General features: G+C 62.0%; 52 protein-coding genes. 29 read left to right on the plus strand and 23 right to left on the minus strand.

Going from position 1 to position 56,417, the window contains the following annotated elements; all coding sequences use genetic code 11:
* Nucleotides 1-513: 513 nt before the first annotated feature.
* Nucleotides 514-3,408, minus strand: a complete 2,895-nt coding sequence (locus tag EIY71_RS25635) for a ribonucleoside-diphosphate reductase subunit alpha (protein WP_085745109.1) — start codon at nt 3,406-3,408, stop codon at nt 514-516.
* Nucleotides 3,409-4,143: 735 nt separating this feature from the next.
* Between EIY71_RS25635 and EIY71_RS25640 the strand changes: the two genes are divergently transcribed.
* Together EIY71_RS25640 and EIY71_RS25645 are read left to right on the plus strand one after the other, a co-directional pair.
* Nucleotides 4,144-4,866, plus strand: a complete 723-nt coding sequence (locus tag EIY71_RS25640; protein ID WP_085745108.1) for a response regulator — start codon at nt 4,144-4,146, stop codon at nt 4,864-4,866.
* Nucleotides 4,863-6,473 (plus strand): ATP-binding protein, encoded by a 1,611-nt coding sequence (locus EIY71_RS25645; RefSeq protein WP_007957745.1) that lies wholly within the window; start codon nt 4,863-4,865, stop codon nt 6,471-6,473. Before EIY71_RS25640 ends, EIY71_RS25645 begins: the two co-directional genes overlap by 4 nt.
* A gap of 6 nt (nt 6,474-6,479) precedes the next feature.
* On the opposite strand, the gene EIY71_RS25650 is transcribed toward EIY71_RS25645, so the two are convergent.
* Both EIY71_RS25650 and EIY71_RS25655 read right to left on the minus strand, forming a co-directional pair.
* On the minus strand, nt 6,480-7,205 hold the full coding sequence (locus tag EIY71_RS25650; RefSeq protein ID WP_085745421.1) for a 4'-phosphopantetheinyl transferase: 726 nt from the start codon (nt 7,203-7,205) through the stop codon (nt 6,480-6,482).
* Nucleotides 7,206-7,426: 221 nt separating this feature from the next.
* Nucleotides 7,427-8,218, minus strand: a complete 792-nt coding sequence (locus tag EIY71_RS25655; RefSeq protein ID WP_085745107.1) for a dienelactone hydrolase family protein — start codon at nt 8,216-8,218, stop codon at nt 7,427-7,429.
* A gap of 143 nt (nt 8,219-8,361) precedes the next feature.
* Between EIY71_RS25655 and EIY71_RS25660 the strand changes: the two genes are divergently transcribed.
* The 3 genes from EIY71_RS25660 (at nt 8,362) to EIY71_RS25670 (ending at nt 11,092) form a co-directional block, all read left to right on the plus strand.
* The gene (locus tag EIY71_RS25660; protein ID WP_085745106.1) at nt 8,362-8,967 is read left to right on the plus strand and encodes a hypothetical protein; all 606 of its coding nucleotides are present in this window, start codon (nt 8,362-8,364) and stop codon (nt 8,965-8,967) included.
* Nucleotides 8,968-9,071: 104 nt separating this feature from the next.
* Nucleotides 9,072-9,749: a response regulator transcription factor gene (locus EIY71_RS25665; RefSeq protein WP_085745105.1), complete on the plus strand. Its 678-nt coding sequence runs from the start codon at nt 9,072-9,074 to the stop codon at nt 9,747-9,749.
* A complete protein-coding gene (locus tag EIY71_RS25670; protein WP_085745104.1) occupies nt 9,746-11,092 on the plus strand; it encodes an ATP-binding protein in 1,347 nt (448 codons plus the stop codon). The genes EIY71_RS25665 and EIY71_RS25670 overlap by 4 nt, the downstream gene beginning before the upstream one ends.
* Nucleotides 11,093-11,178: 86 nt before the next feature.
* Here EIY71_RS25670 and EIY71_RS25675 read toward each other — a convergent pair whose 3' ends face one another.
* Nucleotides 11,179-12,177: an AraC family transcriptional regulator gene (locus EIY71_RS25675; RefSeq protein WP_085745103.1), complete on the minus strand. Its 999-nt coding sequence runs from the start codon at nt 12,175-12,177 to the stop codon at nt 11,179-11,181.
* A gap of 352 nt (nt 12,178-12,529) precedes the next feature.
* Between EIY71_RS25675 and EIY71_RS25680 the strand changes: the two genes are divergently transcribed.
* The gene (locus tag EIY71_RS25680; protein WP_064383574.1) at nt 12,530-13,864 is read left to right on the plus strand and encodes a dicarboxylate/amino acid:cation symporter; all 1,335 of its coding nucleotides are present in this window, start codon (nt 12,530-12,532) and stop codon (nt 13,862-13,864) included.
* A 145-nt stretch (nt 13,865-14,009) separates the two neighbouring features.
* The gene (locus tag EIY71_RS25685) at nt 14,010-15,191 is read left to right on the plus strand and encodes a CaiB/BaiF CoA-transferase family protein (protein WP_085745102.1); all 1,182 of its coding nucleotides are present in this window, start codon (nt 14,010-14,012) and stop codon (nt 15,189-15,191) included.
* 8 nt (nt 15,192-15,199) lie between these two features.
* Here the strand turns inward: EIY71_RS25685 and EIY71_RS25690 are convergent, their stop codons facing one another.
* Nucleotides 15,200-15,694 (minus strand): SprT family zinc-dependent metalloprotease, encoded by a 495-nt coding sequence (locus EIY71_RS25690; RefSeq protein ID WP_085607401.1) that lies wholly within the window; start codon nt 15,692-15,694, stop codon nt 15,200-15,202.
* A 158-nt stretch (nt 15,695-15,852) separates the two neighbouring features.
* The gene (locus EIY71_RS25695) at nt 15,853-16,455 is read right to left on the minus strand and encodes a Yip1 family protein (protein ID WP_007957761.1); all 603 of its coding nucleotides are present in this window, start codon (nt 16,453-16,455) and stop codon (nt 15,853-15,855) included.
* A gap of 289 nt (nt 16,456-16,744) precedes the next feature.
* On the opposite strand from EIY71_RS25695, the gene ttcA reads away from it, so the two are divergent.
* Complete coding sequence (gene ttcA / locus EIY71_RS25700; RefSeq protein ID WP_011335493.1) at nt 16,745-17,569, plus strand: tRNA 2-thiocytidine(32) synthetase TtcA; 825 nt, start codon at nt 16,745-16,747, stop codon at nt 17,567-17,569.
* 68 nt (nt 17,570-17,637) lie between these two features.
* Nucleotides 17,638-18,312 carry a DNA-3-methyladenine glycosylase I gene (locus tag EIY71_RS25705; RefSeq protein WP_085683575.1) on the plus strand — a complete coding sequence of 225 codons (675 nt, stop codon included), beginning with the start codon at nt 17,638-17,640 and terminating at the stop codon, nt 18,310-18,312.
* Between the two features lie 76 nt (nt 18,313-18,388).
* On the opposite strand, the gene EIY71_RS25710 is transcribed toward EIY71_RS25705, so the two are convergent.
* Genes EIY71_RS25710 through arsC form a run of 3 tightly spaced genes read right to left on the minus strand, consistent with a single transcriptional unit; the run spans nt 18,389 to nt 19,762 of the window.
* On the minus strand, nt 18,389-18,814 hold the full coding sequence (locus tag EIY71_RS25710) for a DUF2069 domain-containing protein (RefSeq protein ID WP_085745101.1): 426 nt from the start codon (nt 18,812-18,814) through the stop codon (nt 18,389-18,391).
* 1 nt (nt 18,815) lies between these two features.
* Nucleotides 18,816-19,412, minus strand: coding sequence for an NAD(P)H:quinone oxidoreductase (gene wrbA, locus EIY71_RS25715; protein ID WP_085745100.1), 597 nt, complete (start codon nt 19,410-19,412; stop codon nt 18,816-18,818).
* Complete coding sequence (gene arsC, locus EIY71_RS25720) at nt 19,409-19,762, minus strand: arsenate reductase (glutaredoxin) (protein WP_011335489.1); 354 nt, start codon at nt 19,760-19,762, stop codon at nt 19,409-19,411. The genes wrbA and arsC overlap by 4 nt, the downstream gene beginning before the upstream one ends.
* 114 nt (nt 19,763-19,876) lie before the next feature.
* Here arsC and EIY71_RS25725 point away from each other — a divergent pair, with 114 nt between their 5' ends.
* On the plus strand, nt 19,877-20,344 hold the full coding sequence (locus tag EIY71_RS25725; RefSeq protein WP_064383565.1) for a TlpA disulfide reductase family protein: 468 nt from the start codon (nt 19,877-19,879) through the stop codon (nt 20,342-20,344).
* A 258-nt stretch (nt 20,345-20,602) separates the two neighbouring features.
* Here EIY71_RS25725 and EIY71_RS25730 read toward each other — a convergent pair whose 3' ends face one another.
* A complete protein-coding gene (locus tag EIY71_RS25730) occupies nt 20,603-21,007 on the minus strand; it encodes an META domain-containing protein (RefSeq protein ID WP_039772881.1) in 405 nt (134 codons plus the stop codon).
* Nucleotides 21,007-21,441 (minus strand): hypothetical protein, encoded by a 435-nt coding sequence (locus EIY71_RS25735; protein ID WP_007957770.1) that lies wholly within the window; start codon nt 21,439-21,441, stop codon nt 21,007-21,009. Before EIY71_RS25735 ends, EIY71_RS25730 begins: the two co-directional genes overlap by 1 nt.
* A gap of 133 nt (nt 21,442-21,574) precedes the next feature.
* Here EIY71_RS25735 and EIY71_RS25740 point away from each other — a divergent pair, with 133 nt between their 5' ends.
* Nucleotides 21,575-22,015 (plus strand): hypothetical protein, encoded by a 441-nt coding sequence (locus tag EIY71_RS25740; protein ID WP_085607393.1) that lies wholly within the window; start codon nt 21,575-21,577, stop codon nt 22,013-22,015.
* A 10-nt stretch (nt 22,016-22,025) separates the two neighbouring features.
* Here the strand turns inward: EIY71_RS25740 and EIY71_RS25745 are convergent, their stop codons facing one another.
* The gene (locus tag EIY71_RS25745) at nt 22,026-23,015 is read right to left on the minus strand and encodes a 2-hydroxyacid dehydrogenase (protein ID WP_134023603.1); all 990 of its coding nucleotides are present in this window, start codon (nt 23,013-23,015) and stop codon (nt 22,026-22,028) included.
* 83 nt (nt 23,016-23,098) lie between these two features.
* On the minus strand, nt 23,099-25,852 hold the full coding sequence (locus tag EIY71_RS25750; protein ID WP_134023605.1) for a response regulator: 2,754 nt from the start codon (nt 25,850-25,852) through the stop codon (nt 23,099-23,101).
* A 216-nt stretch (nt 25,853-26,068) separates the two neighbouring features.
* Between EIY71_RS25750 and EIY71_RS25755 the strand changes: the two genes are divergently transcribed.
* From EIY71_RS25755 to EIY71_RS25785, 7 genes are all read left to right on the plus strand, one after another.
* Nucleotides 26,069-26,791: a response regulator transcription factor gene (locus EIY71_RS25755; protein WP_085607389.1), complete on the plus strand. Its 723-nt coding sequence runs from the start codon at nt 26,069-26,071 to the stop codon at nt 26,789-26,791.
* Entirely contained in the window at nt 26,778-28,202 is a 1,425-nt protein-coding gene (locus EIY71_RS25760) for a sensor histidine kinase (RefSeq protein ID WP_134023607.1), read from the plus strand. The genes EIY71_RS25755 and EIY71_RS25760 overlap by 14 nt, the downstream gene beginning before the upstream one ends.
* A gap of 170 nt (nt 28,203-28,372) precedes the next feature.
* Nucleotides 28,373-29,275 (plus strand): cysteine synthase CysM, encoded by a 903-nt coding sequence (gene cysM / locus EIY71_RS25765; protein ID WP_166673449.1) that lies wholly within the window; start codon nt 28,373-28,375, stop codon nt 29,273-29,275.
* Nucleotides 29,275-30,660, plus strand: coding sequence for a 23S rRNA (uracil(1939)-C(5))-methyltransferase RlmD (rlmD, locus tag EIY71_RS25770; protein WP_085745096.1), 1,386 nt, complete (start codon nt 29,275-29,277; stop codon nt 30,658-30,660). The genes cysM and rlmD overlap by 1 nt, the downstream gene beginning before the upstream one ends.
* An 88-nt stretch (nt 30,661-30,748) precedes the next feature.
* Entirely contained in the window at nt 30,749-32,992 is a 2,244-nt protein-coding gene (relA, locus tag EIY71_RS25775; protein ID WP_085745095.1) for a GTP diphosphokinase, read from the plus strand.
* A 5-nt stretch (nt 32,993-32,997) separates the two neighbouring features.
* Nucleotides 32,998-33,831 carry a nucleoside triphosphate pyrophosphohydrolase gene (gene mazG / locus EIY71_RS25780; RefSeq protein WP_085745419.1) on the plus strand — a complete coding sequence of 278 codons (834 nt, stop codon included), beginning with the start codon at nt 32,998-33,000 and terminating at the stop codon, nt 33,829-33,831.
* A 26-nt stretch (nt 33,832-33,857) separates the two neighbouring features.
* Nucleotides 33,858-34,400: a DUF2058 domain-containing protein gene (locus tag EIY71_RS25785; protein ID WP_085745094.1), complete on the plus strand. Its 543-nt coding sequence runs from the start codon at nt 33,858-33,860 to the stop codon at nt 34,398-34,400.
* 89 nt (nt 34,401-34,489) lie between these two features.
* Here the strand turns inward: EIY71_RS25785 and EIY71_RS25790 are convergent, their stop codons facing one another.
* The 6 genes from EIY71_RS25790 to EIY71_RS25815 form a co-directional block, all read right to left on the minus strand.
* Nucleotides 34,490-34,678: a hypothetical protein gene (locus tag EIY71_RS25790; RefSeq protein WP_007957795.1), complete on the minus strand. Its 189-nt coding sequence runs from the start codon at nt 34,676-34,678 to the stop codon at nt 34,490-34,492.
* 276 nt (nt 34,679-34,954) lie between these two features.
* On the minus strand, nt 34,955-36,175 hold the full coding sequence (gene fabB / locus EIY71_RS25795; protein WP_007957797.1) for a beta-ketoacyl-ACP synthase I: 1,221 nt from the start codon (nt 36,173-36,175) through the stop codon (nt 34,955-34,957).
* An 11-nt stretch (nt 36,176-36,186) separates the two neighbouring features.
* The gene (fabA, locus tag EIY71_RS25800; RefSeq protein WP_003227150.1) at nt 36,187-36,702 is read right to left on the minus strand and encodes a 3-hydroxyacyl-[acyl-carrier-protein] dehydratase FabA; all 516 of its coding nucleotides are present in this window, start codon (nt 36,700-36,702) and stop codon (nt 36,187-36,189) included.
* Between the two features lie 247 nt (nt 36,703-36,949).
* Complete coding sequence (locus tag EIY71_RS25805; RefSeq protein WP_085745093.1) at nt 36,950-38,851, minus strand: ATP-binding protein; 1,902 nt, start codon at nt 38,849-38,851, stop codon at nt 36,950-36,952.
* Entirely contained in the window at nt 38,848-39,780 is a 933-nt protein-coding gene (locus EIY71_RS25810) for an ABC transporter substrate-binding protein (RefSeq protein ID WP_085745092.1), read from the minus strand. Before EIY71_RS25810 ends, EIY71_RS25805 begins: the two co-directional genes overlap by 4 nt.
* Complete coding sequence (locus tag EIY71_RS25815; protein WP_134023611.1) at nt 39,781-41,904, minus strand: TonB-dependent siderophore receptor; 2,124 nt, start codon at nt 41,902-41,904, stop codon at nt 39,781-39,783. It lies immediately after the preceding gene.
* Nucleotides 41,905-42,100: 196 nt separating this feature from the next.
* Between EIY71_RS25815 and EIY71_RS25820 the strand changes: the two genes are divergently transcribed.
* The 9 genes from EIY71_RS25820 (at nt 42,101) to EIY71_RS25860 (ending at nt 49,973) form a co-directional block, all read left to right on the plus strand.
* A complete protein-coding gene (locus tag EIY71_RS25820) occupies nt 42,101-43,126 on the plus strand; it encodes an NAD(P)H-dependent glycerol-3-phosphate dehydrogenase (protein ID WP_134023613.1) in 1,026 nt (341 codons plus the stop codon).
* Nucleotides 43,127-43,144: 18 nt separating this feature from the next.
* Nucleotides 43,145-43,492, plus strand: coding sequence for a DUF4389 domain-containing protein (locus tag EIY71_RS25825; RefSeq protein ID WP_134023615.1), 348 nt, complete (start codon nt 43,145-43,147; stop codon nt 43,490-43,492).
* On the plus strand, nt 43,489-43,941 hold the full coding sequence (gene sixA / locus EIY71_RS25830; protein ID WP_007957806.1) for a phosphohistidine phosphatase SixA: 453 nt from the start codon (nt 43,489-43,491) through the stop codon (nt 43,939-43,941). The genes EIY71_RS25825 and sixA overlap by 4 nt, the downstream gene beginning before the upstream one ends.
* An 81-nt stretch (nt 43,942-44,022) precedes the next feature.
* Entirely contained in the window at nt 44,023-45,678 is a 1,656-nt protein-coding gene (locus EIY71_RS25835) for an AMP-binding protein (protein ID WP_134023617.1), read from the plus strand.
* 31 nt (nt 45,679-45,709) lie between these two features.
* On the plus strand, nt 45,710-46,153 hold the full coding sequence (locus tag EIY71_RS25840; protein ID WP_102688130.1) for a hotdog fold thioesterase: 444 nt from the start codon (nt 45,710-45,712) through the stop codon (nt 46,151-46,153).
* Nucleotides 46,154-46,271: 118 nt separating this feature from the next.
* Nucleotides 46,272-47,078, plus strand: a complete 807-nt coding sequence (locus EIY71_RS25845; RefSeq protein WP_085745087.1) for an alpha/beta fold hydrolase — start codon at nt 46,272-46,274, stop codon at nt 47,076-47,078.
* Entirely contained in the window at nt 47,075-47,929 is an 855-nt protein-coding gene (locus tag EIY71_RS25850) for an alpha/beta hydrolase (protein ID WP_085745086.1), read from the plus strand. Before EIY71_RS25845 ends, EIY71_RS25850 begins: the two co-directional genes overlap by 4 nt.
* Nucleotides 47,930-48,056: 127 nt before the next feature.
* Entirely contained in the window at nt 48,057-48,863 is an 807-nt protein-coding gene (locus EIY71_RS25855) for a DUF4892 domain-containing protein (protein ID WP_007957816.1), read from the plus strand.
* 69 nt (nt 48,864-48,932) lie between these two features.
* The gene (locus tag EIY71_RS25860) at nt 48,933-49,973 is read left to right on the plus strand and encodes an AI-2E family transporter (protein ID WP_011335470.1); all 1,041 of its coding nucleotides are present in this window, start codon (nt 48,933-48,935) and stop codon (nt 49,971-49,973) included.
* Between the two features lie 613 nt (nt 49,974-50,586).
* Here EIY71_RS25860 and xopAW read toward each other — a convergent pair.
* The 3 genes from xopAW to EIY71_RS25875 all read right to left on the minus strand — a co-directional run bounded on the left by xopAW (nt 50,587) and on the right by EIY71_RS25875 (nt 53,359).
* The gene (gene xopAW / locus EIY71_RS25865) at nt 50,587-51,450 is read right to left on the minus strand and encodes a XopAW family type III secretion system calcium-binding effector (RefSeq protein WP_134023619.1); all 864 of its coding nucleotides are present in this window, start codon (nt 51,448-51,450) and stop codon (nt 50,587-50,589) included.
* A 110-nt stretch (nt 51,451-51,560) separates the two neighbouring features.
* A complete protein-coding gene (locus tag EIY71_RS25870; protein WP_085745084.1) occupies nt 51,561-52,610 on the minus strand; it encodes a cell wall metabolism sensor histidine kinase WalK in 1,050 nt (349 codons plus the stop codon).
* Nucleotides 52,610-53,359 carry a response regulator gene (locus EIY71_RS25875; RefSeq protein ID WP_085607468.1) on the minus strand — a complete coding sequence of 250 codons (750 nt, stop codon included), beginning with the start codon at nt 53,357-53,359 and terminating at the stop codon, nt 52,610-52,612. The genes EIY71_RS25870 and EIY71_RS25875 overlap by 1 nt, the downstream gene beginning before the upstream one ends.
* Nucleotides 53,360-53,654: 295 nt before the next feature.
* On the opposite strand from EIY71_RS25875, the gene pyrF reads away from it, so the two are divergent.
* Nucleotides 53,655-54,353, plus strand: coding sequence for an orotidine-5'-phosphate decarboxylase (pyrF, locus tag EIY71_RS25880; RefSeq protein ID WP_007960372.1), 699 nt, complete (start codon nt 53,655-53,657; stop codon nt 54,351-54,353).
* 52 nt (nt 54,354-54,405) lie between these two features.
* On the opposite strand, the gene EIY71_RS25885 is transcribed toward pyrF, so the two are convergent.
* Entirely contained in the window at nt 54,406-55,410 is a 1,005-nt protein-coding gene (locus EIY71_RS25885; RefSeq protein WP_134023621.1) for an NADP-dependent oxidoreductase, read from the minus strand.
* Nucleotides 55,411-55,639: 229 nt separating this feature from the next.
* Here EIY71_RS25885 and EIY71_RS25890 point away from each other — a divergent pair, with 229 nt between their 5' ends.
* A complete protein-coding gene (locus EIY71_RS25890) occupies nt 55,640-56,401 on the plus strand; it encodes an SDR family oxidoreductase (protein WP_007917441.1) in 762 nt (253 codons plus the stop codon).
* Nucleotides 56,402-56,417: the final 16 nt, after the last annotated feature.

Genomic DNA, 56,417 nt, shown 5'->3' on the forward strand with positions numbered 1-56,417 from the left:
GGGGCATCGCCTACGGTTTGCTTCGCTGCACCTCCTCTCGATGCATGCGGCTGCGCCGCACGGTCGCTGCGCTCCCACCCCCGGATAAATCCCTCCACTCAGCCTTCCGATGGGGCCGGCACGTCAAAAGCCTTACTCGAGCTAACGCTCATCGTATTGAGTGGTGGAAGCAGGGATGTTTGCTTTAGTTCAACTCGGTCTTTCACGTCGGCGTATCTCTCCCAAACAACTCGGTCAGTCCCCTCTCCCTCGGGAGAGGGTTAGGGTGAGGGGGCTTTGGAGAGGAAGATGCGGGAGTTGAGTTGGATGCGTTTCAAAACCCAAGTTCACCTCGGTATTTCACGTCGGCGTATCTCTCCCAAACACCTCGGTCAGTCCCCTCTCCCTCCGGGAGAGGGCTAGGGTGAGGGCGGCTTTTGCTTTTATCGCGGGCAAAAGAAAACCCCCGACAAACCAGAAGTCTGTCGGGGGTTTCTCGGATCAGGCGTTTCGCAACGCCCGATTCAGCTCAGCTTATTGGCAAGCTTCGCAATCCGGCTCGTCGATGGCGCAAGCCTTCGGTACTGGAGCCGGGCCGGCAGGGGCTGCCAGGACCGAGTCGTCGCCGTGGTTGCCGCCGCTGGATACAGCGTTCAGCTTGCCGGTGTTGATGGTCGACTTCTCGGTGCTGGTCGCGGCCAGGGCGCGGAGGTAGTAGGTGGTTTTCAGACCACGGTACCAGGCCATGCGGTAGGTCACGTCCAGCTTCTTGCCCGATGCGCCGGCGATGTACAGGTTCAGCGACTGGGCCTGGTCGATCCACTTCTGACGACGGCTGGCGGCGTCAACGATCCACTTGGTGTCCACTTCGAATGCGGTCGCGTAGAGCTCTTTGAGTTCTTGCGGGATGCGCTCGATCTGCTGAACCGAACCGTCGTAGTACTTCAGGTCGTTGATCATGACCGAGTCCCACAGACCGCGAGCCTTCAGGTCGCGAACCAGGTAGGGGTTGATCACGGTGAATTCGCCCGACAGGTTCGATTTCACATACAGGTTCTGGTAGGTCGGTTCGATCGACTGCGATACGCCGGTGATGTTGGCGATGGTCGCGGTCGGTGCGATGGCCATGATGTTCGAGTTGCGGATGCCTTTCTGTACACGGGCGCGAACCGGTGCCCAGTCCAGGGATTCGGTCAGGTCGACGTCGATGTACTTCTGGCCGCGTGCTTCGATCAGGATCTGTTGCGAATCCAGCGGCAGTACGCCTTTGGACCACAGCGAACCCTGGAACGTCTCGTACGAGCCGCGCTCGTCGGCCAGGTCGCAGGAAGCCTGGATCGCGTAGTAGCTGACCGCTTCCATCGACTTGTCGGCGAACTCGACGGCAGCGTCGGAACCGTAAGGGATGTGCTGCAGGTACAGCGCGTCCTGGAAGCCCATGATGCCCAGGCCGACCGGACGGTGACGGAAGTTGGAGTTCTTCGCCTGCGGTACCGAGTAGTAGTTGATGTCGATCACGTTGTCGAGCATGCGCACGGCGACGTCGATGGTGCGCTTGAGCTTGGCGGTGTCCAGCTTGCCGTCGACGATGTGGTTCGGCAGGTTGATCGAGCCCAGGTTGCAGACCGCGATCTCGTCCTTGTTGGTGTTCAAGGTGATCTCGGTGCACAGGTTCGAGCTGTGAACAACGCCGACGTGCTGCTGCGGGCTACGCAGGTTGCACGGGTCTTTGAAAGTCAGCCATGGGTGGCCGGTTTCGAACAGCATCGACAGCATCTTGCGCCACAGGTCTTTGGCCTGGATGGTCTTGAACAGCTTGACCTTGCCCGGGTACTCGGTCAGGGCTTCGTAGTACTCGTAGCGCTCTTCGAAGGCCTTGCCGGTCAGGTCGTGCAGATCCGGTACTTCGGACGGCGAGAACAGGGTCCATTTGCCGTCATCGAAGACGCGCTTCATGAACAGGTCAGGGATCCAGTTGGCGGTGTTCATGTCGTGGGTACGACGACGGTCATCACCGGTGTTCTTGCGCAGCTCGATGAACTCTTCGATGTCCATGTGCCAGGTTTCCAGGTAGGCACAGACAGCGCCTTTGCGCTTGCCACCCTGGTTAACGGCGACGGCGGTGTCGTTCACCACTTTCAGGAACGGAACCACGCCTTGCGATTTGCCGTTGGTGCCCTTGATGTACGAACCCAGTGCACGCACCGGCGTCCAGTCGTTGCCCAGGCCACCGGCGAATTTTGACAGCATGGCGTTGTCGTGGATCGCGTGGTAGATGCCCGACAGGTCATCCGGCACGGTGGTCAGGTAGCAGCTCGACAGCTGTGGACGCAGGGTACCGGCGTTGAACAGGGTCGGGGTCGAAGCCATGTAGTCGAACGAGGACAGCAGGTTGTAGAACTCGATCGCACGGTCTTCTTTCTGCTTCTCTTCGATCGCCAGGCCCATGGCCACGCGCATGAAGAAGATCTGCGGCAGTTCGAAACGCACGCCATCCTTGTGGATGAAGTAACGGTCGTACAGGGTCTGCAGGCCCAGGTAGGTAAATTGCTGGTCGCGCTCGTGGTTGATCGCCTTGCCCAGTTTTTCCAGGTCGAAGGAGGCCAGCACAGGGTTCAGCAGTTCGAACTCGATACCTTTGGCGACGTAGGCCGGCAGTGCCTTGGCGTACAGGTCGGCCATCTCGTGGTGAGTGGCGCTTTCGGCCACGCCCAGGAAGCCCAGGCCTTCGGCACGCAGGGTGTCCATCAGCAGGCGGGCGGTCACGAACGAGTAGTTCGGCTCGCGCTCGACCAGGGTACGCGCGGTCATCACCAGAGCGGTGTTGACGTCGTTCAGGGCCACGCCGTCGTACAGGTTCTTCAGGGTTTCGCGCTGGATCAGGTCGCCGTCGACTTCAGCCAGACCTTCGCAGGCTTCGGTGACGATGGTGTTCAGGCGACCCATGTCCAGTGGCGCGAGAGTGCCGTCGGCGCGGGTGATGCGGATCGACGGGTGCGCCTGTACCGGTGCTTCGGCGGTGGTGCGAACGGCGCGTTCCTTGGAACGGGCATCACGGTAGATCACGTAGTCGCGAGCCACTTTCTGCTCGCCGGCACGCATCAGGGCCAGTTCGACCTGGTCCTGGATTTCTTCGATGTGGATGGTGCCGCCCGACGGCATGCGACGCTTGAAGGTCGCGGTGACCTGTTCGGTCAGGCGGGCAACGGTGTCGTGGATTCGCGACGAAGCGGCAGCGGTGCCGCCCTCAACTGCGAGAAACGCTTTGGTGATAGCGACGGTGATCTTGTCATCGGTGTAAGGAACGACAGTGCCATTACGCTTGATCACGCGCAGTTGGCCAGGCGCGGTGGCAGCCAGATCCGAATTCGAATCGGCGGCCTGCGGCAAGGTGCCCTGCGGGTTCTCGCGAGTTGTGTCGGTTTGCATGGGTGTCTCCACGTTCTCTATGTTTGTTTGGGCACCATCACGGTGCCCACCGTTCCGTCCTGAAGCACTACGACCGGCAGTTGCCGGGTAACGACTTCGGGACAGTTCAGGAAGGGGGCCTTGTGGGCGCCGCTTCCATGCCGAAGTCTTCGGTTCGCGCGATACGCGTGAAACCGCATTCCTTTCGGGGAGCAGTTTGGGACTGCAACACCCGTACCGTTTACGCCGTGATCGGCTGAAAAACGGTAGCCATCCGCAGGCGCGGTTTGGGCTTCTGAAAATACGTTTGGTTCAACCCGACAATGGCAATAAAAAGCCTTGAATTCACTGTCCGGTTTGTGTTTGGTTTTTTGGTCTCAACCCCTACATGTAGGGTTTTTTTGAGCGCGGGCTACAAGATAATGCGTTTCGGGGGGCGATTGCAACGGACAGCCTGTGGATAACCCTGTGCGTAAATTGTGTGCGAAACAGGGAAAACCTTTGTAGGCCGTGAACCTGCTGAGCTAGACCGTTTGTCACTGTTTTTCAGTCGGGAAAAACGCTTCAGCGGATTTTTAAGGGCGCGAACCCTATCACAAAAATCCGCCTTGTCCGAACGCATTTACCGACTTGTGTTCTGGCTGTACGCCGTTTATACAATCGGGCCATGCGCACGCATTCTTATCCTCCTTAAAGATGACAAAAAGACGGGAGGATCCTTCCTTTATAAGCAGCATCGGCAAGCAGAGGTCACCCGTGGAGCAAGAAGCCTGGCAGGTATTGATAGTCGAGGACGACCAGCGTCTGGCCGAACTGACCCGTGAATACCTGCAAGCCAACGGATTGCGCGTGGAGATCGAAGGCAACGGTGCGCTGGCGGCGGCGCGGATCATCAAGGAACAGCCGGACCTGGTGATCCTCGACCTGATGCTCCCCGGCGAAGACGGCCTGAGCATCTGCCGCAAGGTGCGTGACCGTTACGACGGCCCGATCCTGATGCTCACCGCGCGCACCGATGACGCCGACCAGATCCTCGGGCTCGACTTGGGTGCCGACGACTACGTCTGCAAACCGGTGCGCCCGCGACTGTTGCTGGCGCGTATCCAGGCGCTGCTGCGACGCAGTGACACACCGGAGGCGCCAGCGGGCAATCCGCGTCGTCTGCAGTTCGGTCCGCTGGTGGTGGACAACGCCTTGCGCGAAGCCTGGCTCAGTGACAGCGGCATCGAGCTGACCAGCGCCGAATTCGATCTGCTCTGGCTGCTGGTATCCAACGCCGGGCGGATCCTGTCCCGGGAAGAAATCTTCACCGCACTGCGCGGCATTGGCTACGACGGCCAGGACCGCTCGATCGATGTACGCATCTCGCGCATCCGCCCGAAAATCGGCGACGACCCCGATCACCCGCGCCTGATCAAGACCGTGCGCAGCAAAGGTTATCTGTTCGTGCCGGAAGCCTGCGTAGAACTGCCGCTGTGAATTCGATCTTCCTGCGCATCTATGGCGGCATGTGCGCGGCGCTGATTCTGGTGGCGGTGCTCGGCGTGCTGGCGCTGCACCTGCTCAACCAGGTGCGCAGCGAGCAATACCGCGAGCGTCTGGCCCACGGCACGTTTTCGCTGATGGCCGACAACCTGCAACCGATGAATGAAACCGAGCGCCATCGCGCCTTGCTGGTGTGGGAGCGGCTGCTCGGGATTCCGCTGGCGCTGAAGACCTTTGCCCAGACCGATCTCGATCTGACCCAGCGCACCCGGGTGCAGCGCGGCCAGGCGCTGGTCGAACAGACCGGCCCGCACGCGGCCAAGGTCTATCGGCTGGTCAGTGACAAGGATCAACTGGTGCTGGTGGGCGAGGTGCAGCAGATCAGCGAGCAACTGGCCCGGGCGACCATCTACCTGTTGGCCGATGAGCTGGTGCGGGTGCCCGTGGGCGAACAGCCCAAACGACTGGCGCAGTTGAAAGAAGACAAAGGCTTCGGCTTCGATTTGCGGCTGGTCACCGTCAGCGATGCCGACATGGACGAAGACCAGAGTCGTCGAGTGTCCGAAGGCGATACGGTGATGGCGCTGGGCAAGGGCGGCGATTCGATCCGGGTGTTCGCCGGCATGGTCGGCACGCCGTGGGTGCTGGAAATCGGGCCGCTGTATCAGATGAATCCGTACCCGCCGGAATGGCTGGTTTTGATCGCCGCTCTCGGCCTGACCCTGATCGGCCTGATCGTCTATTTATTGGTGCGTCAGCTCGAACGGCGTTTGCGCGGGCTCGAAGCTGCCGCCACGCGCATCGCCAAAGGCAGTCTGGAAACTCGCGTTCCGGCCCGGGGTGCCGACTCGGTGGGCAAGCTGGCGGCGGCGTTCAACGGCATGGCCGAGCACTTGCAGCAGTTGCTGGCCATCCAGCGTGAACTGGTGCGCGCGGTGTCCCACGAATTGCGCACGCCGGTGGCGCGCCTGCGTTTCGGCCTGGAGATGATCGGCTCGGCCACCACCCCGCAGGCGCTGGAGAAATACCGCGAGGGTATGGACCACGACATCGAGGACCTCGACAAGCTGGTCGACGAAATGCTCACGTACGCCCGGCTGGAGCAGGGCTCGCCGGCGCTGACCTTCCAGCGCATCGACCTGGATGCACTGGTCAATCAGGTGATCGAAGAGCTGGCGCCTCTGCGCGCCGAAGTCACGGTACAGCGCGGTTTGTGCCTGTCGGCGGCGGATTGCGATGACGCCTGGGTCGAGGCCGAGCCGCGTTACCTGCACCGTGCCTTGCAGAATCTGGTGAGCAACGCCATGCGCCATGCACGCTCGAAGGTCACGGTCAGTTATCAGGTCGGGCAGATGCGTTGCCGGGTGGATGTCGAGGACGACGGCCCCGGCGTGCCGGAAACCGCTTGGGAGAAAATCTTCACGCCGTTCCTGCGCCTGGACGACAGCCGCACCCGAGCGTCCGGCGGGCACGGGCTGGGCCTGTCGATCGTGCGGCGGATCATCCACTGGCACGACGGCCGGGCGCTGATCGGCAAGAGCAAGAGTCTGGGCGGAGCGTGCTTCAGCCTGAGCTGGCCGAGGAATCAGGAGCGGCGCTGAAGCCGCTTACGCCTGGATGCTGACCAGGCTCAGCAACTGCCCGTCCTGCACGCCGAATTGCGCATCGAGCTCCGTGCCGTTGCGCCATTCACTGGACAGATCCGTCAGCAACCGCAGCCGCACCTGACCCTGTTCATTCCACTCCAGAACCTCGGCGTGTTCGAAGTAGAAGCGCTGCTGCACGATCGGGTACAGCGCCTTGAACAGGCTTTCTTTCACCGAAAAGGTCAGGGTCACCCAGAGCGCGATCTGATCCCGGGAGCCGGCGGCCATGCGCTGCATTTCCGGCGGGGTCAGGATCTCTCCAGCCAGCCGCTCGGCGCGTTCGGCGTTGAGCAGGTTTTCCAGGTCCATGCCCAGCCCGCGCCAGTGCTGTTTGTTGGCGACAATCGCCGCCGCACGGCCGGTGCTGTGGGTGATCGAGCCGCAGATGTGTGCCGGCCAAATCGGCGCGCGATCCTCGCCGATCGCCGGAACAGTGCTTGAGCCTTCCAGCTGCTGCAACGCCGCCCGTGCACAAATCCGCCCTGCAAGGAATTCCGCCTGCCGCTTCGCCACCGAACGCTGAATGCTCGGCGGCGACTCGATGGCGCTGCGGCGGAAGTCATCACCGAGCAATTGCGAAGGATCGAAATGGGTGCTCAGCAGCACAGTGTCGGGCAACACCGTCGGCAGCGGCCAATGGGCATCGAGCGGGGTGCAGCAGGCGGGGAGGAAAGGGTTGGAGTTCATGTGGCGCATTTTGCCGGGTTGCCTTAAGGCTGGATAGTGTCGACATGATCGTTCCCACGTCGAACCGTGATCGCTCCGACGCTGCGGCCCCGAATTGTGATCGTTCCCACGCTCCGCGTGGGAATGCAGCCTCGGGACGCTCCGCGTCCCTTCGCTGTGTGACGCGGAGCGTCACTGTATGCATTCCCACGCAGAGCGTGGGAACGATCAGCAACAGGGGTTCAGCCAAAGATTTTCTTGAAGAACGCCTGCATGTCCGCCCAGGATTTTTCATCGGCGGCCTTGTTGTAGCCGATATCCGGGCCACCGTGATCGCCGTGGCTCAGGCGATCCGCGTCGGGATTGCTGAACCCGTGCTTGGCACCGTCGAGGCTGACGAATTGATAGTCGGCGCCGGCCTTGTCCATTTCCGACTTGAATGCCGCGACGTTGTCCGGGGTGACCATGCTGTCCAGCGCGCCGTGCTCGACAAGGACTTTCGCCTTCACGCTACCCGGCGTAGCCGGAGTCTTGGTGGCCAGCGCACCGTGGAAGCTCACCACGCCGGCCAGCGGCACGCCCTGACGCGCGGCATTCAGCACCACGCCACCGCCGAAGCAGTAGCCGATGGCGCCGATTTTATCCTTGTCGGTCTGCGGCTGTTTCTTCAACAGATCCAGCCCGGCCTGAAAGCGCTTGCTGGCCGCATCGGCGTTTTGCGTGGCGGCCTGCATGAACGCCATTGCGTCTTTCGGGTGCTCGGTGTTCTTGCCTTCACCGTACATGTCGATGGCCAGCGCGCTGTAGCCGAGCCCGGCGAGATCCCGGGCGCGGCGCTTGGCGTAGTCGTTCAGGCCCCACCACTCATGCACCACCACCACGCCGGGGCGCGGGCCCTTTATTGCATCGTCGTAGGCGTAGTAACCGATCAGCTTGGTGCCGTCAGCACTCTGATAGGGGATTTCCTCGGTCTTGATCGCAGCCTGGCTGAGGCCGCTGAAGACAAGGAGGGCGAGGGTTAGAAGCAGGCGCATGATCGGGTCTCCGGACAATAAAGTGGTCAAAACAGCCTAGTTCATTTCATTCAGGCCAGGTTCAGAGAGCGTTCAGGGGCGGTACAGGGGAGGGTCAGTAACCTTGCGCCATACCCAAACAGCACTGTGAAAGAGGAAACTCCATGACTCGTTTAAATAAACTGCTGCTGGCTTTTACCGTAATGAGCGCCAGTATCGCGGCCCACGCCGACACCACCAGCAACTTCGCCGGCCTGACCTTTGGCCAGACCAGCGACAAGATCAAAAAATCCAACGCCCTGAACGACAACCTCGGCCATCCGGATGCCACCGCGGCCATCGACGGCAACAACACCTACGGCCTGCGCCTGGGTCAGCAAAACAGCCAGGGTCGCTACTACGCCACCTACGACAACGTGTCCGGCTCGCACAATGGCATTAAACTGCGCCAGGAAAACCTGCTGGGCAGCTACGATCTGTTTTACCCGGTGGGTAGCAGCACCAAGCTGTTCGGCGGTGCCACGGCCGGTCTGACCAAGTTGACCCAGGATTCGCCGAGCTACAGCCGTGACAGCGACATCGGTTACGCCGTCGGCGGCCAGTTCGGTGTGTTGCAGCAAGTCTCGCAGAACACCTCGGTCGAACTCGGTTACCGTTACCTGCGCAGCAACGCCAGCACTGAGATGAAAGAGAGCGGCGGCAGCAAGCAAGGCTCGCTGGATTTGACCAGCAGCGCCCAGACTTACCTGTCGGCCAACTACGCTTTCTAAGCGATTGGCGTCAGGCCCGCGCCGGGTCGTCCTTCGAGGGGCGACCCGGCGCAGCCATGTGAGGCGAAAGCCTTTGGAGTTGTCGATTTACCCGGGAGAGCGTCATGAAACTGTTGGTCGTCGAAGATGAAGCGCTGTTGCGCCATCACCTGCAAACCCGCCTGACGGAGAGCGGTCACGTGGTCGAGTCCGTGGCCAATGCCGAAGAGGCGTTGTACCAGACCGGGCAATTCAACTTTGACCTGGCGGTGATCGACCTTGGACTGCCGGGCATGAGTGGCCTCGACCTGATCCGCCAGCTGCGCTCGGGCGCCAAGACGTTTCCGATCCTGATCCTCACCGCGCGCGGCAACTGGCAGGACAAGGTCGAAGGTCTGGCAGCCGGGGCTGACGATTATCTGGTCAAGCCGTTCCAGTTCGAAGAACTCGAAGCGCGGCTCAATGCGTTGCTGCGCCGCTCCAGCGGTTTCACTCAGTCGACCATCGTCGCCGGCCCGCTGTTGCTGGACCTCAATCGCAAGCAGGCGACCCTCGACGAGCAACCGCTGGCGCTGACCGCCTACGAGTACCGGATCCTCGAATACCTCATGCGCCATCACCAGCAGGTGGTGCCCAAGGATCGGTTGATGGAGCAGTTGTACCCGGATGACGACGAGCGCGATCCAAACGTGATCGAAGTGCTGGTCGGCCGTTTGCGCCGCAAGCTCGAAGGCCCGGCCGGATTCAAGCCGATCGACACCGTGCGCGGCCTCGGTTACCTGTTCAATGAGCGCTGCACTTGATCCGTTCCCTTCGCGTCCGGCTGATGCTTGCCGCCACGACCCTGGCGGTGTTGTTCATGCTCGCGTTGCTCCCGGCGATGCAGGGCGCGTTCAGCCTGGCGCTGCAGGACTCGATCGAACAGCGGCTGGCGTCCGACGTCACCACGCTGATCTCCGCCGCGCGGGTTGAAAACAACCGCCTGATGATGCCGGCACAGTTGCCCGACGAGCGCTTCAACCTCACGGACAATCGCCTGCTCGGCTACATCTATGACCGCGAAGGGCATCTGGTCTGGCGCTCGAAGGGCACCCAGGAAGAGAAGATCAACTACACGCCGCGCTACGACGGCCTCGGCAACGAGTTCGCGCGGATCCGTGAAGCCAACGGCCAGGAATTCTTCGTCTACGACGTCGAAGTCAAACTGCTTGGCGGCAAAAGTGCAGCCTTCAGTATCGTGGCCCTGCAACCGGTGCGCGAATACGAAACCACCCTCGAAGGCCTGCGGGAAAATCTCTACCTCGGTTTTGGCGCGGCATTGCTGGTGCTGCTGGCGCTGCTGTGGATCGGCCTGACCTGGGGCCTGAAAGCCTTGCGCCGGCTCAGTCAGGAACTCGACGAAATCGAAGGCGGAACCCTCGAAAGCCTCAGCGAACAGCACCCGCGTGAACTGCTGCGCCTGACCGGTTCCCTCAACCGCTTGCTGCACAGCGAACGCCAGCAGCGCAGCCGGTACCGCGATTCCCTCGACGATCTGGCCCACAGCCTGAAAACCCCGCTGGCGGTATTGCAAGGCGTCAGCGAAGACATGGCCCAGCGCCCCGAAGACCGCGATCAGGCGTGGGTGCTGCAAACCCAGATCGAACGCATGAGCCAGCAGATCGGCTATCAGTTGCAACGCGCCAGCCTGCGCAAAAGCGGTCTGGTGCGCCATCAGGTGCGCCTGCGCCCGGTGCTGCAAAGCCTGTGCGACACGCTGGACAAGGTCTACCGCGACAAACACGTGCGCGTCGCCTTCGATCTGCCGGAGCACTGTTACGTGCCGATCGAGCAGGGCGCCTTGCTGGAAATGATGGGCAACCTGCTGGAAAACGCCTATCGCCTGTGTCTGGGCGAAGTGCGCATCAGCGTGCGCGAAAGCCATTCCGGAATGGAGCTGTGCATCGAAGACGACGGCCCCGGCGTACCACCGGATCAGCGCGCACGGATTCTCGAACGCGGCGAACGCCTGGATCGCCAGCACCCAGGGCAGGGGATCGGGCTGGCAGTGGTCAAGGACATCATCGAGAGCTACAGCGCGAAACTGACGCTGGGCGATTCACCGATGGGCGGGGCGGCGTTCAGAATTCATTTTCCTGCGGTGTGAAAACGATCGGCCCTCACCCTAACCCTCCCGAAACGTCGGACCGCCCAGAGGGAGGGTTAGGGTGAGGGGGCTTTTGATCTTTGGCCTCACTGCTCCTGCGCCCGATAAGCCCCCGGCGTCAGCCCCGTCCACTTCTTGAACGCCCGATGAAACGCCGACGGCTCGGAAAACCCGAGCTGTTCGGCGATCTGTTGCAACGACAGATCGGCCCGCCCCAGGTGATAAATTGCGATGTCCCGGCGCAACTGATCCTTCAATTCCTGAAAACTGGTGCCTTCCTCGCGCAGATGCCGGCGCAAGGTTTGCGGGCTGATGTGCAGGTGCGCGGCAACTGCTTCGAGGTCCGGCCAGCGTGCGCTGTCGTGGCTGAGCAAACGGCGCAGCCGGCTGCTCAGGCTGTTGCCGTCGTCCGGGCGGGACAGCAGGTCGGCGGGGGAGCGTTCGAGGAAATGCTTGAGGGTGCGTTCATCCTGCAACAGCGGCATGTGCAGATAACGGCTGTGAAACACCAGGCTGCTTTGCGTTGCCGAAAATTCCAGCGGGCAGGAAAACAGCAGATCGTATTCCGCCCCGTGCGCCGGTTTCGGGTAGCTGAAGCTCGCCTGTTCCAGACGAATCCGCTGGCCGATCAGCCAGCTGCCGAGGCGATGCCAGATCACCAGCAGGCTCTCGCTGAGAAAGTGATCCGGGTCCCACAACTGCGCATCGTCGAGGCTCAGGCGTACCCATTCGTCTTCATGGCTCAGGGTCAGGCACGGGGCTTCGGGGAATAGGCTATAAAACAATAAGCCGCGTTGCAGAGCCTTCTCCAGGCTGCGGCAATGGATGATGGCGTGGCACATCATGGCGAAGCTGCCAGGTTTGCTCGGAGCGTTGCCAAAACCCAGGTATTCGTCGTCCAGGGCCAGCCACAGGTTCTGGATCAGTTGGGTGAATTGTTCCGGGGCGATCCGCGCGCGCGGCTCGTCGAGCAGTTCGGGGCTGATGCCCAGTTGCTGCAGCAGGTCCGAGTAGTCGTAACCCGAGCGCCGCGCGCCACCGAGGGCGGCGCGGGCAAAGTGACTGGCGATGGTGCGTTCGCGCATGAGCGGCAGATCCTTCCTCTGGCGACCGATGGTAGCGGCTGCCTTTGATCGGTAACAAGGCGGATTTCCGCCAAATTGTAGGACGAGGTCGGGCGAGTTGGCGGAAATCCGCCACACTTGAGTAACCGAACGGTGACACAGAAAAAGCCGGATCCCCTGATATCAAAAGGCTTGCAGCGATTTGCACCAAAGTGGCACGACGTTTGCGATAAGAGCGACAGAAGCGTGCGCCGAGCCGGTCCGGAAAGCGCCGTTCGACACAACAAATCCCTCCAGTGCAGGAGGGTTCGCAATTCAGGTTTCGCGTTCAACAGATGGATGTTGCCACGCGGGACTCTTGAGGAACTTTGCAATGACGACTCGTCAGCCACTGTACAAATCCCTGTATTTCCAGGTGATCGTCGCAATCTGTATCGGTATTGCGCTCGGCCACTACTACCCGCAGTTCGGCGTGGCCGTAAAGCCGCTGGGTGACGGGTTCATCAAACTGATCAAAATGATCATCGCCCCGATCATCTTCTGCACCGTGGTCAGCGGCATCGCCGGCATGCAGAACATGAAATCGGTCGGCAAGACCGGCGGTTACGCACTCCTGTACTTCGAAATCGTTTCGACCATCGCCCTGCTGGTCGGCCTGATCGTGGTCAACATCGTGCAACCGGGCAACGGGATGCACATCGACGTCAGCACCCTCGATGCCTCGAAAGTCGCGACCTATGTTGCTCAAGGCGCAGACCAGAGCGTTGTCGGCTTCCTGCTCAACGTGATCCCGACCACCATCGTCGGCGCGTTCGCCACCGGTGACATTCTGCAAGTGCTGATGTTCTCGGTGATCTTCGGTTTCGCCCTGCATCGCCTGGGTGCCTACGGCAAGCCGATCCTGGACTTCATCGATCGCTTCGCCCACGTGATGTTCAACATCATCAACATGATCATGAAGCTCGCGCCAATCGGTGCCTTCGGTGCGATGGCGTTCACCATCGGTGCCTACGGCGTCGGCTCGCTGGTGCAGCTGGGTCAACTGATGATCTGCTTCTACATCACCTGCCTGGCGTTCATCCTGATCGTGCTCGGCGGTATCGCCCGCATGCACGGCTTCAGCGTGCTGAAGATGATCCGCTACATCCGTGAAGAGCTGCTGATCGTGCTGGGTACTTCCTCTTCGGAATCGGTACTGCCACGCATGCTGATCAAGATGGAGCGTCTGGGCGCGAAGAAATCGGTGGTAGGTCTGGTGATCCCGACCGGCTACTCGTTCAACCTCGACGGCACCGCGATCTACCTGACCATGGCGGCCGTGTTCATCGCTCAGGCGACCGACACCCACATGGACATCACTCACCAGATCACTCTGCTGGTAGTGTTGCTGCTGTCCTCCAAAGGCGCAGCCGGTGTGACCGGTTCGGGCTTCATCGTACTGGCGGCCACCCTGTCGGCCGTAGGTCACCTGCCGGTGGCCGGTCTGGCGCTGATCCTGGGTATCGACCGCTTCATGTCCGAAGCCCGCGCCCTGACCAACCTGGTCGGCAACGCCGTAGCGACCATCGTCGTGGCCAAGTGGGTCAAGGAGCTGGACACCGATGTGCTGCAATCCGAGCTGGCCTCGGGCGGTCGTGGTATCTCCGACGAGCGTGAGGAAGATGACCTGGGCGTGGCCGAAGGCCCGACCCCGAGCAATGTGAAGTAAGCATCGCTTGAATGGAAAAACCCGCTTCGGCGGGTTTTTTCTTGCCTGCTGTTTGAGCGCAACGGTCAGCGCAACTGATGGATCCGGTAATTGCCCCATCGCCGATGGCTGCCTAGGCTGCATGCATCGTTGATGGAGATTGCCCATGCCTGCACCGCTGGCCTCACTGAAGATTCTGGATTTCTCGACCCTGCTGCCGGGGCCGTTTGCCTCGCTGCTGCTGGCGGATATGGGCGCCGAAGTGCTGCGCATCGAATCGCCGACCCGCCTCGACCTGGTGCGGGTCTTGCCGCCCCATGATCACGGCGTCTCGGCCAGTCACGCGTATCTCAACCGCAACAAGCGCAGCCTGGCGCTGGACCTCAAGCAGCCCGAGGCGTTGGAGCTGGTGAAGCAGTTGCTGGTGAATTACGACATCGTGCTGGAACAGTTTCGCCCCGGTGTGATGGAGCGGCTGGGGCTGGGTTACGAGGCGCTGAAGGCGATCAATCCGAAGCTGATTTATGTGTCGATCACCGGTTACGGCCAGACCGGACCGTACAAGGATCGCGCCGGCCACGACATCAACTATTTGGCGCTGGCCGGGCTCTCCAGCTACACCGGCCGCGCCGACAGCGGGCCGTTGCCGCTGGGCATGCAGGTGGCGGATGTCGCCGGCGGCTCGCTGCACGGGGTGATCGGCTTGTTGGCGGCGGTGATTTCCCGCCAGCAGACCGGGCAGGGCACCCATCTGGATGTGAGCATGACCGATTGCGCGTTCAGCCTGAACGCCATGGCCGGTGCCGGGTATCTGGCCTGCGGCGAGGAGCCGGGCTGGGAGGATCAGATGCTCAATGGCGGCAGCTTCTACGATTACTACCGCTCCCGCGACGGGCGCTGGATGTCGGTGGGCAGTCTGGAACCGGCCTTCATGCAGCAACTGTGTGCGGCGCTGGGCCGGCCGGAACTGGCGGCGCAGGGCTTGTCGCCCAAACCCGAGCAGCAGCGGGCGCTCAAGGACGCCTTGAAGGTCGAGTTCGAGAAGCATGACTTTGCCGAACTGTGCGAGCTGTTCGCCGGGATCGATGCCTGCGTCGAGCCGGTGTTGAACCTGGGCGAGGCGGTGCAGCATCCGCAATTGCAGGCGCGGGAACTGGTGACCCAGGTGCCCCGCGGTGATGGCACGGTGCAGGCGCAGATCGCCTGTCCGCTGAAGTTTTCCGAGGCGTTGCCGGCGCCGCGGCATGTGGGGGCAGCGCTGGGGCAGCATACAGATCAGGTGTTGACGGAGTTGGGGTTGAGTCCTGAGCGGATTGCCGAATTACGCGCCGCGAAAGTCATCGCGTAGCTCGTGGGTTACTCGACCCGCATCTCGCCACTGAACACCAATGTGTTGCGACAGCGCCGGCACAGATAGCGCCGACCCTGCCTGACCAGGCTATGGCGCTGCGCCGAAAACGGAAAATCGCTATCGGCACACGGGCATTTATAGATGTAGCGGGTCACGCTGCGGCGTTTGATTTCATAGGTATGGCAACGGTCCGGCGGCAATTCGTAAACGCCGCGCATGATCAGTTGCCACTCCTCGCCGTGGGGCTGGATGCGGTCGCCGAACAGTTGATGGGCGATCAGGTGCGCGACTTCGTGGGCCACGGTCTGCTTGAGGAAATGTTCGGTGTTTTCCCGGTACAGCTGCGGATTGAAGCGCAGCAGATTCTCGTGCAGATGCGCGACCCCGGCTTTTTGCCCGCGCAGCTTGAGGCTCACCACGGGGCGTTTGAAGGGACGTTTGAAAAAGGATTCAGCGAGTTGGAAACAGTCTTCGACGCGGGTATTGAGTTGCTCGGGCATGCTTGATGGATCTCCAGAGATTTGGAGTATGCCGCAACCTTTCGGCGTTGCGTATCGCCAAACTGCCGAATGGTCGCGACGTTCATTCCAGGCATGAGAAGGCCGCCTTGCGGCGGCCTGTGTTGGCGGATCTTGTTCTTCTCGGGAGGAACCGGTCGCTAATTGGTGTAGACAGGCCCCACGCCCAGACCCCAGACAATCACGGTAAACGCCATGATGGCGACCAGCACCACCAGACCCACCGCCAGTACCGAGCTGGAAAACAGGAAACCCTCGTCGGACGGAATGTTCATGAAGGTCGGCAGCCCCACATACAACAGGTAAACCGTGTAGCAGATGGCCGCCGTGCCGACGATCATCCCCAGCCACATGTGTGGATAGAGCGCCGCCAGCCCGCCGACGAACAACGGTGTCGCGGTGTAGGTGGCAAATGCCACGCAACGGGCCAGGCTCGGGTTGGCGTCATAGGTGCGGGCCATCCAGTGCACGAAGGCACCCATGACCGCGACTCCGCCGAGCATTGCCAGGTAAGACATGATCGTCATCCACAACGCGCTTTCGACGGTGAGCATCACCGGTGCGCGGTTGCCGATCACCCAGCCGACCTGAGTCGTGCCGATAAATGCCGAAACAGCGGGGATCGCCGCCAGAATCAGCGTGTGCGTCAGGTACATGTGGCTGATGCTTTCTTCCTGGTCGCCACGGATTTCCTTCCATTCCTGATCGGGGTGGGTAAAAAGTCCCACTACGTGATGGATCATGCCAGTCACTCCTCTCGTTATTGCCATCGCCCCCCAGCGGAGCGCCTACGGGCCAATGCGGCCGAGTAAATACAGGTCTTCAGATTGTGTGCGACCTTATGTCGCAGTATAGAAAGGTCTTAACCGCACAGGTGATAGGGGCTTAGAGCAAATCGCGCTGTAAAACCGCGGGGTAATCGCGTCGGGGTCTGTGCAAACGGGCGCTGTAAGCGGCGACAACCTGTGGCCACAAGCGAAGTGTTTTTGCGTAAAATGCCCGCCTTTCGTCACACCTCACGGATTTCGCGTCATGGGCACTCTTACGGTCAACCAGAACAAACTGCAAAAGCGCCTGCGCCGCCTGGCCGGCGAAGCCGTCACCGACTTCAACATGATCGAAGACGGCGACAAGGTCATGGTCTGCCTGTCCGGGGGCAAGGACAGCTACACCATGCTCGACGTGCTGATGCACCTGCAGAAGGTTGCACCGATCAAGTTCGAGATCGTCGCCGTGAACATGGACCAGAAGCAGCCGGGTTTCCCCGAGCACGTGCTGCCGGCCTACCTGAAAGAGCTGGGCATCGAGTACCACATCGTCGAGAAGGACACCTACTCGGTGGTCAAGGAACTGATCCCGGAAGGCAAGACCACCTGCTCGCTATGCTCGCGCCTGCGTCGCGGCACGCTGTACACCTTCGCCGACGAAATCGGCGCGACCAAAATGGCCCTCGGTCATCACCGCGACGACATCGTCGAGACGTTCTTCCTCAACATGTTCTTCAACGGCAGCCTCAAGGCCATGCCGCCGAAGCTGCGCGCCGACGACGGGCGCAACGTGGTGATCCGTCCGCTGGCCTACTGCAACGAGAAAGACATCCAGGCCTACTCGGACTTCAAGCAATTCCCGATCATTCCGTGCAACCTCTGCGGTTCCCAGGAAAACCTGCAGCGTCAGGTGGTCAAGGAAATGCTCCAGGACTGGGAACGCAAGACCCCGGGCCGTACCGAAAGCATCTTCCGCAGCCTGCAGAACGTGATCCCGTCGCAACTGGCTGACCGTAACCTGTTTGACTTCACCAGCCTGAAGATCGACGAGACGGCGGCTTCGCGTTTCGTCAATGTGGTGAACCTGTAAGTGATCTGATCGCTCGAAAGAAACGGCGCTCGCGGGCGCCGTTTTCAATTCATTTTTTAGGAGAGGGCATGCGCGACTACAAGTGGCTGCACGAATACTGTCTGAACCGCTTCGGTTCGGCGGCTGAACTGGAAGCCCATCTGCCCGTTCCCAAGACCCCGGCGCAACTGCGCAAGATCAGCGACGACCGTTACCTCTCGACCATGGCCCTGCGGGTGTTCCGTGCCGGGCTCAAGCACAGCCTGGTGGATGCCAAGTGGCCGGCCTTCGAGGAAGTGTTCTTCAAGTTCGACCCGGAAAAGGTCGTGCTGATGAGCGCCGAACACCTTGAGCGACTGATGCAGGATGCGCGGATCATCCGTCACCTGGGCAAGCTCAAGAGCGTGCCGCGCAATGCGCAGTTCATTCTGGATGTCGAGAAAGAGAAGGGCAGTTTCGGTGCGTTGCTCGCCGACTGGCCGGTGACCGATATCGTCGGTTTGTGGACGTACCTGAAAAAGCACGGTCATCAATTGGGCGGGCTGTCGGCGCCACGGTTCTTGCGGATGGTTGGCAAGGATACGTTCGTGCCGAGCTACGACGTGGTCGCGGCGTTGAATGCACAGAAGATCGTCGACAAGGTGCCGAGCAGCCTGCGGGATCTGGCGACGGTGCAGAACGCGTTCAACCAGTGGCATGAAGAGAGCGGTGGACGGCCGATGAGCCAGATCTCGATGATGCTGGCGTACACCGTCAATCATTGAGTTCAAAGCGATCGTTCCCACGCAGAGCGTGAAACGATCCCGGCAGACTCGGTTAGCTCGGCGATCTGGCGAGCAGTCAGGCGACGGAGACTTCGCCTTCGCCCGCCAGTTTGCGATTCAACTGATACCGCCACCGCACATACAGCAGTGCCGAGCAAAACACCGCCAGACTGGCGATCATCTCCAGCACACCGAACAGCTGCCGGCTCGGGTCATACGCGGCCAGTGCGCCCTTGATGAAATACAGATTCACCACAAAGCACATCCACGAATGCCCGCGTGCGCTGCCCATGATCATCGCCGGTGCGAGCACGATCCACGGGATCAGCTCGATCAGCAGAATCACCCACGGCCGCGCGCCGTGCAGGTCGGCGAACATCAGGTAATAAGCGGCGAGCAGTCCGGCCAGGCCGAAAAAGCACAGCAGACTGATCACCCGCATCGCCCGCACCCGCGGCTCCAGCCACTCGACGGCGGGCAGGACTTTCGGCTTTCTGGCCATCTCAGTTCCCCAGTTTCCGGGCCGTCTTGGCCAGACGTGCGCCGAGGGCGCGGCACAGCGCCACTTCGTGCTGATCGAGACCGCTTTTACCGTCGGCCCCGGCGTGATGGCTGGCGCCGTACGGCGTGCCGCCGCCCTGGGTTTCCAGCAGCGCCGATTCGCTGTAGGGCAGGCCGGTGATCAGCATGCCGTGGTGCAGCAGCGGCAGCATCATCGACAGCAGGGTGGTTTCCTGACCGCCGTGCAGGCTGGCGGTGGACGTGAACACTCCGGCCGGCTTGCCGACCAGTGCGCCGGTCAGCCACAGGTTGCTGGTGCCGTCGAGGAAGTACTTGAGCGGCGCGGCCATGTTGCCGAAACGGGTCGGGCTGCCGAGGGCCAGGCCGGCGCAGTTCTTCAGGTCATCCAAAGTGGCGTACAGCGCGCCTTCATCCGGAATGTCCGGTGCCACGGCTTCGCACTCGGTGGAGATCGCCGGCACGGTGCGCAGGCGCGCTTCGAGACCGGCCTGCTCGACGCCACGGGCAATCTGCCGGGCCATCTCGTTGGTCGAGCCGCTGCGGCTGTAATACAGAACCAGAATGTACGGCGCACTCACGGCAGCAGCTCCAGGATCTGCTCCGGTGGACGGCCGATGACGGCTTTGTCGCCGGCTTCGAGAATCGGTCGCTCCATCAACTTCGGATGGGCCGCGATCGCTTCAATCAATTGTTTCTCGGTGAGACTGGCATCGGCCAGGTTCAGGGTCTTGTATTCGTCTTCGCCGGTGCGCAGCAGTTGCCGTGCGCTGATTCCCAGCTTGCCGAGCAGCGCCTTGATCTGCGCGGCGTCCAGCGGGGTTTCGAGGTAGCGCACCACGTTTGGCGTCAGGCCACGGGCTTCGAGGAGTTCGAGCGCACCGCGGGATTTCGAGCAGCGCGGGTTGTGATAAAGCGTCAGATCGGTCATGGGCGGGTCGCTTCTTGCGTAGAGTGGCGGCTATTCTAACTGTGCAGCGCGCAATCCAGAACCTTGGGAGGCGATGGGTCGCAGGCGCATTCAATTTTTCACAAGGAACACGACATGACACGGGCACTGGCAGCGGCATTGACGATCATCGGGGCGTTGATGCTGGGGGGCTGCGGTAACGACTACGGCATCGACCAGAACGGACAGAAAGTGGCGTCCGAGCGCCTCGACAAACAATGGGTCGTGCTCAACTACTGGGCCGAATGGTGCGGCCCGTGCCGCACGGAAATCCCGGAACTCAATCACCTGGCCGATGAGCTCAAGGGCAAGAAGATCGGCGTGTTCGGGGTCAATTTCGACAACGTGCAGGGGGAAGAGCTGAAGAGCGCCAGCGAAAAACTGGGCATCAAGTTCACCGTGTTGGCGCAGGATCCGGCGGACCTGTTCGAACTGCCGCGCAGTGAGGCCTTGCCGGTGACTTACATCATCGACAACAAGGGCAAGGTGCGGGAACAGTTGATGGGCGAGCAGACGGCGGCGGGGGTGATGGCGAAGCTTGAGGCGTTGCAGGCTACAAATTGAGTTGCCGCTATAAAGCATCCCTCACCCCAGCCCTCTCCCGGAGGGAGAGGGGGCCGACCGAGGTGTCTGGCGATTTCCATCGACCTGGAAGATCAGGTCGACTGAAGATTCGTCAGAGTGGAATCCGGTTGGTTATGGATTCGGTGAAGGTCTTTCAGGTCGGCGTATCTCTCCAATATCCCCCAATCAGTCCCCTCTCCCTTTGGGCGGTCCGACGTTTCGGGAGGGTTAGGGTGAGGGGCTTGGCGATCTAAAGGATCAACCCTCTTCCAGCCACCAGCGCAACGGCTTGCCTTCAGCCGGCCAGAAGCGCATCTGCTCGATCGGCGAGATGTCCCAGCGCTCCACGTGCTCCAGGGCCTGGAGGAAGCGTTGCTCCTGCTCCATCAGCGCCGGTGCGCAGAGTTTGCGGGTCTTGCCGATCTTGCCGAAGCTCAGCTTGTCGCCTTCCAGGGTGTACGGCGCGAACCAGTGGTTGCAACCGCCATTGCCATACGCCCGGCCATCATCGCCGAGGGTCACGGTCAGGTGGCTGTAGTCCATCAGCGGACGCTCGCCAATCCATTCCAGAATGTAGCTGCGGTTCTGTTGCAGTTGCACAGGTTCCGCGGCGCAACCCATCAGGCCGGCGCCGACAACGGCGGTCAGGGCCAGGTGTTTCATCACGCCGGCTCCTGGCATTTCGGGCACAGGTGCTTGTCGCCGACGGCTTTCCAGCCCAGCTCCGCAATACGTGCCGTGGCGGCCGGTTTTTCCGCAGGTTTGCCGAGCTTGGCGTCCACGGCGAATTCGAAGCTCAGCTCCTTGGCGCAGCTGTCGCAGTTGACCTGCCAGGTGTGGATCGCCAGTTCACCGAACACCGGGCCGGTGGTCATGGCAGTCCATTGACCCGGCGGGTTGATCAGGTGGCGGACGGTGTCGACGGTCAGGCGCATGGACAAGTCCTTGCTGCCTTTGAGGGTCACGACCAGCACGTCGCCGATGCGGATCGAGCCACCGTTGCCGGTGACCTGATAACGGCCCGGAACCAGGGCGCGGCATTCGGTGAGGGTGTGTTGCGGGTTCATCAGGGTGTAGCGGAAATCGTGTTCGACCATGGGTCCTCCAAATATGCGCGACATGCTAGCACGGGCTTGATTGCAGAATGATGCGCGCGTGCGACCTTCGATCCGGTTCAAATCGACACCGCAGTCGTGGCAAACTGCCGCCTTCATTTTCAAGGAACGGAACATGGCGCTGATCGAATGTTATGAATGCAAGCGGAGCATCAGCTCAGAAGCCACGGCGTGCATTCATTGCGGGGCTCCACTGGCAGATGCACAGGCTCCTCACGCCGAAAAGGGCGCGTCGACGATTTCCTTTGGCAGCCTGCCGCGTAACAAGGCCGTGCCCGAGGCCTTCGTTCCGCCGCCGGCTCCCGAGCGGCCGAAGATCATGCCGGCCGCGGCGGGGCGACGCCGTCGTTCGCAGCCTGTCGAACCGGTGTTGAACCCGGACGGTTCGCGCCCGGTGGAAGGCTGGCTGAAAATCATGGCGTTTCTGATGCCGCTGGTGTTTGTCTGGTTCCTGCTGCGCAGCGGCCACTCCCTCAAGCAACGTTTGCTGGGGTTCGGCTGGCTGGCGCTGTTGATCCTGTGCGTGGCGATTACCCCGACGCCGCCCCCGGTCTGAGTCCGATCGCTCAGCCTTCGACCTGGTTCTGCGGCGTACCCGCCGCCCAGGTCGCAATGTTGTGCAAGGTGGTCGCGGCAATCGCGCCCAGCGCCTCATGGGTCAGGAATGCCTGATGCGCGGTGACAATCACATTCGGGAAGGTCAGCAGCCGCGCCAGCACGTCATCTTGTAGCGGCAGGTCGGAGCGATCCTCGAAGAACAGCTGCGCCTCCTCTTCATACACATCCAGTCCCAGATAACCGAGTTGGCCGTCCTTCAGGGCGTCGATCAGCGCCGGCGTGTCCACCAGACCGCCGCGCCCGGTGTTGATCAGCATCGCCCCCGGTTGCATGTGCGCCAGCGAATCGCGGTTGATCAGGTGTTTGCTCTGTTCGTTGAGCGGGCAGTGCAGGCTGATGATCCGTGCTTGCGCCAGCAGGTCCGGCAGGCTGAGGTAGCGCGCGCCCAACGCTTCGACGGCAGGGTTCGGATAAGGGTCGTAGGCCAGCAGTTCGCAGCCGAAGCCGTGCATGATCTTCGCGAAGGTCGCGCCGATCTGTCCGGTGCCGACGATGCCGACGGTTTTGCCCACCAGATCGAAACCGGTGAGCCCGTGCAGGCTGAAATCACCTTCGCGGGTGCGGTTGTAGGCGCGATGCAAGCGCCGGTTGAGGGCGAGGATCAACGCCACCGCATGCTCGGCCACCGCGTGGGGCGAGTAGGCCGGTACGCGCACGACGGCCAGCCCCAGACGTTTGGCGACGGCCAGATCCACATGGTTGTAGCCGGCCGAACGCAAGGCGATCAGGCGAGTGCCGCCCGCCGCCAGACGCTCCAGCACCGGCGCGCTGAGGTCATCGTTGATGAACGCGCAGACTACTTCGTGATGTTCGGCCAGCGCTGCGGTATCGAGACTGAGCCGGGCTGGCTGGAAGTGCAGTTCGATCCCGGCCGGGCAGTCGGCGGCGAGGAAACTGTCGCGGTCGTAGGTCTGGCTGCTGAAAATGATCGTGCGCATGAAATCCTCCTGGAGCATCGACGCGGGCGCAAATCACCCGCGACAACTTTAGCTGCGTCGACGTTGACCGGCATTGCCGTGGATCAGGCGCTGATCTTCGCCTGGGCCGCCAGACGATTGATCGCCCGTTCCAGCTCGTCCAGCGCGGTCGAGGCTTTGGGATCCTGCTGCTTGAGCAGGGTTTCGCTGCGCTGGCAGGCGGCGCGCAATTGCGGCACACCGCAGTAACGGGTGGCGCCGTGCAGGCGGTGCACCCGTTCGAGCAGACTGTTCTGATCCTGACTGTCGCGGGCGGTGCGGATGGCTTCGCGGTCGGCCTCGAGCGAAGCCAGCAGCATCGCCAGCATGTCCGCCGCCAGATCCGCCTTGCCGGCAGCCAGGCGCAAACCTTCTTCGTGATCGAGAATTGGCAATTCCTGATTGCCCAGCACGCTTTCGCCGCCACGGTCCGGCGCCTGATTGCGCAACGCCAGGCCCGTCCACTTCAGCACGACTTGCGCCAGTTGCCGCTCGCTGATCGGCTTGGTCAGGTAGTCGTCCATGCCGCTTTGCAGCAGCGCGCGTTTTTCATTGGCCATGGCGTGGGCGGTGAGGGCGACGATCGGCAGCGGCGTGCAATGCCGCTCGCTTTCCCACTGGCGGATGGTTTCGGTGCTCTGGCGTCCGTCCATGCCGGGCATCTGCACGTCCATCAGCACCAGATCGAAGGTTTCGTTCTGCACCGCCTTGACCGCGGCGTAACCGCTTTCCACGGCCAGCACCTTGGCGCCCATGTCTTCGAGCAGTGTCTGCACCAGCAAGAGGTTGGCCGGGTTGTCGTCGACGCACAGCACTTTCGGCGCGCGGCTCGACAACGGTTCGCCCGGTTCGCTGCGCGGCTGGCGCGGGTTGACCATGTCCGACAAGGCCCGGCGCAGTTTGCGGGTGCAGGCCGGTTTCGATTGCAACTGGCTGTGAGGGTTGGGCACCGAAAGGTGATACAGCGTCAGTTCGGTGGTCGGGCACAACACCAGCACTCGGCAACCAAGGTGCTCAAGGTCCCAGATGTGCTGGTTGAGGCGCTCCGGCGGCATGTCGTTACTGGTGATGCCGAGCACCGCCAGATCAATGGCCTGATCGGTTTGATGGGCGCCGGTAACGCCATTGGTCAGGCTTTCCAGGGTATTGAACGGCGTGACATCGAGGCCGCAATCTTCCAGTTGATGCTGCAGGGCCTGACGCGCCAGTTCATGGTTTTCCAGCACCGCCACCCGGCGCCCGAGCAGTGGCGCGCAAGGCAGGTCTTCGGCGTCGTCGCGGGTCTTGGGCAGGTTCAGGCTGATCCAGAATTCCGAGCCTTCCCCCGGCGTGCTGTCGACGCCGATCTCGCCGCCCATCTGCTCGATCAGACGCTTGGAAATCACCAGCCCCAGACCGGTGCCGCCGGGTTGGCGCGACAGCGAGTTGTCAGCCTGGCTGAAGGCCTGGAACAACGCGCGCACGTCCTCGTTCGACAAACCGATGCCGGTGTCCTGAATGCTGATGCGCAACTGCACGCTGTCGTCGTTTTCTTCTTCGAGCATGGCGCGGGCGACGATGGTGCCTTCGCGGGTGAACTTGATCGCATTGCTCACCAGATTTGTCAGGATCTGCTTGAGCCGCAGCGGATCGCCGACCAGCGACAACGGCGTGTCGCGGTACACCAGACTCACCAGTTCCAGCTGCTTGGCGTGAGCAGCGGGGGCGAGGATGGTCAGGGTGTCCTGCAACAGGTCGCGCAGGTTGAACGGGATATGGTCGAGCACCAGTTTGCCAGCCTCGATCTTCGAGAAATCGAGGATCTCGTTGATGATCCCCAGCAGGCTGTCGGCGGACTTTTCGATGGTGCCCAGGTAGTCGAGCTGGCGCGGGGTCAGCTCGCTTTTCTGCAACAGGTGGGTGAAACCGAGAATGCCGTTGAGCGGTGTGCGGATCTCGTGACTCATGTTGGCGAGGAATTCGGATTTGATCCGGCTCGCTTCCAGCGCTTCCTTGCGGGCCAGGTCCAGCTCGATGTTCTGGATCTCGATGGTTTCCAGGTTCTGGCGCACGTCTTCGGTGGCCTGATCGACGCTGTGCTGCAATTCTTCGCGGGCGTTTTGCAGGGTGCCGGCCATGCGGTTGATGCCGGACGCCAGTTCATCCAGCTCCTGACTGCCCAATGGCGGCAGACGGGTTTCCAGGTGACCGTCCTTGAGCTGCGCGACGGCCTGTTTGATCTGGCTCAGCGGGCGGTTGATCGTGCGGCCCATGCGCAAGGCCAGCAAGGCGGCGCCGGCCAGACCCGCGCCGATCAGCAGCAGGCTGGCGAACAGGCTTCGATAGCCGCGCAACAGCATGCCGTTGTGCGACAGCTCCAGTTCGACCCAGCCGAGCAGGCGGTCGGACTCTTGCGGGATCAGTTCGCCGGCGAGGTTGCGGTGTTTACCGAAAACCGGCAGCAGATAGCGCGTGGCGTCGTTGCCGCTGCGTCGCAGCAAATGCGCGCTGTCGCCGCTGGGCGCCTGATTGAGCATGGTCGGGCCGGCGTGGGCGAGTGGCGAGCGGTCGGGCGCGAGGAAGGTCACGGCGCGCACGTCCGGTTGTTCGAGAGACTGGGTGGCGATGCGCTCGAGCAGTTCGGCATCGCCGTGGCCCATGGCCGGTGCTACCAGCGGAGCCAGTTGTTCGGCGATCATTTCGCCGCGCTGCATCAGTTGGGTTTGCAGGTCGGACTGCTGCGTCCAGGTGAAATACCCGCCCAGCACCAGTGCCATCAGGCTGGTCGGCAACAGGGTCAGCAACAATACGCGACCTTTGATTCCCAGTTTCTTGAGCACGCCTTTCTCCTGCATCCCGCTGATCGTTGACTCACACGTGCGTCCGGCACGCGGTATCGGCGCAGTGTAGCGATTTGCTTGCGGGCAATCTTGGGAAAAATGATGTCGTGGTTGTTCACTCGCAGGCCGGTCATCTGTCCGACAGGTCAAGCTTGGGTTGCCGGGCGCCGGGCAATCTTGAATAATCGCCCAACTGAGAATTATTTGCAGATAGTCATGACTCCTGTCTCTATTGGCCAACCCCGCATTCTTTCCATCGAAGACGATCCCGTCCTCGGTGCCTATGTCCATGAACAACTGGGTCGCAGCGGCTTCCAGGTCACCTGGTGCCAGAACGGCAGTGAAGGCCTGAGCATCGCCCGGCGCCAGCCGTTCGATGTGGTGCTGATGGATATTCTGTTGCCGGGGCTGGATGGATTGAACGTCCTGACCCAGCTGCGTCAGAGCCATTCCACCCCGGTGCTGCTGATGTCAGCCCTCGGTGCCGAAGCCGACCGTATCAGCGGGTTTCGCCTCGGCGCCGACGACTATCTGCCCAAACCCTTCAGCATGGCCGAGCTGCATGTGCGGATCGAAGCGATCCTGCGCCGGGTCGCCCTCGACCGTCGTCCGGCTGCCGTCACCCCGGTGGTGCCGGTCGGCGGGCTGCGTTTCGACGACGAGCAGTGCGATGTGTTCTACCTCGACCAGCCCGCCGGCCTGACCCGCAGTGAATACCGTCTGCTGGAAACCCTCAACCGCAACGACGAGGAAGTGCTGAGCAAGGCCTTCCTTTATCAGCACGTTCTTCAGCGCGGTTATGCCGCCCACGACCGCAGCCTCGACATGCACATCAGCCAGATCCGCCGCAAACTCAAGTCGGTCGGCTACACCGAGCGGGAAGTCCGTACGGTGTGGGGCAAGGGTTACGTCCTGAGTGCCGTCGATGAAAGTGTCTGACCTGCCGGGCCGGCACTCGCTGTTCTGGAAACTCGCCTGCCTGCTGGTGGCGTTCTGTCTGCTGATGATCTGGCTGAGCTGGTCCTGGGGCCGGTATATGGAACAGCGCAACCAGTTCCTCTCCGACGACGCCCGCCGCACGCTGAGCCGTTATGCCGCCGAGGCCGAACGCGCCTGGCAGCAGGGCGAGCGCGATGACATCGATAGCTGGTTGCAAAGCATGGAATTGCGTGAGGCCGGTTGGGTCGGCGTGATCGGTGGCAATCTGCAGTCGCTGGGCAGCCAGCCGTTGAGCACTCAAGAGCTTCAGCACCTGACTTTCCTGCGAGGCCTTGACTGGCCGATTCACAAAAAGGGCCGGCCGTGGCTGCGGGTCCCGTTCCCCACTGACCCGACTGCCGGCAGTCTGGTGATCGAGTTGCCCGAGCGGTTCCTGCCGGGGAAATACCGGGTGTTCTGGCGGGTCATCACCAACGGTGTGATTCCCGGTCTGTTCACCTTGCTGCTGTGCGTCGGCCTGTATCGCCTGCTGGTGGTGCCGCTGAACAATCTTCGCGAGCAGGCCAATGCCTGGCGCGCCGATCAATTGAATGTGCGGTTGTCGAGCGGCATCACCCAGCGCCCCGATGAACTCGGCGAACTGGCCCGGGCCTTCGACTCGATGTCCGAACGCCTGCAATCCACCGTCGCCCTGCAACAGCAGCTGCTGCGCGATTTGTCCCACGAACTGCGTACGCCTCTGAGCCGGTTGCGGGTCGCCAGCGAAAGCGAGCAGCAACTGCAACCGTTGCGCGAGCGCATCGGTCGCGAAGTCGACGTGATGCAGCGACTAGTGGAGGACACCCTGCAACTGGCCTGGCTCGACACCGAACGCGCACCGTTGCCGGACGAAGCGATCCAGATTCAGGCGCTATGGGAAATGCTCACCGAAAACGCCTGCTACGAAAGTTGCTGCCCGATCGGGCAGTTGCAGTGCGGGGTTGAAGCTTCCTGCTGGGTGCGCGGCAATCTCAACACCCTGGCCCAGGCCCTGGAAAACATTCTGCGCAACGCCATTCGCCATTCGCCACCGGGCGGAATCGTGCGGCTCGACGGTCGACGGGATGGCGATTACTGGCATCTGTGGCTGGAGGACGAGGGCGGCGGCGTGGCCGAGGCGGATCTGGAACGGATCTTCTCGCCCTTCATTCGCCTCGACGGCTCGCGGCCGGGGGACGGTGGATTTGGTCTGGGACTGAGCATCGCGAGGAACGCGGTGCAACGCCAGGGCGGAACCCTGTGGGCCGAGAACGGCCCGTCGGGATTGCGACTGAATCTGCGGTTGGTGGCGGAGGACAGTGCTGTCGCTCCCGACGCCATCGCTGGCAAGCCAGCTCCCACAGTGGACATGACTCGCCCGCAGCTTGTTTGAGCTGCACAAAAAAGTGTCCGCACTGCTGACTCTTTCTAGAAAGTCGCACCACTGGCGCGACTTTTATTGCTTATTCCAAGAAACCATAAGCACCACACTTTGCGTGATATGGCCAGCGCAGGTTTGCCGGTATGATAGGCGCCCCCGCTGTCCGGATTGCGAAAAACGCCATGACCTTGCAGTACCCAACCATCGCCGATTGCGTCGGCAACACGCCGCTGGTGCGTTTGCAGCGCCTGCCCGGTGTCACCAGCAACACCCTTTTGCTCAAGCTCGAAGGGAACAACCCGGCGGGTTCGGTCAAGGATCGTCCGGCGCTGTCGATGATCACCCGTGCCGAGTTGCGCGGGCAGATCCAAGAAGGCGATACGCTGATCGAAGCGACCTCGGGCAACACCGGGATCGCCCTGGCGATGGCCGCCGCGATCAAGGGTTACAAGATGATCCTGATCATGCCGGACAACTCCAGCGCCGAGCGTAAAGCGGCGATGACCGCGTACGGCGCGGAGCTGATTCTGGTCAGCCAGGAAGAGGGCATGGAAGGCGCTCGCGATCTCGCCCAGCGGATGGAAGCCGAAGGCCGTGGCAAGGTGCTGGATCAGTTCGCCAACGGCGACAATCCTGAAGCGCACTACACCACCACCGGCCCGGAAATCTGGCGTCAGACCCAGGGCTCCATCACCCATTTCGTCAGCTCCATGGGCACCACCGGCACCATCATGGGCGTGTCGCGCTACCTCAAGGAGCAGAACGACAACGTGCAGATCGTCGGCCTGCAACCGATGGAAGGCTCGGCCATTCCCGGCATCCGCCGCTGGCCGCAGGAATACCTGCCGAAGATCTATCAGGCCGAGCGTGTCGACCGCATCGTCGACATGGCGCAAAGCGAAGCCGAGGACGTCACCCGGCGTCTGGCCCGCGAAGAAGGCATCTTCTGTGGCGTGTCCTCGGGCGGTGCGGTGGCAGCGATGCTGCGCCTGTCCAAAGAAGTTGAAAACGCGGTGATCGTCGCGATCATCTGCGACCGTGGCGACCGTTACCTGTCGACCGGCATTTTCGACGCGCCCAACTGATGGCCAAGCATGAGAGAGGCCTGCGCTTCCAGCCCACCGGCGGCAGCAAGGCCGCGCAAATCCCGACCGGCAAAAAGCAGCGCCTGAGCATCGAGCGCCTGGCCAATGACGGTCGCGGCATCGCGTTTTTTGAAGGCAAAACCTGGTTCGTCCTCGGCGCCCTCGCCGGTGAAGAGGTCGAAGCGCGGGTGCTCGGCGCCCACGGCAAAGTGGTCGAGGCGCGCACCGAACGTGTGTTCAGTGCCAGTGAATTGCGTCGTCCCGCACCTTGTCAGCACGCCGGCCGTTGCGGCGGTTGCAGCGTCCAGCATCTGCCCCACAACGAACAGCTTGCCCTGAAACAGCGCATGCTCGCCGAGCAGTTGTCGCGAGTTGCCGGTGCCGAACCCGAGGAGTGGGCGGCGCCGTTGACCGGTCCAGAATTCGGCTACCGTCGCCGCGCCCGGATCGCCGTACGCTGGGACAGCAAGGCCAAAAAGCTTGAAGTCGGTTTCCGTGCCGCCGGCAGTCAGGACATCGTCGCGATCAGCGAATGCCCGGTGCTGGTACAGCCCTTGCAGCCGATCATGACCCGCTTGCCGGAGATGCTTCGTCGCTTGAGCAAACCTCAGGCGCTGGGGCATGTCGAATTGTTCAGTGGCTCGTCACTCGCCGTTCTGCTGCGTCACATGGCGCCGCTGTCCGAGGCTGACCTGACGATCCTCAAGGATTTCTGCGCGTTCCATGAAGCGCAACTCTGGCTGCATGGCGAAGGCGAGCCGCAGCCGGTGGATGATGCACTGTCGCTCGGCTATCGCCTGGAACAATGGGATCTGCAACTGGCCTACCGGCCGGGGGATTTCATTCAGGTCAACGCCGGGGTCAACGAGGCCATGGTTGCGCAAGCGCTGGACTGGTTGAAACCGACGAGCGATGAGCGCGTGCTCGACCTGTTTTGCGGTCTGGGCAACTTCGCCCTGCCGCTGGCGAAAGCCGCGCGTGAAGTGGTGGCGGTCGAAGGCGTGCAGACCATGGTCGATCGCGCGGCGGCGAATGCCGCTAGCAACAATTTGCATAACACAAAGTTTTTTCAGGCCGATTTATCCCAGCCTTTGACCGATGCCGAGTGGATCGGAAACGGCTTTTCTGCGGTACTCTTGGACCCACCGCGCGACGGTGCTTTCGAGGTGGTGCGCAAGCTGGCGACCCTGGGCGCCAAACGGTTGGTGTACGTGTCGTGCAACCCTGCAACTCTGGCGCGCGATACGGTCGAATTGATCAAGCAGGGCTACCGGTTAAAACGTGCCGGGATTCTCGATATGTTTCCTCAGACGGCACATGTCGAGGCCATGGCGTTATTTGAAGCGAGCCAGGATGGCTCGTCTGATCCGACTGGTCGTCCGTAGCGCTCGCCTTGGCCCCGCGAGCGCGAACGGGCATTGACGGTCAGTGATTTGACGCATTGAATCTGCGTCGTAGGGAAGGTAAAGCAAGATGGTACAGGTGAGAGCACACCAGCCGATCAACACTGACGGCAGTATCAATCTCGAGGCTTGGCTCGATCATGCGGTCAGTGTCGATCTGGCACTGGATCGCGAAGCCTTGAAAGAGGCCTGCGAGTACGCTCGCCAGGCCGAGCAACAATCCAATGCGGCGAAGAATCTCTGGTCCGAAGGCAGCGGCAGTTTCAGCACGGGCCTCGAGATCGCCGAGATCCTCGCCGACCTCAAGCTCGATCAGGATTCGCTGGTGGCTGCGGTTCTCTATCGCGGCGTGCGCGAAGGCCAGATCGAACTCGCGGCGGTCAGCCAGCGCTTCGGCCCGGTGGTCGCCAAGCTGATCGACGGCGTGCTGCGCATGGCGGCGATCAGTGCCAGCCTCAGCCCTCGCCAGTCGATGGTTCTCGGCACCCAGGGCCAGGTGGAAAACCTGCGCAAGATGCTGGTGGCGATGGTCGACGACGTGCGTGTCGCGCTGATCAAACTCGCCGAACGCACCTGCGCGATCCGCGCGGTGAAAACCGCCGACGACGAAAAACGTAACCGGGTCGCCCGGGAAGTGTTCGACATCTATGCGCCGCTCGCGCATCGACTCGGCATCGGTCATATCAAATGGGAACTGGAGGACTTGTCCTTCCGTTACCTGGAACCCGATCAATACAAACAGATCGCCAAGCTGCTGCACGAGCGGCGGCTGGATCGCGAGCGTTTCATCGCCGACGTGATGACCCAGCTCAAGGACGAATTGCAGGCCACCGGCGTCGAAGCCGACATCAGCGGCCGGGCCAAACACATCTATTCGATCTGGCGCAAAATGCAGCGCAAGGGTCTGGAATTCAGCCAGATCTACGACGTGCGTGCGGTGCGCGTGCTGGTGCCGGAAATGCGCGACTGCTACACCGCGCTCGGCATCGTCCACACCCTGTGGCGGCACATCCCGAAAGAGTTCGACGACTACATCGCCAACCCGAAAGAGAACGGCTACCGCTCGTTGCATACGGCGGTGATCGGCCCGGAAGGCAAGGTGCTGGAAGTCCAGATCCGGACCCATTCGATGCACGAAGAGGCCGAACTCGGCGTCTGCGCGCACTGGCGCTACAAGGGTACCGACGTCAAGTCCGGCTCGAACCACTACGAAGAGAAAATCTCCTGGCTGCGTCAGGTGCTCGAGTGGCACGAAGAGCTGGGCGACATCGGTGGTCTGGCCGAACAGCTGCGGGTCGATATCGAGCCGGACCGGGTCTACATCTTCACCCCGGACGGTCACGCCATCGACTTGCCGAAGGGCGCGACGCCGCTGGACTTCGCCTACCGCGTGCACACCGAAATCGGTCACAACTGCCGTGGCGCGAAGATCAACGGGCGCATCGTCCCGCTCAACTACAGCCTGCAGACCGGCGAGCAGGTCGAGATCATCACCAGCAAGCACGGCACGCCGAGCCGTGACTGGCTGAACCCGAACCTCGGTTACGTCACCACGTCCCGGGCGCGGGCGAAGATCGTGCACTGGTTCAAGTTGCAGGCGCGCGATCAGAACGTCGCGGCGGGCAAGACCCTGCTCGAACGCGAACTCAGTCGCCTCGGCCTGCCGGCGGTGGATTTCGACAAGCTGGCCGACAAGGCCAACATGAAAACCGCCGAGGACATGTTCGCCGCCCTTGGCGCCGGCGACCTGCGTCTGGCGCAACTGGTGAATCTGGCGCAACAACTGGTCGAGCCGGAACGCGGCAACGAACAGCTGGAACTGATTCCACGCAAGGCGACCGGCTACAAACCGGGCAAGCGCGGCGACATCCAGATCCAGGGTGTCGGCAACCTGATGACCCAGATGGCCGGCTGCTGCCAGCCGTTGCCGGGCGATGCGATCGTCGGCTACATCACCCAGGGCCGTGGCGTGAGCATTCACCGTCAGGACTGCGCCTCGGTGCTGCAACTGGCCGGGCGGGAGCCGGAGCGGATCATTCAGGTCAGCTGGGGCCCGGTGCCGGTGCTCACCTATCCGGTGGACATCGTCATCCGCGCCTACGACCGTTCCGGTCTGCTGCGTGACGTTTCGCAGGTGCTGCTCAACGAGCGGATCAACGTGCTGGCGGTCAACACCCGCTCGAACAAGGAGGACAACACCGCGCTGATGTCCCTGACCATCGAGATTCCGGGTCTGGACGCGCTGGGGCGGTTGCTGGGGCGGATTTCCCAGTTGCCGAACATCATCGAAACGCGGCGTAACCGGACTCCATGAAACCGATCTACAGCCTTGAAGACCTGCTGCACCTGATGAACCGTCTGCGCGACCCGCAGTACGGTTGCCCGTGGGACATCAAGCAGACTTACGCGACCATCGTCCCGCACACCCTTGAAGAGGCCTACGAAGTCGCCGACGCCATCGAGCGCGGCGACTTCGACCACCTGCAGGGCGAGTTGGGCGATCTGCTGTTTCAGGTGGTGTATTACAGCCAGCTGGCACGGGAGGAGGGGCGGTTCGAATTCGCCGGCGTGGTCGACAGCATCACCCGCAAGCTGATCCGTCGCCATCCGCATGTGTTTCCCACCGGTGATCTGTATGCGCCGCTGGATGTGCCGCGCCTGAACGAAGAGCAGGTCAAACAGCGCTGGGAGGAGATCAAGGCCGAAGAGCGCGCCGAGAAATCCGCCGAGCCGCAGCAACTGTCACTGCTCGACGATGTGCCGGCTGCATTGCCGGCCCTGTCCCGCTCGGCCAAGTTGCAGAAGCGCGCCGGGCAGGTCGGTTTTGACTGGCCGGATGCCTTGCCGGTGCTGGACAAGGTCCGTGAAGAGCTCGATGAAGTACTCGAAGCCATGTCCGAAAATGACCCGCAAGCGGTGGCCGACGAGATTGGTGACCTGCTGTTTTCCGTGGTCAATCTGGCCCGGCACCTGAAGGTCGATCCGGAAAGCGCGTTGCGTGGCGCCAACGCCAAGTTCGAGCGACGTTTCCGTTTTATCGAACAGGCATTGCGCGACACCCACCGACCCATGGAAGATTGCACCCTCGAAGAGTTGGACGCCCTGTGGGGCGAAGCCAAACGTCAGGAAAAGAATTCGCCCAGCTGTGGCTGAGCCGTTGCCCAAGTGAGTAAGCATCAATGAGCCTTTCCCTTCGCGACCAGTTGCTCAAGGCAGGACTGGTCAACCAAAAGCAGGCCAAGCAGGTCAGCAAAGACAAACAGAAACAACAGCGCCTGGCCCACAAAGGCCAGATCGAACTGGACGACTTCCAGCAGCGTGCTGCCCAGGAAGCCATGGCCGAGAAGGTCAAGCGCGACCAGGAGCTGAACCGCCAGCAGCAGGAGAAGGCGGAAGCCAAGGCCCGCGCCGCGCAGGTCAAGCAGTTGATCGAGGTCTCGCGTCTGCCGAAGCTGACGACCGAGGACTACTACAACTTCGTCGACGACAAGAAGGTCAAGCGCATCTCGGTCAACACGCTGATGCGCAACAAGCTCAGCAGCGGCTCGCTGGCGATCGTGCACCATGCCGGCGGTTACGAAGTGATTCCTCGTGAGGCGGCCCTGAAGATTCAGGAGCGCGATCCACAGCGCATCGTGCAGCTCAACGAGAAGGTCGAAGAGGTCAATGCCGAGGACGATCCGTACGCGGCCTATGTGATCCCTGATGATCTGATGTGGTAAAGATTTCACCGGGCCGCAAAGTGGCCCTGAGATAAACGACAAACCCCGCTCATGGCGGGGTTTGTCGTTTTCAATGCTGTGATTTTGCTTCAGGCGGATTTCAGATCCCGCTGGCGTTCTTGCAGTTCCAGTTCGGCCTTGTAGTTGTGGGCGTCGATCTCGTTGTGGAACATGCCGACCAGCAAGTCTTGTTGGTGCACATCCCAGATCCGTACGCCGGCGGCTACGCCTTCATGGGACATGTGTGAATCGTCGCGTTCAGTTACTTTTACAGTCATCTGCTAGCTCCAATCTCTGTTATCTGCAGCAAGGCGTGTGCAGGACTCTTTTATAGATTTTGTTAGCCTGCTAAGTAAACGCCCGATTTGTGCAATGTATTCTTGCGAAATCTGCAACAGCGCTGGAGCCCGCTGAATCCGCGACATTCAGTCGCAGGGCGGTAAGTTGCATGACAAACGTTTCATCTTGGCGCCGTTGAAAATGCCTTTCTCCAGGCGAAAAAAAACGCCCCGAACCAGTCGGGGCGTTTTCATGTGCGGCTCAGCGGGAGGGAATTACTTGCCTTCCCAGCGCTTCAGCACGAGGGTGGCGTTGGTGCCACCGAAGCCGAAGCTGTTGCTCATCACGGTGTTGATGGTGGCGTTCTCGCGGGTCTTGGTCAGCACCGGCAGATCGGCCACTTCAGGGTCCAGTTCGTCGATGTTGGCGGAACCGGCGATGAAGTTGCCTTCCATCATCAGCATGCAGTAGATCGCTTCGTGAACGCCGGCGGCGCCCAGGGAGTGACCCGACAGGCTCTTGGTGGAGCTGATGGCCGGGGCCTTGTCGCCGAACACTTCACGCACACCTTTCATTTCCGCGACGTCGCCGACCGGAGTCGAAGTGCCGTGGGTGTTCAGGTAGTCGATCGGGGTATCGACGGTGGACAGCGCCTGCTGCATGCAGCGGATGGCGCCTTCGCCGCTTGGGGCGACCATGTCGTAGCCGTCGGAAGTCGCGCCGTAGCCAACGATTTCCGCGTAGATCTTCGCGCCACGGGCCAGAGCGTGTTCCAGCTCCTCGACCACCACCATGCCGCCACCGCCAGCGATGACGAAACCGTCACGGTCGGCGTCGTAGGCGCGCGAGGCTTGTTCAGGGGTATCGTTGCGCTTGCTGGACAGGGCGCCCATTGCGTCGAACAGGAACGACTGGCTCCAGTGCTCTTCTTCACCGCCACCGGCGAACACGATGTCCTGCTTGCCCATCTGGATCTGTTCCATGGCGGTACCGATGCAGTGAGCACTGGTGGCGCAGGCAGAAGCGATGGAGTAGTTCAGGCCCTTGATCTTGAACGGGGTGGCCAGGCAAGCCGAAACGGTGCTGCTCATGGTCCGCGTTACACGGTATGGGCCGACGCGCTTGACGCCTTTCTCGCGCAGGATGTCCAGCGCTTCCATCTGGTTCAGGGTCGACGCGCCGCCGGAACCTGCGATCAGGCCGGTACGCGGGTTGGACACCTGCTCTTCGGTCAGACCGGAGTCAGCGATGGCGTCTTTCATGGCCAGGTAGGCGTAAGCCGCTGCGTGGCCGACGAAGCGATAGATCTTGCGATCGATCAGCTCTTCAAGGTTGAGGTCGATGGAGCCGGAAACCTGGCTACGCAGACCCATTTCGGCGTATTCCGGGTTGAACCGGATGCCAGGGCGGCTTGCACGCAGGTTAGCGGAGACGGTCTCTTTGTCATTGCCCAGGCACGAAACGATGCCCAGACCAGTGATAACGACGCGGCGCATGCGAATAACCCTTAGAAGTTGTCAGTGGAGGTGAACACGCCGACGCGAAGGCCTTCGGCGGTGTAGATTTCGCGACCGTCGACAGTCACCGAACCGTCGGCAATGGCCAGGTTCAGCTTGCCCTTGAGGACGCGCTTGATATGAATGTTGTAGGTGACTTTCTTGGCGGTCGGCAGGACCTGGCCGAAGAATTTCACTTCGCCCGAACCCAGCGCACGGCCGCGGCCCGGCAGGCCTTGCCAGCCGAGGAAGAAGCCGACCAGTTGCCACATGGCGTCCAGACCCAGGCAGCCCGGCATCACCGGATCGCCTTCGAAGTGGCACGCGAAGAACCACAGGTCAGGGTTGATATCCAGCTCGGCGACCAATTCACCTTTGCCGTACTTGCCGCCTTCTTCGCTGATCAGGGTGATGCGATCCACCATCAGCATGTTCGGGGCGGGCAGTTGCGCGTTACCTGGGCCGAACAGCTCACCGCGACTGCAGCGCAGCAGGTCTTCCCGAGTAAAGGCGTTTTGTTTGGTCATGCGAGCTCCTCAATAATCCCATGCGGCAGGTGGGGCAAATCTTCCCGGCCGATCGACGCGTTCATGCCTCGAACCGGCAGCCTACTCATAGACTATTGCGTTGTGGTGAAAGTCACAGCACCAAGGACATGAATGTACACTTGTGCACTGAAATTTTTAATCAAGCCCCTTTTGAGGCTCGTTCGGGTGCCTAAGACTGCCGCACTTTCGCTTTTCACGCCAGTCGCAGATGCTCGAAAGGGCCCCGTTACTGCACCCATCGCTGCAGAATCTGCTGCAGATCATTGCGTTTGAATGGCTTGGCCAGGTAATCGTTCATCCCCGCCGACAAGCAGTTTTCGCGGTCGCCCTGCAACGCATTGGCGGTCAGGGCGATGATCGGCACATGGCCGCAGCCGGGCAGGCGGCGGATCTGTCGGGTTGCCTCGTAACCGTCAATCAGCGGCAAGCGGCAATCCATCAGGATCGCTTCGAAACGGTTGTCCCCGGCGCTGCGCACCGCCTGCACACCATCGGTGGCGACGCTGACGGTAAATCCCAGACTGCGCAACATCGCTTCGATCACCGTCTGGTTGACCGGGTTGTCCTCCACCAGCAGCACATTGCGTCCTTCGCCGTGACCGTCGCCGTTCAGTGTGCGCGGTGCCGCCAGCGCGGGCAGTGCCTGCTTATATAAAGCCAATGGTATTTCCAGAGTGAATACCGATCCGCGACCTTCTTCGCTCTGAGCGCGCAAGGTGCCGCCCATCCGTTCGGCGAGCGTGCGGGCAATCGGCAGGCCCAGGCCGGTGCCGCCATATCGACGGGAAATCGAACTGTCGGCCTGCTGGAACGCGTTGAACATCAGCTCCAGGCTCTCCGGCGAAATGCCGATGCCACTGTCACGCACCGCGCAGGTGAACCACAGCAACTCGTGATCCAGCGACTGCCACTGCGCCTCGATGCTGACGCGCCCCTGCTCGGTGAACTTCAGCGCATTGCCGACCAGGTTGACCAGAATCTGCCGGATCCGCGTCGGATCGCCCTGTACCTGCAAGTCGCGCATGTCTTCGGGAATCCGCAGTTGCAGGGCCAGCCCGCGTTGCGCCGCACTGTGCTGGAACGACTGGGCGCAGGCGCCGATCACTTCGGCGAGATTGAACGGAATGTGCTCGAGCTCCAGCTCCGAACGCTCGATGCGCGAGAAATCCAGAATGTCGTTGATCACCTTGAGCAAATGCTCGGTGGACTCGGAAGCCAGCGCCGCGTACTCGACCTGCTCTTCGGTCATGTCGGTGGTTTCCAGCAATTGCAGCATGCCCAGCACGCCGTTCATCGGGGTGCGCAGTTCATGGCTCATCATCGCCAGGAAATCCGATTTGGCGTTGTTGGCCTTCTCCGCCTCTTCGCGGGTCTGGATCAGTTGCGCCATCGCCTGATGCTGTTCGCGGCTGGCCTGCTCCAGCGCCTGGGCCAGGTTGTTGATGTGCTGGGACAGGGCGCCCAGCTCGGTGTCATCGACAATCGGCAGCGGGGTCTTGTAGTCGCCGTCCTGAATCGCCTTGACCGCATTGCCGATGTCGCGGATCGGCTGCGAAAGGCTGCCAGCCAGCCGCCGCGCCAGCACAAAAGTGAAGAGCAGGGCGAACAACGCCAGAATCCCGGCCTTGAGCAAAATCTCCTGTTGGCGCTGGCTGAAGGCGTCATTCGACAGCCCGACGATCACCCGCCCCAGATAATCCTCGCTGGCCACGCCGGGGCTGCTCTTGCCGTCCTGAAAGAAATCGTTGTGCAGGGCGATGCGTTGCAGTCGCACCGGCGCCTGGAACACCTCGACCTGATGCGGGCGATTGTGCGCATCCGCCGGCTGTTCGACGTAGGCCAGAATCCGGTTGGCGCTGTCCTGCACTTCCAGAAACCGCACGTTCGGCGTGGCCAGCGTGGCTTTGAGCAGGCTTTCCAGCACTTCGTTGTTGCCGGAAATCACCCCGTACTCGGTGGCCGGTGCGAGCTGGTTGGCGATCAACTGGCCGGTGTGAGTCAGCTCCTGACGCAAATCCTGAATGCGTACGAAGGTGAAAAAGCTGATCAGCAGCAAGGTCAGCAACAGCGCAGGGCCCAGGCTGATCAACTGGGTGCGGGTGTTGATGTCCCAACGGCGGAAAATCATGGGCGGCGCTCTCCTTCGGCCAGCTCTGCGGCGACAGACGCTTCATTCATCGGTTCTATCCCTAAGGAACGAGCCACCTGCGCATTACTTGAGACTTTAAAACGCCCGGGATAGAGCGTGCGCGGCCAGGTGGCCGGTGGCCGGTCCAGCAATTCGTCGAGAACGGCCAGCCAGTCGTTCTGATCGCTGTAGGTGCTGGCCAGGCTGCCGGCGCGAACGAAAGCGACATTCGGCCCGACCAGCGCCAGTTGCCGAGAGTAACTGCTGAGCAACAGGTTCTTCGCGGTTTTCGGGTTGTACAGGTCTGGGTCGTCGAGGCCCAGCAGCACGTCGCTATTTTTCAGCACAGTCTGCAAGGGGCGGCTGTCGTGAGTGTTGTCCCAGCGCTGCGGGACAATTTGCAGATTCAGCGGCTGGGCGGCCGATTGCAGCTCCTTGAGCAGGAACTCGCTGTGCTGATCGAACAGCACGCCGACTCGCCCGGCCTGGGGCAGGATCCGGCGGATCAGTTGCAACTGACGACTCAGCGGCGGATCGGCCCACAGCAGACTCAAGTGGGGCGGTTGCGCGTCGCCGAAGCGCTGTCGAGCTTGCAGGCGGCTGATGCGCAGGACCAACGTCGCGGGGCCCTGGCTTTCCTGCATGCGCCAGTCGAGGCTCGGCAGATCCAGCAGGATCAGGCGCAGGCTCGACGGCAACTTGCCCGGCGCCGGCAAACTGGCCAGCGGCTGGAAATGCACGCGGTCGGTCGGGCGCAGTTCGCTCAGGGCCTGAACGAAGGACTGCACGCCGGGGCTTTCCTCGGCGCCGGTCAGCAAAATGTCGGCCGCCTGCACCGCCACGCCATGCAGCCACGCTGTCAGGAACAGACAAAGCCCGGCCAGCCATTGGCCGAGTGTTGGCATCTTCCGTGACATGGCGTAGCGCATCTAGAACTCCAGCTCGGCGCTGAAATACACCACGCGGCGTTCGTCGTAATTGTTGTCGACGAAGGTGGTCGGCTCATGGTCGAGGCGTTGTTGCAGCACGCCGGCCAGTTGCAGTTGGGCCTTGCCCAAGGCGATGCGTTTGGCGATGCGCGTGTCGACCCGCTCGAAGCGGTAACCGTTGAGCGCGTTGTCACCGTAATAGAAGAGGGCGCTGTTCCAGCCGTGGCCCCAATCGCGCAGCCAGCCCGCCGAGCCGCTGTTGCGCGCGGTGAATTGCTGGTCCAGCGGATTGCTCGCCTCGGCGTCGACGAAGGCGTAGGTCAGGCGCAGGCGGTCGGCCGCACTCAGGCGCCAGTCCAGTTGCGTCTCGGTGCCGCGAAAGCGCGAATCGTTGGCGTTGCTGGCGATGTATTGATTGTTGCGCAGCGGCTCGCTGATCATCCCGGTGATTTCGTCGTAGAACAGCTTCACGTCCAGCGCCAGGCCCCATTCCGGGAAAAAGCCGTTGTAGCCCAGTTCCCGCGAGCGCATGTGTTCCTGGTCCAGATCGCCGGGGCCCCGGGTCTTGACGAAGTAGCGGGCCGAAGACTGGCCATAGGCGGCGGGCCGCAGGTTGGTCACCTGATAACTCCAGTTGACGTTGTTCTCGAACATGTCCGGCGAACGGATGGCTTCCGAATACACCGCGCGCAGGCTGTGGCGCGGATTGAACAGGTAGTTGACCGCAAACCGGGGCGTCAGCGAGCTGCCGATCAATTGCGTGTCTTCGAACATGGCGCCGCCCTGCAACAGCCAGTGTTCGCTGGCGCGCCATTCCAGCTGGCCGAAGGCGCGCCAGGTGGTGTCGTCCAGCGTGCCGTTGAAATAGGTCTCGGAATAGGCACGGTCGTAACGATAGTTCAGGCCGCTGACCAGACGCAGGCTATCGGACAGGCTGAGGGTGTCCTGCAATTCCAGGTCGTAACGCGATTCCCGGGCACTCTGGTCGATGTCGCCGCACAGGGTCTGGCGCGCGCCGTTGCGCCACTGGTCCAGCACCTGATTGGCCAGGGCCATTTCCTGCGGCGTGCCGGCGGGTGCGCCGGGGCCGGTGAACAGGGTCATGTTGCGGGCCAGGCGTTCGGTGTAGTTCGGGTTGAGTTGCCACAGCTCCGTGAGCTGCGGGCTGAACGACACCTCGGCGTCACAGGCGCGCCAGGTTTGCTGGCGATCCCAGTGTTGCGCCGAGCCCTGCACATAAAGACTGTGATCGGGGTTGAGGTCCAGATTCCAGCGCACCGAACCGGCATAGTCCTTGGCAACCACGTCGGAATTGTTCCCGGCAGCCGTAATCCCGGAGAACACCGGACGGTAGGTATAGGGCCGTTGATTGGCCCCGTCCTTGGCGTTGATCTGCCAGTCCAGGCTCTGGTTGTCGCTCAGGGTCTGGCTGACGGCGAGACTGAAGCGGTTCAAGCGGCGGCTGTCGCGGTAATCGGCGCCGGTGCGGTCGCTGTCAAAGCCGTCGTCTTCCTGGCCGGACAGAGAAAGACGCAAGTCGCCGTCATTCCAGCCGGTGCTCTGGCTGGCATAGAAGTCGTTGATGCCGCGTTGGCCGCGCGTCAGCTTCAGCCGCGTGCCGTGGCTGTCCGCCGGGTTGCGGGTGATGATGTTGACCACTGCCATCAGCGCGTTGGCGCCGTAGCTGACGGTGTTCGGGCCGCGAAAGACTTCGATGCGCTCGATGTCTTCCATCGCCACCGGGATGTCGCTCCAGTCCACGGTCGCCAGACCGGCGCGGTACACCGAACGGCCGTCGATCAGCACCTGCATGCGTCGGGCTTCAGTGGCGTTGGTTCCGTGATAGTTCACCACAGCCTGATTGCCGCTGATGTTGCCGACCATCATCCCCGGCACCAGCCGCAACAGTTCGCTGATGTCCCGGGCACCGCTGGCGGCGATCAGTTCGCTGTCCAGTACGGTCATGCTGCCCGGGACTTCCGCCGGCGACTGTTTCAGGCGCGTGGCGGTCAGGATCTGCGGCAAGGCCTCACTGTCGACAAACAGGTCGTCCGCCAGCAGCACCGGGCTGAACAGCAGCGCCAGCAGCAGGGACGAACGCGGGGAAGGGGGGCCAGAAAACACGACGCAGCCTTGATAGCAAAGAATTGGCGCGCATGTTAACTGAGGTCGACGACTTTTCCAGTCACGTTGCAGGCATTTTCCTCGGTTTTATTGGTCTTCTTCATACAAGTGCGGGTAATTGACGCCGGGGCTGTCCGAGAAGGGGACGCTCCGTATAATGCCGGCATCGCCACTGGTATGGATTAACGGATTACATATGACTGAACAGCGCCCGATTGCGGTCCTGGGAGGCGGAAGTTTCGGTACCGCCGTGGCCAATCTGTTGGCCGAGAACGGCCATCAAGTCCGGCAGTGGATGCGTGACCCCGAGCAGGCCGAGGCCATCCGGGTCAATCGCGAAAACCCGCGTTACCTCAAAGGCATCAAGATTCTGCCGGGCGTGACCGCGGTCACCGACCTGCAGGAAACCCTCGACGCCTGCGATTTGTGTTTCGTCGCGTTGCCGTCCAGCGCGCTGCGCACGGTTTTGGCGCCTCATGCCGAGCGCCTGAGCGGCAAGATGCTGGTCAGCCTGACCAAGGGCATCGAAGCCCACACCTTCAAACTGATGAGCCAGATTCTCGAAGAGATCGCCCCGCAGGCACGTATCGGCGTGCTGTCCGGGCCGAACCTTGCGCGGGAAATCGCCGAGCACGCGCTGACTGCCACCGTGGTTGCCAGCGAAGACGAAGAACTCTGCAAAGCCGTGCAGGCCGCGTTGCATGGCCGCACTTTCCGCGTCTACGCCAGCGCCGACCGTTTCGGCGTGGAATTGGGCGGCGCACTGAAAAACGTCTACGCGATCATCGCCGGCATGGCGGTGGCGCTGGAAATGGGCGAGAACACCAAGAGCATGCTGATCACCCGCGCCCTGGCCGAAATGACCCGGTTTGCGGTGAATCAGGGCGCGAACCCGATGACCTTCCTCGGTCTGGCCGGGGTCGGTGATCTGATCGTCACCTGCTCGTCGCCGAAAAGCCGCAACTATCAGGTCGGTTTCGCCCTCGGCCAGGGCTTGAGCCTCGACGAAGCGGTGTCGCGCCTCGGCGAAGTGGCCGAAGGGGTCAACACCCTGAAAGTGCTCAAGGCCAAGTCCCAGGACGTTGGCGTATACATGCCGCTGGTCGCCGGATTGCATGCGATCCTGTTCGAAGGGCGCACGCTTGAGCAGGTGATCGGTCTTCTGATGAGAGGCGAGCCGAAAACCGACGTCGACTTTATTTCCACCAGTGGTTTCAACTGATTCAGCAGGGAGCAGGGCATGAACGATCCGAAAACCGAAGCCAAATATGAATCCATCCTCCTGCGGGTGTTGTGGATGATCATCTACGTGCTGGTCTGGCAGGTGGCGCAGTTCATCCTCGGCGCGGTGGTGCTGGTGCAGTTGATCTATCGTTTGATCTATGGCGCCCCGAGCGCCAGCCTGATGAATTTCGGCGACAGCCTGAGCCAGTTTCTGGCGCAGATCGGCCGTTTCGGCAGCTTCCACAGCGACCAGAAACCCTGGCCGTTCGCCGACTGGCCGGCGCCGCGTACGCCGGAAGGTGAAGCGCCACACGTTGTTGCGCCGGCACCGCATCCGGCCCGGGATGAGGAACCCAAGCTATGAAACTCTGGGTATTGCGTCACGGTGAGGCCGAGCCTTATGGCTCGCGCCCCGACTCCGAGCGGGAACTGACCGCCCACGGTCGCAAGGAAGTGTTGAGCAGCGCGGCCCGCTTGATGGGCCAGCCGCTGACCGCCATTTACGCCAGCCCGTACCTGCGGGCGCAGCAGACCGCGCAACTGGTGCGCGAAGCTCTCGGCTTCGAGCCGGAGATCCGCACGGTCGAGTGGCTGACCCCGGAAGTTGACCCGGACCGCGTTGCCGAGCAACTGGTGTCGGTGAGCAACGTGCTGCTGGTCAGCCACAATCCGCTGGTGGGAAACCTGCTCAGCTACCTGCAACACGGTGCGGGCTATCCGCCGGAAAAGGTCAGCACCGCCGGGCTCGCCGAGCTCGAACACAGCGAATTGCTGATCGGTTCGATGACGCTCAACAGCCTTAAACATCCCTGAAATTTTTTGTACGAAATAGTCAACCAAGCACTTGCTTGGTTGACTACGCTTGCTCCAGACCAAAAAACAGGAGCGAGTCGAATGTCTTCCGCCTTCCGTTTGCCGCTGGACGTGTTTTACGAACGCGAGGCCCGGCACCCGCGTCAGCGTTTTCTGGTGCAGCCGATCGGCGGCGGGCAGGTCGAGACACTGACCTGGGCCGACGTCGGCCATCAGGCCCGCTGCGCGGCGCACTGGCTGCGCTCCCGGGAATTGCCGCAAGGCAGCCACATCGCCCTGATCTCGAAAAACTGCGCGCACTGGATCATCGCTGATCTGGCGATCTGGATGGCCGGGCATGTCTCTGTGCCGCTTTATCCGAACCTCACCGCCGAATCGGTGAATCAGGTGCTCACCCACTCGGAAAGCGTGCTGGCGTTCATTGGCAAGCTCGATGACTGGCCGGGCATGTCGCCAGGTGTGCCAGCCGGCCTGACCACCGTCAGCTTGCCGCTGCATCCGCCGGGCACGTTCGATTTCAACTGGGATGACCTGCAACGCAGCTCGCCGATCCAGGACGATCCGCGTCCCGCCGCCGAGCAACTGGCGACGATCATTTACACCTCCGGCACCACCGGCCTGCCCAAGGGCGTGATGCACAGCTTCGCCAATCTCGGGTTCGCGACGACGCGCGGCACGCAGCTGTTCGGACTCAATGAGCACGACCGGCTGCTGTCGTATCTGCCGCTGTGTCATGTCGCCGAGCGGATGTTTGTCGAACTGGCGTCGATCTATACCGGGCAGACTGTGTTTTTCGCCGAGAGCCTCGACACCTTTCTCGCCGATCTCAAGCGGGCGCGGCCGACGGCGATGTTCGGGGTGCCGCGGATCTGGACCAAGTTCCAGATGGGCGTCTACAGCAAGATCCCGGCAAAACGTCTGGATTTCCTGCTCGGTCTGCCCTTTATCGGCAAACGGATCGGCCACAAGGTATTGGCGGGGTTGGGGCTGGATGCGTTGCGCGTGGCGCTGTCCGGTGCGGCGCCGGTGCCGCTGACCCTGTTGCGCTGGTATCAGAAACTCGGGCTCGACGTGCTGGAGGTCTACGGCATGACCGAAAGCTGCGGGTATTCGCACATCTGCCTGCCGGGGCAATACAATGAAGGCTGGATCGGCCGGCCATGCCCCGACGTGGAAGTGCGGATCGATGAGTCCGGCGAAGTGCAGGTGCGCAGCCAGGCGAACATGCTCGGCTATTTCAAGGAACCGCAGAAAACCGCCGAGACCCTCACCGAAGACGGCTTCCTGCGCACCGGCGACAAGGGCGAACAGGACGCCGAAGGGCGCTTGCGCCTGACCGGGCGGCTCAAGGAAATCTTCAAGACCAGCAAGGGCAAGTACGTCGCCCCGGCGCCGATCGAAAATCGGCTGGCGGTGCATTCGCGGATCGAACAAGTCTGCGTGGTCGGCGATGGCCTGAGTGCGCCGCTGGGGTTGTGCGTGCTCTCGGCGGTGGGCCGGGAAGAGCCCCGCGCGCCGCTGCATTCGAGCCTGGAAAAACTGCTGGAGGAGGTCAACGCCGTGCTCGACAAGCACGAGCGCCTGCGCCGGCTGGTGGTGGTCAAGGACAGCTGGGCGGTGGAGAACGGCTTCCTCACGCCGACTTTGAAGATCAAACGCAACATCATCGAAGACACCTACGGAGCACGTTTCGAAGAATGGAGCGAGCGCAGCGAGGCGGTGCTGTGGCAGGATTGAGCGTCGATCAAAACAACAAAGGAAGCCTGCGATGACCTTGTGGCGCACCACTCCGAACATCGAGCAGTTGAACGCAATCCAGAAAAACACCATCGGCGAAGTGCTGGACATTCGCTTCGAGTCCTTCGACGAGGAATCGCTGACGGCCAGCATGGTCATCGACCATCGCACCCACCAGCCTTACGGCCTGCTGCACGGCGGCGCCTCGGTGGTGCTGGCCGAGAGCGTCGGTTCGATGGCCAGTTACCTGTGCATCGACGCCAGCAAGTTCTATTGCGTCGGTCTGGAAATCAACGCCAACCACTTGCGCGGCCTGCGCAGCGGACGGGTGACGGCGGTGGCCAAACCGATCCACATCGGTCGCACCACCCACGTCTGGGACATCCGCCTGACCAGCGATGAAGGCAAGGCCAGTTGTGTGTCGCGCTTGACCATGGCAGTGGTGCCGCTGGGAGAACAACCGCCGGCGCGTTGATGGCCGAAGCGTCATAGCCCTGACCGGACTGTCATCATTCCTGGCAGTTACGGTCATTGCTGAAGGACGCGGTCTTACGGACAATCAACGCCTGTTTTCCGCTCATGGATTTGCCGGTATGTCGCAACCGATCTTCTTCGCCCACGCCAACGGTTTCCCTTCGGGCACCTACGGCAAACTGTTCGCGGCGCTGGCGCCCGAGTACCGGGTCGCGCATCTGGAACAACACGCCCATGACCCGCGTTTCCCGGCGGGTGACAACTGGTACCACCTGGTCGACGAACTCATCCATCACCTGCAACAGCAAGATGAGCCGGTGTGGGGCGTCGGCCATTCCTTCGGCGGCATGTTGCATTTGCACGCTGCACTGCGTTGCCCTGAACTGTATCGGGGCGTGGTGATGCTCGACTCGCCGGTGCTGACCCGCACCGATCAATGGGTGATCCGCGCCGCCAAGCGCTTTGGTTTCATCGACAAACTGACCCCGGCCGGTCGCACGCTGGGACGCCGCGAAGAGTTTGCCGATCTGGACAGCGCCCGAGGTTATTTTGCCGGCAAAACCCTGTTCCGCAGCTTTGATCCGGAATGTTTCGATGCCTACTTGCAGCACGGCCTGCACAAGGTCGGCGACAAGTTGCGCCTGCGCTTCGATCCTGCGACCGAGATCAGCATCTATCGCGGCGTGCCGCACACCAGTCCTGCGCATACCCGGCAATTGAAAGTGCCGCTGGCGGTGGTACGTGGACACAAGAGCCGCGTGGTGATGAACCACCACACCCGCTTCGTCGGACGCCTGCCTCAGGGCGAGGCGCTGACCGTGCCCGGCGGGCACATGTTTCCGCTTGAGCGCCCGCAGGACACCGCGCAATTACTGAAAAACCTGTTCGATCGCTGGGAGCGCCGGCAAGACAAGGATTGCGCATGAACCCCGGCGTCGAAGAAGTGCGCCTGAGCCTGCCGCATATCGAACTGGCAGCGCACCTGTTCGGCCCGGAAGACGGGTTACCGGTGATCGCCCTTCACGGCTGGCTGGATAACGCCAACAGCTTCGCGCGCCTGGCGCCGAAGCTCAAAGGCTTGCGTATCGTGGCGCTGGACATGGCCGGTCACGGGCATTCCGGGCATCGTCCGAACGGCGCCGGTTACGCGCTGTGGGATTACGCCCACGACGTGCTGCAGGTCGCCGAGCAACTGGGCTGGAAACGTTTCGGCCTGCTCGGGCATTCCATGGGTGCGATCGTGTCGCTGGTGCTGGCCGGGTCGTTGCCCGAACGCATTACCCATCTGGCGTTGATCGACGGGGTGATTCCTCCTACCGACAAAGGCGAAAACGCCGCCGAGCGCATGGGCATGGCCTTACAGGCGCAACTCGATCTTCGGGAAAAGCGCAAACCGGTCTACAACACCCTCGACCGGGCGATCGAAGCACGGATGAAAGGGCTGGTGGCGGTCAGTCGCGAAGCCGCCGAACTGCTGGCCCAGCGCGGTCTGATGCCGGTGCCCGGCGGTTACACCTGGCGCACTGACAACCGTCTGACGTTGCCGTCGCCGCTGCGTCTGACCCAGGAACAGGCGATGGCATTTGTGCAGCGCATTGCCTGCCCCGCGCAATTGGTGGTCGCCGCCGATGGCATGCTGGCCAAACATCCGGAGCTGCTGGACCGTCTGCCCTTTGCCCGGGAACAGCTGCCGGGCGGGCATCATCTGCACCTGAACGATGAGGCCGGGGCCGACCTTGTCGCAGACTGTTTCAATCGGTTCTTCGCCATTCCTTGACTTGCTCCCGGCAACTGTCGAGGCTGGGCAGGTTGAAATGGGAGACAACCAAGATGGATTTCTACACCGCTGCGACTTCGAACTGCCCTCAAGGCACCCAGGCCATGCCCCTGCGATGAGCCTGTCCATGCGATCTATCAGTCTGCTGGCGCTGTGCTGTTTCAGTCCCTTTCTATTCGCTGCCGACCTGCCGGGCAGTCAGGACTTGCCGATCGTGCCGCGTGTGGCCGATGCGCAGATCGTCGACTATCGCCCTGCCGTGGAGCTGGAGCGGATCTACCCGCTCGGCTCGATCCGCAAGATCAGCGGTCAATTGCGTTTCGACGGCCAGGTCAGCGCCCGGGGGCAGACCACCTCGGTGACCTATGAATTACCGCCGGAGCATTCCGCCACCGAAGCCTTTACCCTTGCCCGCGAAGCCCTGCAAAAGCAGGATGCCCAGCTGTTGTTCTGGTGCCAGGCCCGGGATTGCGGCGAGAGCAGCCTGTGGGCCAATGAGGTGTTCGGCAACGCCAAGCTGTACGGTGCCGACGAGCAGCAGGCCTATCTGCTGCTGAGGCTCGCGGCCCCGCGCGACAACACGCTGGTGGCGCTGTACAGCATCACCCGCGGCAATCGCAAAGCCTATCTGCACGTTGAACAGTTCGAGGCGCTGGCACCGCTCGGTGATCTGCTGCCGACCTCGGCCACGCTGCTGCGGGAACTGAAAAGCACCGGCGAACTGGATTTTCCAAAGCTCGCCGGCGATCCGGATGACACCTGGCTGCGCTTGCTGTCCCGTGGCCTGAACCTCGACACCACGTTGCGGGTGACAGTGTCCGGGCCGAAAGCCGAGGCCTGGCGGCAGGCGCTGATCGGGCAGGGCGTGCGCGCCGCGCGAATGGAAACCGGCAGTGTCGATGGCGAAGGTCTGCGCATCGATCTGTTGCGATAAGGTGTCTTTGGCGGACACGCTCGACGTGTTCGCCTACTCTTTGCCTGACTGATTTTTTCGAGATTTCTCATGCCCAATAATGATCGTCTGCTGGTGCAGATCCTGTTGCTGGTGCTGTTTGGTGCCAGTTTCTGGGTGATGGCGCCGTTCTGGTCGGCGCTGTTCTGGGGCGCGGTGCTGGCGTTTGCCAGCTGGCCGCTGATGCGCTTGCTGACGCGCTGGCTCAATGGCCGGGAATCCCTCGCGGCGCTGTTGCTGACCATGGGCTGGATGTTGCTCGTGGCGGGGCCGCTGGTGTGGCTGGGTTTTAACCTGGCCGATCACGTGCGCGATGCCACGGCGTTCATCAAGGATGTGCAGGTCGACGGACTGCCCGAAGCGCCGAGCTGGCTGGGCGGCGTGCCGTTGGTGGGCGAACGGCTGGTGGGGATCTGGAACAGCATCGATCAGCAGGGCGCGGCCCTGATGGTGACTGTAAAACCTTATCTGGGGCAGGTCGGCAACTGGTTGCTGGCGCGCAGTGCGCAGATCGGCAGCGGGATTCTCGAGCTGACCCTGAGCATTGTCTTCGTGTTCTTTTTCTACCGTGACGGGCCGCGACTGGCGGCGTTCGTGCACAGTCTGCTGGAACGCCTGATCGGTGATCGGGCCGGGTACTACATCGATCTGGTGGCCGGTACGGTGCAGCGGGTGGTCAACGGGGTGATCGGTACGGCGGCGGCGCAAGCGGTGCTGGCGCTGATCGGGTTCCTGATTGCCGGGGTGCCGGGGGCGCTGGTGCTGGGGATCGTGACGTTCCTGCTCAGTCTGATTCCGATGGGGCCGCCGCTGGTGTGGATTCCGGCCACGGCGTGGCTGGCCTGGAAGGGCGAGTACGGGATGGCGGTGTTTCTCGGGATCTGGGGGACGTTCATCATCAGTGGCGTGGATAACGTGCTCAAGCCGTATCTGATCAGCCGGGGTGGGAATCTGCCGTTGGTGATTGTGTTGCTTGGGGTGTTTGGCGGGTTGATTGCGTTTGGGTTTATCGGGTTGTTTATTGGGCCTACGCTTTTGGCTGTTGCTTATAGTTTGTTGACGGATTGGAGTAAGAGTCAGGCTCGGGTTTGAGGCTTTTGACTTGGCGGCCTTTGGGCCGACCAGGCTCTTTGGGATTGGGTGAATATCCGTTTCTTCGGATGTTGCCGCTGGCGGTTTCGCTTTTACAGCGACTCCCTTTGGCAAACGCCCCAAAGGAAGCAAAGGTCTTGGCCCCTGCGTTCGGCGCCTCGCTGTGGCTCGGCGTTCCTTCGCTCCGGGATTCATCCGGGGGCATCGCCTACGGTTTGCTTCGCTGCACCTCCTCTCGATGCATGCGGCTGCGCCGCACGGTCGCTGCGCTCCCACCCCCGGATGAATCCCTCCACTCAGCCTTCCGATGGGGCCGACACGTCAAGAGCGGTACTCGAGCTAACGCTCATTGTGTTGAGTGGTGGGAGGCCAAAGCCAAAGCCAAAGCGAAAGCAGGAGTGGGGTTGTATGTGCTTTGAAACCTGAGTTCACCTCGGTATTTCACGTCGGTGTAGTTCGCTTAAACACCTCGGTCAGTCCCCTCTCCCTCTGGGAGAGGGCTAGGGTGAGGGCCGCTTTGATGACACACCGCAGAGCCAAAGCAAACCACTCACCCAGCCAGAGTTAATCGCCCCTCAAGTCTTGACTCGAGAGCGATCCTCTTCACCCAATCTCAAGTCGCCACATTCAAATACTTGCCCACCGACGCGGTGCTTTCTAGCGAGTACTGCTTGCTCAGATTGGCAATCATGCGGTTCAGCGCTTCGGTTGTGGTTTGAGTACTGCTGGCAGTTTGTTCGTTATCCGGGCGTTCGCGACCTGCATGCAGTGCAGCTTTCAGTTCGTCGCTGCTGACGCCTCCGCTGCTGTCGCTGTCCAGAACCTTGAGCAGGGCGGTGGCGGTGTCGGTGTCGGTGTTGTTTGAGGAGGTGCTGTCGCTGGTCTGCAACGCGCTGTTCAGTTCGGTGGCGGTAACAGTGCCGTCGCCGTCTGCATCGAGATGGCTGAAGAGTTCGTCGCTGGAGGCTTGCGGTGGTGGGGGTGGCGGTGGGGTGAGGCTGGCGGCGAGTTCGTCCTGGCTGACGACGCCGTCTTCGTTTTTGTCCAGGGCGGAGAAGATTTTGCTGCTGTCGGCGGTGCTGCCGGCGCTGGTCAGGCCGTTGCTCAGTTCGTCGCTGCTGATGGCGCCGTCGCCGTCGGCGTCGAGGGCGCTGATCAGGGCGTCGGCGAGTTCGGTGTTGGGGGCTTGGTCTCCCGGTGGTGGCGGGGGTGGGGCCATGGCGGTCATTTCTTCGGCGCTGAGGCTGCCGCTGGCGTCGCTGTCCAGATCGCCGAATTGTTTGCTCAGGCTGACCAGCAGGCCGTCGTTGGACTTCTGCGACAGGGCGCTGCCGAGTTCGTCCTGATCCACCGCGCCGTCGCCGTTGCTGTCGAGTTTGGCGAACAGTTCCTTTTGCAGTTGCTGGCTGCGGGCGTTTTGGGTGGAGGTGCTGCTGGTGCTGGTATAGCTCGTGTAGTTGCTGACGCTACCGATCATCGGGCTCACTCCTTGGACTGGAAAACCGGTGGGTGTACCGGCTTATGCAGCCTCCAGTCGCAAGGTGTCGTGGGTATGTGAAGTTTGTACCGACCGGTACACAGTCGGGATCAGTGGCGGGGCAGCTGGATCACGGCGGTCAGGCCGCCGCCGGGTGTTTCTGCCAGGGTCAGTTGTCCGCCCTGACGTTGCGCCGCTTCCCGGGCGATGGTCATGCCCAGACCGACGCCGCCGGAGTTGCGGTTGCGTGAGCCTTCGAGGCGGAAGAACGGCTCGAATACGGCTTCGCGCTTGTCCGCCGCGATGCCCGGGCCGTGGTCGATGACGCGGATCAGCAGCTGTTCGCGTTGGTCCTGCAGTTCGATGTGCGCTTGGCCGGCGTAGCGCAGGGCGTTGTCCATCAGGTTGTTGATGCATGAGCGCAGTGCCATCGGTTGCACCTGCAAGGGGGCACAGTGGCCGCTGACCTGCACGTCGGCGCCTTGATCCTGGGCGTTTTCGCACAGTGATTCGACCAGCGCCTGCACGTCCATCAACTGCAAGGCTTCGCTGGTGCGCTGTTCGTGCAGGTAGGTGAGGGTGGCGTCGAGCATGCCGATCATGTCGTCCAGATCCTGGCGCATCTGGCCTTGCAGCTTGTCGTCGTTGATGTTTTCCAGGCGCAGTTTCAGCCGTGACAGCGGGGTGCGCAGGTCGTGGGAGACGGCGCCGAGCATTCGTGCGCGTTGCTGCACCTGTTCGCGGATGCGGTGTTGCATCAGGTTGAACGTGTGTGCGGCCTGTCGGGCTTCCCGCGGGCCGGTTTCGTCCAGTGGTGGGCTGTCGAGGTCTTCGCTCAGGCGCTCGGCCGCATCGCTCAGACGCTGGATCGGTCGGGTCAGCAGCTTGGCGCCGTACCAGGCGGCGATGATCAGCGAGATGAACTGGAAGGTCAGCGGCACGATCGGCCCGCCGAACCAGGGGCGCGGTGGACGGGGCGGGTAGCGTGGATCCTGAGCCGGCTGTTGACCGTCGAGGTTTTGCGAGAACTCCGGCGGCGGTGGCGGGGGCGGTGGGCCGTAGAGGCGGAACCAGGCGAAGGCCAGCAGGTGCGCCAGGACAATCGCCACCAACAGCATGCCAAACAGGCGGCCGAACAGCGTGTCGAAGCGCGCTCGCATCAGCCAATGTCCCGGGCGTCGAACAGGTAGCCTTCACCCCGTACGGTCTTGATCAGTTGCGGGGCTTTCGGGTCGTCGCCGAGTTTTTGCCGCAGACGCGATACCAGCAGGTCGATGCTGCGGTCGAAGGCTTCGATCGAGCGGCCACGGGCGGCGTCCAGCAACTGTTCGCGGCTGAGCACCCGGCGCGGACGTTCGATGAATACCCAGAGCAGGCGGAATTCGGCGTTGGACAGCGGCACCACCAGGCCATCGTCGGCGATGAGCTGGCGCAGGACGCTGTTCAGGCGCCAGTTGTCGAAGCGAATGTTTGCACGCTGTTCGGTGCGGTCGTCGCGCACCCGGCGCAGAATCGTCTGAATTCGCGCGACCAGTTCCCGAGGCTCGAACGGTTTGGCCATGTAGTCATCGGCGCCCAGTTCCAGGCCGATGATCCGGTCGGTGGGTTCGCAGCGGGCGGTGAGCATCAGGATCGGGATGTCGGACTCCGCGCGCAGCCAGCGGCACAGCGACAGACCGTCTTCGCCGGGCAGCATAAGGTCGAGCACCACCACGTCGAAATGTTCGGCCTGCATCGCCTGGCGCATGGCCGCGCCGTCGGTGACGCCGCTGGCGTGAATGTTGAAGCGGGCCAGGTAATCGATCATCAGTTCACGGATCGGCACGTCATCGTCGACGATCAGGGCGCGGATGCTCCAGCGCTTGTCGTCTTTCTGCTCGTCGTTCACGGAGGCTTGGGAGTTGTGCATGAGGCTGTTCATCTGCCAGTAGGCCGCCAACCACAAAGATAGGCTGCGAGGTTGTGGTTTCAGCATAGGCGTCCGGCCGTGAGGCGGGAAGGGCTGCTGTAAGGACTTGTTGCGGCTGGCGAGGCTAGCGCGGGCGCATGTTGCCGGCGTGTCGGTTGTGTATCGGGTTCGACACAATACCCTGCAAGGCTATGCTGATCACGGTTGGCGCGACGATTTACCGATCATCGGGTGCCGCGCCGCCGCCGGTTCCGCTACAATGCGCGCCGATTTCGACTTGCCTGAGAGCCCATCCATGTCCGCCTGCCAGACTCCTATCATCGTCGCCCTGGATTTCCCTACCCGTGACGCCGCACTGAAGCTGGCCGACCAGTTGGACCCGAAACTGTGCCGGGTCAAAGTGGGCAAGGAACTGTTCACCAGCTGCGCCGCGGAAATCGTCGGCACTCTGCGTGACAAGGGTTTTGAAGTATTCCTGGACCTGAAATTCCACGACATTCCCAACACCACGGCGATGGCGGTCAAGGCTGCTGCCGAGATGGGCGTGTGGATGGTCAACGTTCACTGCTCCGGCGGCCTGCGCATGATGGCGGCCTGCCGTGAAGAGCTGGACAAGCGCAGCGGTCCGCAGCCGTTGCTGATCGGCGTGACCGTGCTGACCAGCATGGAGCGTGAGGATCTGGCGGGTATCGGTCTGGACATCGAGCCGCAGGAGCAGGTGCTGCGTCTGGCGGCACTGGCCGAGAAGGCCGGGATGGACGGTCTGGTGTGCTCGGCGCTGGAAGCCACTGCGCTGAAAACCGCGCATCCTTCGCTGCAACTGGTGACCCCGGGGATTCGTCCGGCGGGCAGCGCCCAGGACGACCAGCGTCGCATCCTGACCCCGCGTCAGGCGCTGGATGCCGGTTCAGACTATCTGGTGATCGGCCGTCCAATCAGCCAGGCGGCGGATCCGGCCAAGGCGCTGGCCTCGGTGGTTGCCGAACTGGCCTGAGCGAACAGCTGAAGCATGAAAGAAGGGAGCCCGATGGCTCCCTTCCTTGTTTTCAGACCTTCAACACCAGTTTGCCGAAGTTCTCGCCGCTGAACAGTTTGCCCAGGGTTTCCGGGAAGGTTTCCAGGCCTTCGACGATGTCTTCCTTGCTCTTGAGCTGACCCTTGGCCATCCAGCCGGCCATTTCCTGGGCGGCAGTGGCGTACTGCGCGGCGTAATCCATCACCACGAAGCCTTCCATCCGCGCGCGGTTGACCAGCAGCGACAAGTAGTTGGCCGGGCCTTTGACCGCTTCCTTGTTGTTGTACTGGCTGATCGCGCCGCAGATCACCACACGCGCCTTGAAGTTCAGACGGCTCAGCACCGCGTCGAGGATGTCGCCGCCGACGTTGTCGAAATACACGTCCACGCCTTTCGGGCATTCGCGCTTGAGGCCGGCGAGCACGTCTTCGCTTTTGTAGTCGATGGCGCCGTCGAAGCCCAGTTCATCGATCAGGAATTTGCACTTGTCCGCGCCGCCGGCGATGCCGACCACCCGGCATCCTTTGATTTTGGCGATCTGCCCGGCGATGCTGCCGACAGCGCCCGCTGCACCGGACAACACCACGGTGTCGCCGGCCTTCGGTGCGCCGACATTGAGCAGGGCGAAGTAGGCGGTCATGCCGGTCATGCCCAGTGCGGACAGATAAACCGGCAGCGGTGCCAGTTTCGGATCGACCTTGTAGAAACCTTTTGGCTCGCCAAGGAAATAATCCTGCACGCCAATGGCACCGTTGACGTAGTCGCCGACGGCGAACCCCGGATTGTTCGACGCGACTACTTTGCCTACGCCCAGCGCGCGCATGACTTCGCCCAGACCTACCGGTGGAATGTAGGATTTGCCTTCATTCATCCAGCCGCGCATGGCCGGGTCGAGGGACAGGTATTCGTTCTTGACCAGAATCTGCCCCGCCGCCGGCTCGCCGACCGGTAATTCCTGATAGGTGAAGGTCTCGCGGGTGGCGGCGCCCACCGGGCGTTTGGCGAGCAGGAACTGGCGATTGGTCTGGTTGGTCATGACAGGCACTCGAATTGAATGAAGCCTTGTTGATAGACCTTCATGGGCGATGCCGCAAGGTTGGCTCATGGGGCGAATGCAGGTTGATCCAGTTCGGTGATAGTCCCCGGCTGGGTTTCATCACTGCGATTCATGCAAGCCTAACCGGCCTTTTGATAGTGCTGACGTCACTCAGGCCCCTGTGGCTATGCTGCCTTCATCAATCCCCCCCGCATTCGAGGACATAACAATGAGCATGACGTTTTCCGGTCAGGTAGCCGTCGTCACCGGCGCGGCCAACGGCATCGGCCGCGCGACGGCCCAGGCATTCGCCGCCGAAGGTCTGAAAGTGGTGGTGGCCGATCTGGATGCGGCCGGGGGCGAGGGCACTGTGGCGCTGATTCGTACAGCCGGTGGCGAAGCGACCTTCGTGCGCTGCAACGTGACCGTCGAAAGCGAAGTGAAGAATCTGATGGACGAGGTAATCAATACCTACGGCCGTCTCGACTATGCCTTCAACAATGCCGGGATCGAAATCGAGAAGGGCAAACTGGCCGAAGGCTCGATGGACGAGTTCGACGCGATCATGGGTGTCAACGTCAAAGGCGTCTGGCTGTGCATGAAGTACCAGTTGCCGTTGCTGCTGGCCCAGGGCGGCGGGGCGATCGTCAATACCGCGTCGGTGGCTGGATTGGGCGCTGCGCCGAAGATGAGCATCTACGCGGCTTCCAAGCATGCGGTGATCGGCCTGACCAAATCGGCTGCGATCGAATACGCCAAGAAGAAAATCCGCGTCAACGCCGTATGCCCGGCAGTGATCGACACCGACATGTTCCGCCGCGCCTACGAAGCGGATCCGAAAAAAGGCGAATTCGCCAACGCCATGCACCCGGTCGGGCGCATCGGCAAGGTCGAGGAAATTGCCAGCGCCGTGCTGTACCTGTGCAGTGATGGCGCAGCGTTTACCACCGGCCATTCGCTGGCCGTGGATGGTGGCGTGACCGCCTTCTGAGAGGCCATTGGCTGAT

Source organism: Pseudomonas sp. CH235 (assembly GCF_004368175.1).
Classification (GTDB): Bacteria; Pseudomonadota; Gammaproteobacteria; order Pseudomonadales; family Pseudomonadaceae; genus Aquipseudomonas; species Aquipseudomonas paraglycinae.

Coding starts and splice junctions, on each gene's coding strand:
- EIY71_RS25690 (WP_085607401.1), bottom strand. CDS start 15,694: ATGCCCGAGCAACTCAATACCCGCGTCGAAGACTGTTTCCAACTCGCT.
- EIY71_RS25810 (WP_085745092.1), bottom strand. CDS start 39,780: ATGCGCTACGCCATGTCACGGAAGATGCCAACACTCGGCCAATGGCTG.
- fabA (WP_003227150.1), bottom strand. CDS start 36,702: ATGACCAAACAAAACGCCTTTACTCGGGAAGACCTGCTGCGCTGCAGT.
- EIY71_RS25785 (WP_085745094.1), top strand. CDS start 33,858: ATGAGCCTTTCCCTTCGCGACCAGTTGCTCAAGGCAGGACTGGTCAAC.
- pyrF (WP_007960372.1), top strand. CDS start 53,655: ATGTCCGCCTGCCAGACTCCTATCATCGTCGCCCTGGATTTCCCTACC.
- sixA (WP_007957806.1), top strand. CDS start 43,489: ATGAAACTCTGGGTATTGCGTCACGGTGAGGCCGAGCCTTATGGCTCG.
- EIY71_RS25635 (WP_085745109.1), bottom strand. CDS start 3,408: ATGCAAACCGACACAACTCGCGAGAACCCGCAGGGCACCTTGCCGCAG.
- EIY71_RS25695 (WP_007957761.1), bottom strand. CDS start 16,455: ATGATCCATCACGTAGTGGGACTTTTTACCCACCCCGATCAGGAATGG.
- EIY71_RS25710 (WP_085745101.1), bottom strand. CDS start 18,814: ATGGCCAGAAAGCCGAAAGTCCTGCCCGCCGTCGAGTGGCTGGAGCCG.
- EIY71_RS25805 (WP_085745093.1), bottom strand. CDS start 38,851: ATGATTTTCCGCCGTTGGGACATCAACACCCGCACCCAGTTGATCAGC.
- EIY71_RS25825 (WP_134023615.1), top strand. CDS start 43,145: ATGAACGATCCGAAAACCGAAGCCAAATATGAATCCATCCTCCTGCGG.
- EIY71_RS25730 (WP_039772881.1), bottom strand. CDS start 21,007: ATGAAACACCTGGCCCTGACCGCCGTTGTCGGCGCCGGCCTGATGGGT.
- EIY71_RS25870 (WP_085745084.1), bottom strand. CDS start 52,610: ATGCGAGCGCGCTTCGACACGCTGTTCGGCCGCCTGTTTGGCATGCTG.
- arsC (WP_011335489.1), bottom strand. CDS start 19,762: ATGACCGATCTGACGCTTTATCACAACCCGCGCTGCTCGAAATCCCGC.
- EIY71_RS25820 (WP_134023613.1), top strand. CDS start 42,101: ATGACTGAACAGCGCCCGATTGCGGTCCTGGGAGGCGGAAGTTTCGGT.
- EIY71_RS25845 (WP_085745087.1), top strand. CDS start 46,272: ATGTCGCAACCGATCTTCTTCGCCCACGCCAACGGTTTCCCTTCGGGC.
- EIY71_RS25885 (WP_134023621.1), bottom strand. CDS start 55,410: ATGACCAACCAGACCAATCGCCAGTTCCTGCTCGCCAAACGCCCGGTG.
- cysM (WP_166673449.1), top strand. CDS start 28,373: ATGACCTTGCAGTACCCAACCATCGCCGATTGCGTCGGCAACACGCCG.
- EIY71_RS25855 (WP_007957816.1), top strand. CDS start 48,057: ATGCGATCTATCAGTCTGCTGGCGCTGTGCTGTTTCAGTCCCTTTCTA.
- EIY71_RS25755 (WP_085607389.1), top strand. CDS start 26,069: ATGACTCCTGTCTCTATTGGCCAACCCCGCATTCTTTCCATCGAAGAC.
- EIY71_RS25665 (WP_085745105.1), top strand. CDS start 9,072: ATGAAACTGTTGGTCGTCGAAGATGAAGCGCTGTTGCGCCATCACCTG.
- EIY71_RS25650 (WP_085745421.1), bottom strand. CDS start 7,205: ATGAACTCCAACCCTTTCCTCCCCGCCTGCTGCACCCCGCTCGATGCC.
- EIY71_RS25745 (WP_134023603.1), bottom strand. CDS start 23,015: ATGCGCACGATCATTTTCAGCAGCCAGACCTACGACCGCGACAGTTTC.
- EIY71_RS25760 (WP_134023607.1), top strand. CDS start 26,778: ATGAAAGTGTCTGACCTGCCGGGCCGGCACTCGCTGTTCTGGAAACTC.
- relA (WP_085745095.1), top strand. CDS start 30,749: ATGGTACAGGTGAGAGCACACCAGCCGATCAACACTGACGGCAGTATC.
- rlmD (WP_085745096.1), top strand. CDS start 29,275: ATGGCCAAGCATGAGAGAGGCCTGCGCTTCCAGCCCACCGGCGGCAGC.
- EIY71_RS25875 (WP_085607468.1), bottom strand. CDS start 53,359: ATGCACAACTCCCAAGCCTCCGTGAACGACGAGCAGAAAGACGACAAG.
- ttcA (WP_011335493.1), top strand. CDS start 16,745: ATGGGCACTCTTACGGTCAACCAGAACAAACTGCAAAAGCGCCTGCGC.
- xopAW (WP_134023619.1), bottom strand. CDS start 51,450: ATGATCGGTAGCGTCAGCAACTACACGAGCTATACCAGCACCAGCAGC.
- EIY71_RS25850 (WP_085745086.1), top strand. CDS start 47,075: ATGAACCCCGGCGTCGAAGAAGTGCGCCTGAGCCTGCCGCATATCGAA.
- EIY71_RS25790 (WP_007957795.1), bottom strand. CDS start 34,678: ATGACTGTAAAAGTAACTGAACGCGACGATTCACACATGTCCCATGAA.
- EIY71_RS25675 (WP_085745103.1), bottom strand. CDS start 12,177: ATGCGCGAACGCACCATCGCCAGTCACTTTGCCCGCGCCGCCCTCGGT.
- EIY71_RS25660 (WP_085745106.1), top strand. CDS start 8,362: ATGACTCGTTTAAATAAACTGCTGCTGGCTTTTACCGTAATGAGCGCC.
- EIY71_RS25835 (WP_134023617.1), top strand. CDS start 44,023: ATGTCTTCCGCCTTCCGTTTGCCGCTGGACGTGTTTTACGAACGCGAG.
- EIY71_RS25840 (WP_102688130.1), top strand. CDS start 45,710: ATGACCTTGTGGCGCACCACTCCGAACATCGAGCAGTTGAACGCAATC.
- EIY71_RS25685 (WP_085745102.1), top strand. CDS start 14,010: ATGCCTGCACCGCTGGCCTCACTGAAGATTCTGGATTTCTCGACCCTG.
- EIY71_RS25740 (WP_085607393.1), top strand. CDS start 21,575: ATGGCGCTGATCGAATGTTATGAATGCAAGCGGAGCATCAGCTCAGAA.
- fabB (WP_007957797.1), bottom strand. CDS start 36,175: ATGCGCCGCGTCGTTATCACTGGTCTGGGCATCGTTTCGTGCCTGGGC.
- EIY71_RS25735 (WP_007957770.1), bottom strand. CDS start 21,441: ATGGTCGAACACGATTTCCGCTACACCCTGATGAACCCGCAACACACC.
- EIY71_RS25680 (WP_064383574.1), top strand. CDS start 12,530: ATGACGACTCGTCAGCCACTGTACAAATCCCTGTATTTCCAGGTGATC.
- EIY71_RS25655 (WP_085745107.1), bottom strand. CDS start 8,218: ATGCGCCTGCTTCTAACCCTCGCCCTCCTTGTCTTCAGCGGCCTCAGC.
- EIY71_RS25725 (WP_064383565.1), top strand. CDS start 19,877: ATGACACGGGCACTGGCAGCGGCATTGACGATCATCGGGGCGTTGATG.
- EIY71_RS25860 (WP_011335470.1), top strand. CDS start 48,933: ATGCCCAATAATGATCGTCTGCTGGTGCAGATCCTGTTGCTGGTGCTG.
- EIY71_RS25705 (WP_085683575.1), top strand. CDS start 17,638: ATGCGCGACTACAAGTGGCTGCACGAATACTGTCTGAACCGCTTCGGT.
- EIY71_RS25890 (WP_007917441.1), top strand. CDS start 55,640: ATGAGCATGACGTTTTCCGGTCAGGTAGCCGTCGTCACCGGCGCGGCC.